At 69.3% G+C, this 57671-nt stretch carries 45 protein-coding genes and 1 pseudogene (1 of these 46 running past the window's edge); 28 read left to right on the top strand and 18 right to left on the bottom strand.

The window, feature by feature from the left end; all coding sequences use genetic code 11:
- From ACIQNU_RS40470 to ACIQNU_RS40460, 3 genes are all read right to left on the bottom strand, one after another.
- On the bottom strand, nucleotides 1-270 hold the 5' end (the start) of the coding sequence (locus tag ACIQNU_RS40470; protein ID WP_401376690.1) for an SDR family NAD(P)-dependent oxidoreductase. 621 nt of this gene lie to the left of the window's left edge; 270 of the gene's 891 nt are visible here — the first part of the coding sequence; the start codon lies at nucleotides 268-270; its stop codon lies beyond the left edge, outside the window.
- A 333-nt stretch (nucleotides 271-603) separates the two neighbouring features.
- Complete coding sequence (locus tag ACIQNU_RS40465) at nucleotides 604-2517, bottom strand: ABC transporter ATP-binding protein (RefSeq protein ID WP_401376749.1); 1914 nt, start codon at nucleotides 2515-2517, stop codon at nucleotides 604-606.
- A gap of 5 nt (nucleotides 2518-2522) precedes the next feature.
- Nucleotides 2523-4343, bottom strand: a complete 1821-nt coding sequence (locus tag ACIQNU_RS40460; RefSeq protein WP_401376688.1) for an ABC transporter ATP-binding protein — start codon at nucleotides 4341-4343, stop codon at nucleotides 2523-2525.
- 166 nt (nucleotides 4344-4509) lie between these two features.
- Between ACIQNU_RS40460 and ACIQNU_RS40455 the strand changes: the two genes are divergently transcribed.
- The 4 genes from ACIQNU_RS40455 to ACIQNU_RS40440 are packed head-to-tail and all read left to right on the top strand — an operon-like array spanning nucleotide 4510 to nucleotide 8193.
- Nucleotides 4510-5448, top strand: coding sequence for an ATP-binding cassette domain-containing protein (locus ACIQNU_RS40455; RefSeq protein ID WP_401376687.1), 939 nt, complete (start codon nucleotides 4510-4512; stop codon nucleotides 5446-5448).
- The gene (locus tag ACIQNU_RS40450; RefSeq protein WP_401376685.1) at nucleotides 5445-6230 is read left to right on the top strand and encodes an ABC transporter permease; all 786 of its coding nucleotides are present in this window, start codon (nucleotides 5445-5447) and stop codon (nucleotides 6228-6230) included. The genes ACIQNU_RS40455 and ACIQNU_RS40450 overlap by 4 nt, the downstream gene beginning before the upstream one ends.
- 42 nt (nucleotides 6231-6272) lie before the next feature.
- Nucleotides 6273-7556, top strand: coding sequence for a sensor histidine kinase (locus ACIQNU_RS40445; RefSeq protein ID WP_401376682.1), 1284 nt, complete (start codon nucleotides 6273-6275; stop codon nucleotides 7554-7556).
- Complete coding sequence (locus tag ACIQNU_RS40440; RefSeq protein ID WP_401376679.1) at nucleotides 7549-8193, top strand: response regulator; 645 nt, start codon at nucleotides 7549-7551, stop codon at nucleotides 8191-8193. The genes ACIQNU_RS40445 and ACIQNU_RS40440 overlap by 8 nt, the downstream gene beginning before the upstream one ends.
- 352 nt (nucleotides 8194-8545) lie before the next feature.
- On the opposite strand, the gene ACIQNU_RS40435 is transcribed toward ACIQNU_RS40440, so the two are convergent.
- The 3 genes from ACIQNU_RS40435 to ACIQNU_RS40425 form a co-directional block, all read right to left on the bottom strand.
- Nucleotides 8546-9886 (bottom strand): ADP-ribosylglycohydrolase family protein, encoded by a 1341-nt coding sequence (locus ACIQNU_RS40435; RefSeq protein WP_401376677.1) that lies wholly within the window; start codon nucleotides 9884-9886, stop codon nucleotides 8546-8548.
- Between the two features lie 54 nt (nucleotides 9887-9940).
- On the bottom strand, nucleotides 9941-11410 hold the full coding sequence (locus ACIQNU_RS40430; protein ID WP_401376674.1) for an MFS transporter: 1470 nt from the start codon (nucleotides 11408-11410) through the stop codon (nucleotides 9941-9943).
- 225 nt (nucleotides 11411-11635) lie between these two features.
- The gene (locus tag ACIQNU_RS40425) at nucleotides 11636-12262 is read right to left on the bottom strand and encodes an NADPH-dependent FMN reductase (protein ID WP_401376671.1); all 627 of its coding nucleotides are present in this window, start codon (nucleotides 12260-12262) and stop codon (nucleotides 11636-11638) included.
- A gap of 153 nt (nucleotides 12263-12415) precedes the next feature.
- Between ACIQNU_RS40425 and ACIQNU_RS40420 the strand changes: the two genes are divergently transcribed.
- Complete coding sequence (locus tag ACIQNU_RS40420; RefSeq protein ID WP_401376669.1) at nucleotides 12416-13330, top strand: LysR family transcriptional regulator; 915 nt, start codon at nucleotides 12416-12418, stop codon at nucleotides 13328-13330.
- Between the two features lie 49 nt (nucleotides 13331-13379).
- On the opposite strand, the gene ACIQNU_RS40415 is transcribed toward ACIQNU_RS40420, so the two are convergent.
- Nucleotides 13380-15104 (bottom strand): FAD-dependent monooxygenase, encoded by a 1725-nt coding sequence (locus ACIQNU_RS40415; protein ID WP_401376666.1) that lies wholly within the window; start codon nucleotides 15102-15104, stop codon nucleotides 13380-13382.
- A gap of 246 nt (nucleotides 15105-15350) precedes the next feature.
- Between ACIQNU_RS40415 and ACIQNU_RS40410 the strand changes: the two genes are divergently transcribed.
- From ACIQNU_RS40410 to ACIQNU_RS40400, 3 genes are read left to right on the top strand one after another with little or no spacing between them, the layout of a single operon-like run.
- Nucleotides 15351-15773, top strand: coding sequence for a carboxymuconolactone decarboxylase family protein (locus tag ACIQNU_RS40410; RefSeq protein ID WP_401376663.1), 423 nt, complete (start codon nucleotides 15351-15353; stop codon nucleotides 15771-15773).
- Nucleotides 15770-16306 carry a VOC family protein gene (locus ACIQNU_RS40405; RefSeq protein ID WP_401376660.1) on the top strand — a complete coding sequence of 179 codons (537 nt, stop codon included), beginning with the start codon at nucleotides 15770-15772 and terminating at the stop codon, nucleotides 16304-16306. The genes ACIQNU_RS40410 and ACIQNU_RS40405 overlap by 4 nt, the downstream gene beginning before the upstream one ends.
- Before the next feature lie 20 nt (nucleotides 16307-16326).
- On the top strand, nucleotides 16327-17226 hold the full coding sequence (locus ACIQNU_RS40400) for a fumarylacetoacetate hydrolase family protein (RefSeq protein WP_401376657.1): 900 nt from the start codon (nucleotides 16327-16329) through the stop codon (nucleotides 17224-17226).
- A gap of 142 nt (nucleotides 17227-17368) precedes the next feature.
- Here ACIQNU_RS40400 and glgX read toward each other — a convergent pair whose 3' ends face one another.
- On the bottom strand, nucleotides 17369-19687 hold the full coding sequence (gene glgX, locus ACIQNU_RS40395) for a glycogen debranching protein GlgX (RefSeq protein WP_401376655.1): 2319 nt from the start codon (nucleotides 19685-19687) through the stop codon (nucleotides 17369-17371).
- 204 nt (nucleotides 19688-19891) lie between these two features.
- On the opposite strand from glgX, the gene ACIQNU_RS40390 reads away from it, so the two are divergent.
- The 6 genes from ACIQNU_RS40390 to ACIQNU_RS40365 all read left to right on the top strand — a co-directional run bounded on the left by ACIQNU_RS40390 (nucleotide 19892) and on the right by ACIQNU_RS40365 (nucleotide 26648).
- Complete coding sequence (locus ACIQNU_RS40390; RefSeq protein ID WP_401376652.1) at nucleotides 19892-21064, top strand: Ig-like domain-containing protein; 1173 nt, start codon at nucleotides 19892-19894, stop codon at nucleotides 21062-21064.
- Between the two features lie 223 nt (nucleotides 21065-21287).
- On the top strand, nucleotides 21288-22571 hold the full coding sequence (locus ACIQNU_RS40385) for an Ig-like domain-containing protein (RefSeq protein WP_401376649.1): 1284 nt from the start codon (nucleotides 21288-21290) through the stop codon (nucleotides 22569-22571).
- Between the two features lie 153 nt (nucleotides 22572-22724).
- The gene (locus ACIQNU_RS40380) at nucleotides 22725-23492 is read left to right on the top strand and encodes an enoyl-CoA hydratase/isomerase family protein (protein ID WP_401376646.1); all 768 of its coding nucleotides are present in this window, start codon (nucleotides 22725-22727) and stop codon (nucleotides 23490-23492) included.
- A gap of 274 nt (nucleotides 23493-23766) precedes the next feature.
- A complete protein-coding gene (locus tag ACIQNU_RS40375) occupies nucleotides 23767-24270 on the top strand; it encodes an ATP-binding protein (RefSeq protein ID WP_401376643.1) in 504 nt (167 codons plus the stop codon).
- A gap of 381 nt (nucleotides 24271-24651) precedes the next feature.
- The gene (locus ACIQNU_RS40370; protein WP_401376641.1) at nucleotides 24652-25458 is read left to right on the top strand and encodes a polysaccharide deacetylase family protein; all 807 of its coding nucleotides are present in this window, start codon (nucleotides 24652-24654) and stop codon (nucleotides 25456-25458) included.
- Nucleotides 25458-26648 carry a hypothetical protein gene (locus ACIQNU_RS40365; protein ID WP_401376638.1) on the top strand — a complete coding sequence of 397 codons (1191 nt, stop codon included), beginning with the start codon at nucleotides 25458-25460 and terminating at the stop codon, nucleotides 26646-26648. The genes ACIQNU_RS40370 and ACIQNU_RS40365 overlap by 1 nt, the downstream gene beginning before the upstream one ends.
- Here ACIQNU_RS40365 and ACIQNU_RS40360 read toward each other — a convergent pair.
- Genes ACIQNU_RS40360 through leuA form a run of 3 tightly spaced genes read right to left on the bottom strand, consistent with a single transcriptional unit; the run spans nucleotide 26619 to nucleotide 30026 of the window.
- Complete coding sequence (locus ACIQNU_RS40360) at nucleotides 26619-27347, bottom strand: GNAT family N-acetyltransferase (RefSeq protein WP_401376636.1); 729 nt, start codon at nucleotides 27345-27347, stop codon at nucleotides 26619-26621. The two genes, ACIQNU_RS40365 and ACIQNU_RS40360, sit on opposite strands and share 30 nt — an antisense overlap.
- 40 nt (nucleotides 27348-27387) lie before the next feature.
- Complete coding sequence (locus tag ACIQNU_RS40355; RefSeq protein WP_401376634.1) at nucleotides 27388-28257, bottom strand: ABC transporter ATP-binding protein; 870 nt, start codon at nucleotides 28255-28257, stop codon at nucleotides 27388-27390.
- Nucleotides 28254-30026, bottom strand: a complete 1773-nt coding sequence (gene leuA / locus ACIQNU_RS40350) for a 2-isopropylmalate synthase (protein ID WP_401376631.1) — start codon at nucleotides 30024-30026, stop codon at nucleotides 28254-28256. The genes ACIQNU_RS40355 and leuA overlap by 4 nt, the downstream gene beginning before the upstream one ends.
- A gap of 221 nt (nucleotides 30027-30247) precedes the next feature.
- Here leuA and ACIQNU_RS40345 point away from each other — a divergent pair, with 221 nt between their 5' ends.
- Nucleotides 30248-30985 carry a FadR/GntR family transcriptional regulator gene (locus ACIQNU_RS40345; protein ID WP_401376628.1) on the top strand — a complete coding sequence of 246 codons (738 nt, stop codon included), beginning with the start codon at nucleotides 30248-30250 and terminating at the stop codon, nucleotides 30983-30985.
- Nucleotides 30986-31054: 69 nt separating this feature from the next.
- The gene (locus ACIQNU_RS40340) at nucleotides 31055-31714 is read left to right on the top strand and encodes an NADPH-dependent F420 reductase (RefSeq protein ID WP_401376625.1); all 660 of its coding nucleotides are present in this window, start codon (nucleotides 31055-31057) and stop codon (nucleotides 31712-31714) included.
- A gap of 24 nt (nucleotides 31715-31738) precedes the next feature.
- Here ACIQNU_RS40340 and ACIQNU_RS40335 read toward each other — a convergent pair whose 3' ends face one another.
- On the bottom strand, nucleotides 31739-32293 hold the full coding sequence (locus ACIQNU_RS40335) for a GH25 family lysozyme (RefSeq protein WP_401376622.1): 555 nt from the start codon (nucleotides 32291-32293) through the stop codon (nucleotides 31739-31741).
- A gap of 121 nt (nucleotides 32294-32414) precedes the next feature.
- On the bottom strand, nucleotides 32415-33605 hold the full coding sequence (locus ACIQNU_RS40330) for an abortive phage infection protein (RefSeq protein WP_401376620.1): 1191 nt from the start codon (nucleotides 33603-33605) through the stop codon (nucleotides 32415-32417).
- 274 nt (nucleotides 33606-33879) lie between these two features.
- On the opposite strand from ACIQNU_RS40330, the gene ACIQNU_RS40325 reads away from it, so the two are divergent.
- A complete protein-coding gene (locus ACIQNU_RS40325; protein ID WP_401376617.1) occupies nucleotides 33880-35091 on the top strand; it encodes a serine hydrolase domain-containing protein in 1212 nt (403 codons plus the stop codon).
- 203 nt (nucleotides 35092-35294) lie between these two features.
- Here ACIQNU_RS40325 and ACIQNU_RS40320 read toward each other — a convergent pair whose 3' ends face one another.
- Nucleotides 35295-35753, bottom strand: a complete 459-nt coding sequence (locus ACIQNU_RS40320; protein WP_401376615.1) for a DUF6174 domain-containing protein — start codon at nucleotides 35751-35753, stop codon at nucleotides 35295-35297.
- 114 nt (nucleotides 35754-35867) lie between these two features.
- Between ACIQNU_RS40320 and ACIQNU_RS40315 the strand changes: the two genes are divergently transcribed.
- From ACIQNU_RS40315 to ACIQNU_RS40290, 6 genes are all read left to right on the top strand, one after another.
- On the top strand, nucleotides 35868-36344 hold the full coding sequence (locus ACIQNU_RS40315; protein WP_401376613.1) for a hypothetical protein: 477 nt from the start codon (nucleotides 35868-35870) through the stop codon (nucleotides 36342-36344).
- A gap of 251 nt (nucleotides 36345-36595) precedes the next feature.
- Nucleotides 36596-36904 carry a DUF6328 family protein gene (locus ACIQNU_RS40310; protein WP_401376610.1) on the top strand — a complete coding sequence of 103 codons (309 nt, stop codon included), beginning with the start codon at nucleotides 36596-36598 and terminating at the stop codon, nucleotides 36902-36904.
- Nucleotides 36905-37092: 188 nt separating this feature from the next.
- Nucleotides 37093-39501, top strand: a complete 2409-nt coding sequence (locus tag ACIQNU_RS40305) for an FG-GAP-like repeat-containing protein (RefSeq protein WP_401376607.1) — start codon at nucleotides 37093-37095, stop codon at nucleotides 39499-39501.
- Between the two features lie 693 nt (nucleotides 39502-40194).
- On the top strand, nucleotides 40195-43812 hold the full coding sequence (locus ACIQNU_RS40300) for a LamG-like jellyroll fold domain-containing protein (protein WP_401376605.1): 3618 nt from the start codon (nucleotides 40195-40197) through the stop codon (nucleotides 43810-43812).
- Between the two features lie 220 nt (nucleotides 43813-44032).
- A complete protein-coding gene (locus tag ACIQNU_RS40295) occupies nucleotides 44033-50905 on the top strand; it encodes a polymorphic toxin-type HINT domain-containing protein (RefSeq protein WP_401376602.1) in 6873 nt (2290 codons plus the stop codon).
- Nucleotides 50905-51321: a hypothetical protein gene (locus ACIQNU_RS40290; RefSeq protein WP_401376599.1), complete on the top strand. Its 417-nt coding sequence runs from the start codon at nucleotides 50905-50907 to the stop codon at nucleotides 51319-51321. The genes ACIQNU_RS40295 and ACIQNU_RS40290 overlap by 1 nt, the downstream gene beginning before the upstream one ends.
- A 103-nt stretch (nucleotides 51322-51424) precedes the next feature.
- Here the strand turns inward: ACIQNU_RS40290 and ACIQNU_RS40285 are convergent.
- From ACIQNU_RS40285 to ACIQNU_RS40270, 4 genes and pseudogenes are all read right to left on the bottom strand, one after another.
- Nucleotides 51425-52687, bottom strand: a pseudogene (locus tag ACIQNU_RS40285) (tyrosine-type recombinase/integrase); the annotation flags it as partial.
- Between the two features lie 9 nt (nucleotides 52688-52696).
- Nucleotides 52697-52924, bottom strand: coding sequence for a helix-turn-helix domain-containing protein (locus ACIQNU_RS40280; RefSeq protein ID WP_401376596.1), 228 nt, complete (start codon nucleotides 52922-52924; stop codon nucleotides 52697-52699).
- A 512-nt stretch (nucleotides 52925-53436) separates the two neighbouring features.
- Nucleotides 53437-54252, bottom strand: a complete 816-nt coding sequence (locus tag ACIQNU_RS40275) for a hypothetical protein (RefSeq protein ID WP_401376593.1) — start codon at nucleotides 54250-54252, stop codon at nucleotides 53437-53439.
- Complete coding sequence (locus ACIQNU_RS40270) at nucleotides 54231-54518, bottom strand: hypothetical protein (RefSeq protein WP_401376591.1); 288 nt, start codon at nucleotides 54516-54518, stop codon at nucleotides 54231-54233. Before ACIQNU_RS40270 ends, ACIQNU_RS40275 begins: the two co-directional genes overlap by 22 nt.
- 232 nt (nucleotides 54519-54750) lie before the next feature.
- On the opposite strand from ACIQNU_RS40270, the gene ACIQNU_RS40265 reads away from it, so the two are divergent.
- The 5 genes from ACIQNU_RS40265 to ACIQNU_RS40245 all read left to right on the top strand — a co-directional run bounded on the left by ACIQNU_RS40265 (nucleotide 54751) and on the right by ACIQNU_RS40245 (nucleotide 57521).
- Nucleotides 54751-55092 carry a hypothetical protein gene (locus tag ACIQNU_RS40265; protein WP_401376588.1) on the top strand — a complete coding sequence of 114 codons (342 nt, stop codon included), beginning with the start codon at nucleotides 54751-54753 and terminating at the stop codon, nucleotides 55090-55092.
- Nucleotides 55085-55366, top strand: coding sequence for a hypothetical protein (locus ACIQNU_RS40260; RefSeq protein ID WP_401376585.1), 282 nt, complete (start codon nucleotides 55085-55087; stop codon nucleotides 55364-55366). The genes ACIQNU_RS40265 and ACIQNU_RS40260 overlap by 8 nt, the downstream gene beginning before the upstream one ends.
- A 622-nt stretch (nucleotides 55367-55988) precedes the next feature.
- A complete protein-coding gene (locus ACIQNU_RS40255; RefSeq protein WP_401376582.1) occupies nucleotides 55989-56438 on the top strand; it encodes a hypothetical protein in 450 nt (149 codons plus the stop codon).
- A gap of 170 nt (nucleotides 56439-56608) precedes the next feature.
- Nucleotides 56609-56866, top strand: coding sequence for a hypothetical protein (locus tag ACIQNU_RS40250; protein WP_401376579.1), 258 nt, complete (start codon nucleotides 56609-56611; stop codon nucleotides 56864-56866).
- Nucleotides 56867-57107: 241 nt separating this feature from the next.
- Nucleotides 57108-57521, top strand: coding sequence for a hypothetical protein (locus ACIQNU_RS40245; RefSeq protein WP_401376576.1), 414 nt, complete (start codon nucleotides 57108-57110; stop codon nucleotides 57519-57521).
- Nucleotides 57522-57671 lie beyond the last annotated feature (150 nt).

Below are 57671 nucleotides of genomic sequence, written 5' to 3'. Positions count from 1 at the left end.
GACCAGCACGGTCAGCGGGTCGCCGGAGGCGGCGTGCTCAGCGGCGATCCGGTCGGCGAGCGCGCGCACCTGGTCGAGCGAGCCGAGGTCGGCGGGCAGGAACCGCCCGGGACGCGCCGGGTTCGTCGCGTTGATTCGGTCGACCGCCCGCGCACCCCGGTCGGCGTTGCGTCCGACCACGGTGACCGAGAACCCGGCGTCGGCCAGCCCTAGGGCCGTCTCCAGTCCGATGCCGGCCGTCCCCGCCGTGACCACAGCAGTCTTCGTCATGCGTCCCTCCAGCCAGTCAAACGGATAGTTCATCCGCTGCTCGGACGGTAGCACATAATCGGATGGACAATCCGTTTTGAGGTGTCGGGTGTCGGGTGTCGGGCAGGCAATGCCGGACGCCATGAAGCAGCGCCGATCCGAGCACGCCGGACGGCTGAGCACGCCGGACGGCTCGGGCACCTACCGGCCACCGCTCCCACCGGGCCACCCGGACTTCAACGGAGCCCGCCGAGATCGGTGACGCCACCGCCACGCTCGCCTCCGACGGACTGCGCTGGGTCACCGCCCATCGAGGTCTCCGGCGGCGCCCTGCTCCAAAGCCTCTCGTTCGGATCAGGCCGGGCTCGCGGGCCCTGGCACCGCGCCCCCCGACAAGCTCTCCCGCCACGCCTGGTGCAGGCCGGCGAACGGGCCCGTCCCCGCGATCAGATCCTTCGGCGTCCCATCCTCGATCACTCGGCCGTCCGCCATCACCAGGACCCGGTCCGCGATCTCCACCGTCGACAACCGGTGCGCGATCACCACCGCCGTGCGCCCCCGCAACACCGTGTGCATCGCGCGCTGGACCGCCCGCTCGCCGGGGATGTCCAGCGAACTGGTCGCCTCGTCCAGGATCAGCACCGCCGGATCGGCGAGGAGCGCCCGTGCGAACGCCACCAACTGCCGCTGCCCCGCCGAGATACGGCCACCCCGCTTGCGGACATCCGTGTCGTACCCGTCCGGCAGCGCCATGATGAAGTCGTGCGCCCCGATCGCCTTCGCGGCCCGTTCGATGTCCTCGCGGGACGCGTCGGGGCGGCCGATGGCGATGTTCTCGGCGACCGTGCCGGAGAACAGGAACGCCTCCTGCGTCACCATCACGACCCCGCGCCGCAGTTCGAGTACGGACAGCTCCCGCAGGTCCACGCCGTCGAGTAGTACCCGCCCCTCGGTCGGGTCGTAGAACCGGGCCAGCAGCTTGGCCAGCGTCGACTTGCCCGCACCCGTCGAACCGACCACCGCGACGGTCTGGCCCGCCGGAATCCGCAGATCGAAGGCGGGCAGCACCTCACCGCCCGTGCGGTACGCGAACCGCACCCCGTCGAAGACGGCCTCGCGGCCCTGCCGGTCACCGGCGAGCACCGGCAGCGCACGCGGCTCGGACGGCTCGGGAACCGACGGTTCCTGGTGCAACAGCCCCGCGATCTTCCGCAGCGAAGCCGCCGCCGACTCGTACGAGTTGAGGAACATCGCCAGCCGGTCTATCGGGTCGTACAGCCGCCGGATGAACAGCACCGCCGCCGCCAGCACACCCAGCTCAAGCGTGCCGTCCGCGACCCGGTACGCGCCCCACAGCACCATGCCCGCGACCGCCGTGTTGGCCACCAGCCGGGAGCCGACGACATAGCGGGCCATCGCCAGGAGCGCGTCACCGTTCGACCACTCGTGCCGGTGGTTGAGCTTGGCGAAGTCCGCGTCGTTGGCCCGCTCGCGCCGGAACGCCCGTACCGGCCGGATGCCGTTCATCGTCTCCGCGAACTTGACGATCACGCCCGCGATCGCCGTGGACCGCTCCCCGTACACCCGGCCCGCGCGCCGCCGGTACTGCTGGATCAGCACATACAGCGGTACGAAGGACAGCGCGGCGACACTGCCGATGCCGAGGTCGAGCCAGAGCAGCATCACCGTGATGTACACGGACGCCAGGATGACGTTGATCAGCTCCTGGAGCCCTTCGGCGAGGAGTTCGCGCAGGGACTCGACATCCGTCGTGGCGCGGGAGATCAGCCGGCCCGAGGTGTACCGGTCGTGGAAGTCGACGCTCAGCGCCTGCCCGTGCCGGAAGATACGGCCGCGCAGATCGAGCAGCACGTCCTGGCTGACCAGCGCCGACACCCGTACGAAGGTGTACAGGAAGGCGGCGGAGCCGACCGCCGCGAGCAGATAGCCGATCGCCACCGCCGTCAGCGGCCCGTAGTCGTCGGCGCGGAAGGCGGGAACGGCGCGGTCGATGGCGTACGCCACGAGCAGCGGTCCCGCCTGGACGGCCGCCTGCTGGAGCAGCAGACAGAGCGCCGCGACCAGCACCATGCGGCGGCGGGGCGCGAGGAGCGAGCGGAGCAGACCGCCGGTGGCGCCTTGGGGGGTGGGGAGGTCGTCCTGGTCGAAGGGGTCGGTGGGGGCGGGGGCGGGCTTCTTCTGTACGGGGGCCGGGGCCGGTTCCGTCGTAGCCGACTCTGCGGTGATCGTGTTCGTCGTGTCCGTGATGTCCGTCACTGGGTCGGGTCCCCCTCCTGGCCTTCGTCGCCCGCCATCAGATGGCGGTACTCGGCGCTCGTACGCAGTAGTTCCTGGTGCGTGCCCACGGCGGTGACGCGGCCCTCGGACAGCAGCGCCACCCGGTCCGCGAGGAGCACGGTCGACGGCCGGTGCGCCACGACCAGCGCCGTCGTCTCGGCGAGCACTTCGCGCAGAGCGGCCTCCACCAGCGCCTCCGTGTGCACGTCTAGCGCGGACAGTGGGTCGTCCAGGACGAGGAAACGGGGGCGGCCCACGACAGCCCGCGCGAGCGCGAGGCGCTGGCGCTGACCGCCGGAGAGGCTGAGCCCCTGTTCGCCGACCTCCGTGCCGGGGCCGTCCGGCAGCCGCTTCACGAAGTCCGCCTGCGCGACGCCCAGGGCGCGGTCCAGGTCACCGTCCCCGGGGGCCGGCGGGGCGCCCATGAGGACGTTCTCGGCGACGGACGCGGAGAACAGGGTCGGTTCCTCGAACGCGACGGAGACCAGGGTGCGCAGCTCGGCCCGTTCCATCGCGGTGATGTCGCGGCCGTCCAGGGTGATACGGCCCGAGGTGATCTCGTGCAGCCGGGGCACCAGCGCCGTCAGGGTCGTCTTGCCGCTGCCGGTGGCCCCGACCAGCGCCATCGTTTCGCCCTGCCGTACGTGGAGGTCGATGTGGTCGAGGACGGGTACGGAGGTGGGTGGTGCGTCGGGGTAGCGGAACCGCACGCCGTGGAAACGCAGGCCGTCGCCGGGTACGGAGTCGTCCGGTCCGAGAGCTTTTGGTGCCGGGCCCTCGTCGGCCTCCTCCTCCGCGTCCATCACCTCGAAGTACCGGCGCGTCGCCGTCGCCGCCTCCTGGCTGAGGGCGAGCAGGAAGCCGATCGAGTCGATGGGCCAGCGCAGCGCGAGAGCCGTCGACAGGAACGCCACGAGCGTGCCCGCCGACAACTCGCCGTCCGCGACCTGCACGGTGCCCAGGACCAGCGCGGCGCCGAGCGCGGCCTCCGGCAGCAAGGTGATGAGCGAGAGGAGCCCGGCCAGCAGCCGGGCCTTCGTCAGCTCGGTGCCGCGCAGGGTGCGGGAGAGTTCCCAGAACGCGCGGGCCTGGCTCCGGTGCCGCCCGAAACCCTTGATGATGCGGATACCGAGGACGCTCTCCTCGACGACCGTCGTCAGATCGCCGACCTGGTCCTGCGCGGTACGGGACGCCTTCGCGTACTTCGTCTCGAACTGGTAGCACAGCAGCATCAGCGGGGCCGCCGGGACGACGAGCACCAGGCCGAGCGTCCAGTCCTGCGCGATGAGCAGGGCGAAACCGGCGATGATCGTGACCCCGTTGACCAGCAGGAAGGTCAGCGGGAACGCCAGGAACATCCGTACGACCATCAGGTCCGTCGTCCCCCGGGACAGCAGCTGTCCGGAGGGCCACCGGTCGTGGAAGGCGACCGGGAGCCGCTGGAGATGCCCGTACAGTTCCGCCCGCATCCGCGCCTCCACGCCCGCGAGCGGCCGGGCGACCAGCCATCGGCGGAACCCGAACAGCAGCGCCTCGGCGACTCCGAGAGCGAGCAGCAGGCCCGCGCCCAGCCACACCCCGCCCGGGTCCCGGTCGGCGACCGGCCCGTCCACCATCCACTTCAGGACGATCGGGAACACCAGCGACAGACAGGAGGCGACGACGGCGACGAACGCGGCCGTGAACCACCGCGCCCGCACCGGCCGTACGAACGGCCACAGGCGCAGGAGGGTGCGTACGGCGGAGGGCGCGGGGTCCCGTGCGGGGTCCGTGGCCGATACAGGTGAAGTGGGCATCAGGAGCGAGCCTACGGTTCACCACTGACACAGCCCACTGAGTTTTGCCTCACTTCTACTCGGCCGCTGGACTTAGGTCGTAGCCCCGTATCCACCAATCGGTTGATGCCCCTTCGAGCGGGACGGGCGATTGCGGGGCCGGCCCCCGGACCGGGATTCTCGGTCCATGCCCACCACACGACCGACCTCTCGGTCCACCTCCCCGCCCGTCATCGAAGTGCACGGACTCACCAAGGCGTACGGCGGGCGGACCGTCGTGGACGGTGTCTCCTTCTCCGTGGAGGAGGGGGAGATCTTCGGCATCCTTGGGCCGAACGGCGCCGGCAAGACCACCACCGTCGAATGCGTCGAGGGCCTGCGGGTGCCGGACGCCGGACGGGTCCGGGTCGCCGGGTTCGACCCCGTCGCCGACCACGACGAGGTCGTCCAGGTGCTCGGCGCCCAGCTCCAGGAGTCCGAACTCCAGGGGAAACTCACGGTCCGCGAGGCGCTGGAACTGTACGCCGGGTTCTATCCGTCGCCCGCCGACTGGCGTCCACTCGCCGAACGCCTCGGGCTGACCGACAAGCTGGGCACCCGGTTCGCGAAGCTCAGCGGTGGCCAGAAACAACGCCTCTTCATCGCCCTCGCCCTGATCGGCAACCCGCGCGTGGTCGTCCTGGACGAGCTGACCACCGGCCTCGACCCGCGCGCGCGGCGCGACACCTGGCAGCTCATCGAGGACGTCCGCGACAGTGGCGTGACCGTCCTGCTGGTGACGCACTTCATGGAGGAGGCTCAGCGGCTCTGCGACCGGATCGCCGTGATCGACCGGGGCCGGGTCGCCGCACTCGACACACCGGCCGGGCTGATCCGCAGGGCCGTCGGTTCCACCGTCATCTCCTTCACACCGTCCGCGTCCCTCGACGAGGCGGCGCTCGGGGCGCTGCCCGATGTCGCGTCCGTCGCACACAAGGACGGCCGTCTCACCATCACCGGCACCGACGAGACCGTCAACGCCGTCATCACGCTGCTCGCCCGGCACCACGTCACCGCCCACCAGCTCCGGGTCACCGACGCCACGCTGGACGACGCGTTCCTCGATCTGACGGGAGCCACGGCATGACCGCCACGACCATGAACGCCACGACCACGAACGCGACAGCCCCGCGGCCCACCCTCGCCGTCCTGAAGGCGGAGACCCGGCTGTTCCTCCGGGAACCCGGAGCGCTGTTCTGGATCATGGCCTTTCCGACGCTGCTCCTGGTGATCCTCGGCTCGATCCCGTCGTTCCGGGAGCCCCAGGACTCCCTCGGCGGCATCCGGACCGTCGACCTGTACGTCCCCGTCACCGTGCTGCTCGCCCTGATCATGGCCGGGTTGCAGGCAATGCCGCCCGTCATCACCGGCTATCGCGAACGGGGCATCCTGCGCCGGATGTCCACGACGCCCGTACGCCCGGCGGCGCTGCTCGGCGCCCAGACCACCCTGCACGGCGCCGCCGCGCTGATCTCGGCGGTCCTCTCGCTGACCGTCGGCCGCCTCGTCTTCGACGTCGCGCTGCCCCGCCAACTCGCCGGATACGTGCTCGCGCTGCTCCTCGCCGTCCTGGCCGCCCTCGCCCTGGGCTCCCTGGTGTCCGCGCTGTCCCGTACCACGAAGATCTCCAACGCGATCGGCTCGGCGGTGTTCTTCCCGATGATGTTCACGGCGGGCGTGTGGCTGCCCGTCCAGGCCATGCCCGATGCTCTCGCGCAGGTGGTGGAGCTGACGCCGTTCGGTGCTGCCGCGCAGGCGCTCGGGCAGGCCGCTGCCGGGGACTGGCCCGGGTGGGCGCATCTCGGGGTGCTGGCCGTGTGGACGGTGGGGCTTTCCGGGGCCGCCAATCGCTGGTTTCGGTGGGAGTGACGCGCCGGTGAGGGGGGCGACGCCGTGCGTGAGACTGGGGCGATGACGACGCCCGTATCGATGTCCGCGTCGGTGGCTGTCGATCCGGTCGATCCGGTCGACAAGCGCTGGCGGACCTTCCACCGCTGGGGGCCGTTCGGTCTGCTCGGGGTCGGGCTCGCCATGTCGGCCGCCTCCGCCGATCTGCTGATGAGCGGCGCGGAGCGCGCCGTGGCGGGGGTACTGGTCGTGGCCGCCGTCGTGCTCCAGGTGGGGTGGCTGCGGTTCGGCGACCGGCACCCGGGGCCCTCCGCGTTCAGCAACGCGTACTACGCCGTGCGCTGGGCCCTCGCCTTCGCGCTGACCTGGCTCAACCCGTTCTTCGCGTTCTTCGCGGCCAGTGGCTACTTCTGCGTGGACCGGCTGCTGCCACCCCGCCTGCGACGGGTCGGCCTGCTCGCGTCCGCCGTCACCATGGCCGGCTCGCAGTCCGGCGGACTGCCGCCGGGGAGCGCCCTCCAATGGGGGCTGTTCGGCGGCGTGCTCGGCGCCAACCTCGTACTCGTCGCCCTCTTCGAGCACTTCGAGAAGCAGGACCAGGACCGCAGCCGCCTCCAGAAGGACACCATCGCCGAACTGGAGCGCACCAACGCCCGCCTTCAGCTCGCCCTCGACGAGAACGCCGCCCTCCACACCCAACTCCTCGTTCAAGCGCGTGAGGCGGGCGTCGCGGACGAGCGGCGGCGGCTCGCCGCCGAGATCCACGACACCATCGCGCAGGGCCTGACCGGGATCATCGCCCAGCTCCAGGTCGTCGCGGGCACCAGCGACCCCGACTCGGCCCGCGCCCATCTGGACCGGGCGGCCGGTCTCGCCCGGCACAGCCTCGGCGAGGCGCGCCGCGCCGTCCACAACCTGGCCCCCGTCGCCCTGGAGCACGACGCGCTGCCGCAGGCCCTGGAGAAAACGGTCCTCTCCTGGGCCGAACGGACCGGCGTACGCGCCGAGTTCACCGTCACCGGCACCGCCGAACCCCTCCACGACGAGGTGGAGGCGACCCTCCTGCGGATCGCCCAGGAAGCCCTGTCCAACACCGCGCGCCACGCCTCGGCGACCCGTACCGGCGTCACCCTGTCGTACATGGCGGGCGAGGTCACGCTCGACGTACGCGACGACGGGCGCGGCTTTGATTTGGCGGCGCTGCCGCCGCGCTCGGGGCACGGCGGCTTCGGACTCGACGGTATGCGGGCCCGTGCGGGGCGGCTGGCCGGGTCCCTGAGTGTTGAAGCGGAACCGGGGCAGGGTACGGCGGTGTCGGCTCGCGTACCGTTGGTGCGCCATGTCTGATGACGCGCCCATCACCCTCCTGATCGTCGACGACCATCCCGTCGTACGGGACGGGCTGCGCGGCATGTTCGAGTCCGCGCCCGACTTCACCGTTCTCGGCGAGGCGGCGAACGGGGTCGACGCGGTGGCGTGCGTCGCCGCACTCGATCCTGACGTCGTCCTGATGGATCTGCGGATGCCCGGGGGTGGCGGGGTCGACGCCATCGCTGAGCTGACCCGGGCCGGCGCCCGCGCCAAGGTGCTTGTCCTCACCACGTACGACACGGACTCCGACACGATCCCCGCGATCGAGGCCGGGGCGACCGGCTATCTCCTCAAGGACGCCCCTCGGGACGAACTGTTCGCGGCGGTACGGGGTGCTGCCGCTGGGCGTACGGTGCTTTCTCCTGCCGTCGCGTCACGGTTGGTGTCGGCGGTTCGTGGTCCCGCGACCCCGGCGGGGGCTCCGCTCTCGGCTCGCGAGCGGGAGGTCCTTGTTCTGGTCGCCAAGGGGACGTCCAACCGGGAGATCGCCCGGGTGCTGTTCATCAGTGAGGCGACAGTGAAGACTCATCTGACGCATGTGTATGGGAAGTTGGGGGTTGGGGATCGGGCGGCGGCGGTTGCGGTTGGTTATGACCGGGGGATTTTGGGCTGACCGGAAGTCGCCCTCGTCCTCAAGCGCCGGACGGGCTTGGTTGTCGGCCTTCGGCCTTGTCCTCAAGCGCCGGACGGGCTTGGTTGTCGGCCTGCGGCCTTGTCCTCAAGCGCCGGACGGGCTTGATTGTCGGGCTTCGCCCTCGTCCTCAAACGCCGGACGGGCTGAATTGTGTCCTCAAGCGCCGGACCGGCTGATTGCGTCCCCATGCTCCGGACCGGCTGATTGCGTTCCCACGCGGCGGACGGGCCGATTGGGTCCCCATGCTCCGGACCGGCTGTTTGCATCCCCATGCTCCGGACCGGCTGAATGCGTCCCCACGCGTCCGGCCCGTCTCATTGCCTCCGTGTGTCTATGTGTGTCGCAAGGTCTCCACCAGAGTGGTCGTTCGGTTTGTCAGGGAATCGATTGTTGTGTTGCCGAAGCCGAATACCGCGCTGCGGACCCGGTCCTTGAGTGGGGTCAGCCAGTGGGGCGGGATGGCCTTGTCGCCCAGGAAGGCGCCTGCCCAGGAGCCGGCTGTGGCGCCGGTCGAGTCCGTGTCCAGGCCCGCCTGGACGGTCAGGGCGATCGTGGACGTGAAGTCGCCCTCGCCCCAGAGGATTCCCGCCGTGAGGACGCCCGTGTTGTTGAGGGTGTGTACCCAGCTCATGCCCTGGTGGCGGGCGTCGAGGCGGTCTAGGCAGTCCTCCCAGGAGAGACCGGCGCGGTAGTCGGCGAGCACGGTCCGCACCTCGGCGGCCAGCCGGGAATCGCCCGGTACGTGGTCGAGCGAGCGGACGACGGACTCCTCGGGGCTGTCCGCCGTGAAGGCGCTCGCGATGAGCGCGGCGGCCCACATCTCGCCGTAGATCCCGTTGGCCCGGTGGCTGAGGAACGCGTCCTGGTAGGCGAGGAGCGCGGCCCGGCGCGGCGCGCCCGGGGACACGTAACCGAAGATGTCGGCCCGGATCTGCGCGCCGATCCACTCGCGGAACGGGTTGTGGTACTCGCCGACCCGGTCGAGCGGCACCTCACGCACCAGGTTCTGGTACGCGGCCCGTTCGGCGGTGAAGACCTGGTAGGCAGGGAAGCGGCGCAGCCATTCGTAGGCCACGTGCCACGAGGTGTACGCGGTGCCGTAGGTCTCCAGGAGGTGCAGGCCGAAAATGGTGTAGTCGACGTCGTCGTCGCGGGCCGAGCCGTCGATACGGCCCCGTGTGACGTTCTTCTCCAGGAGGACGAACCCGTACTTCTCGGACTCGTCCTCGCTCTCCAGCGGCACGTAGTCGGTGAGCGGATACGCGTCCTGGGCGAGCAGGTACTCCTTGAGCCGGGCCCGGGGCCAGCCCATCTCCACCGGCTTGCCCAGCATGTTGCCGACGACCCGCCCGGACCAGGCGCCGCGCAGCCGGCCGGCGAGGTCGTGGCCGCCGGCCACCGTCTCCTCCCCGGCGGCGGGCAGCCGGGCCACGATGCCGTCCAGGTCGGAGCCCTCGTAGTACGGCCAGTCGGCCGGCCCGGGGAGTGCCAGGGTCCGTTCGTAGATCTCGGTGAGCGCGGCCTCGTCCCCGGGGTCGAGCGCGTCGAACTCGGCGCGCAGCGCGGTGACGTCACGGCCCGTCTCGGCGGCCTGGCCCAGCTCGTTTCGCGCGAGGCTGTACGGCTCCTGCCCGAGTCCCAGGGTGCGTTCGAAAGCGGTGAGGTACTCCATGGGCTTCTTCTCCCCTTCGAGGTTCGGTTCCTTCAGGAGTGGTGCCGGGTGCGGTCACGTCCGGTCCGGCAGGCGGAGCTTGGGGATGAACAGCGAGACGACCAGGCCGACCGCCAGGGCTCCCGCGAGCGTGAAGAAGGTCTGCTGATAGCCGGTGTCGCGGTAGAACGCGGTGCCGTCGACCACCACGGAGTGCCGCCGGGCCACGCTGAACGCCACCTGGGCCATGATGCTGATCACCACACCGAGCAGCAGCATCGCCATGCCGCTCGCCACCGACTGTTCCTCGTCGGACACCGCGCTGACCAGGAGGATCGGGCGGAAGGCGTAGATGAGGCCGGTGCCGACGGCCACGATGGCGCTGGTCACCATCCACTGGATCTCGTTGTGGTGGTAGAAGCCCATCAGGGTCATTCCGGTGGTGGCGATCGCGATGGCGGCCCACCAGGTCAGGCGGGGGTTCAGCCAGCGGGAGAGGGTGCCGGCGGTGGCGCCTATCGCGAACGCGAGGACACCGCCGGGGAGTCCGACGAGCGCGGCATGCGTGGCGGACCAGCCGAGACCGTCCGAGACACCCGGTATCGACGGATAGAGCGGCACGATGATGAACAGCGTCATCCCCGCCGACTGGGCGGTGCCCTGGACGAAGACGCCCGCGCCGATGGCCGTGGCCGCGTCGCGCCGCTTCAGCATCCGGATGTCCATCAGCGGGTGGCGCACGGCCCGTTCGACCTGGACGAACGCGACGGCCGCGACGAGGGAGCCCACGACGAACGCCAGCGTACGGGGGTCCGTCCAGCCCCAGACCACCCCCTGACCGACCCCGTACGTCAGCGCCGCGATGCCCCCGCCGAGCAGGATGCCGCCCCACCAGTCGAACGTCTCGCCCCGGGCGCGCAGCGGGGTCTCCGGCACGAACAGCATGATGAGGACGAAGGCGAGCCCGGTGCAGGCGGTGACGAACCACAGCGCGCCTCGGAACCCGAAGTTGTCCAGCAGCCAGCCGGTGAGCAGCGGGCAGATCGCGATGACGAAGCTGAGCGTGGATCCGATCAGCCCCGAGGCGGAGCCGATCCGGCGGGCCGGGAACAGATCACGCACGGCCGCGAAGACGAGCGCCGCGATCGGTACGTAGCAGGCGGCGACCGCCCGGCCGACAAGAATGACCGTGAAGGTCGGGGCGAGCGCGGCGATCACGTCCCCGACCAGTCCGAGCGCCGTGATGACCAGCATCACGCGCCGCTTGCCGTACTGCTCGCCGAACTTCACGACGAACGGCGTCAGCACCGCCCCGACCAGGACGGGCACCAGGGAGAACCAGGCGATGTTCGTGGTGTGGAAATGCTGGGCGATCTGGGCCTGTGCGACGGAGGTGATCAGGGCGGAGCCGTTGAGTACCTGCGCCGGCCACATCAGGGCCAGCAGCAGAACCGTCAGCCCGCCGCCGACATATCCCCGTGGGCGGGGTCTCGGCGGCCCCGCGGGTTCGGGATCCGCCGGCGACTCGGTAGGGGTGTGCACCATTGGTCGTCCTTTCCAGGTGCCTTCTCGGCGGCCGGAATTCCCTGCCGGAAAATCCGATCCGCCGCCGCGCGCGATTATGCGTGCGCATTGGTGTGCGAACCGGGAGTGGGGGGATCGGATGTCATTTCAGCCGTGATCCGGCCGGGTGACAAGTAATGCGTACGTGACGGCATTCGACTCCCCCCGTCAGGTGAAGTGACGGTCCGCGCGCCCAGGACGGACGGGTCAGCCACGGCTCCCCGGAAGACGGGCGTCCCAGTGCTTCTCGATCGAGCGCGCCAGAACGCCGGGCGCGTCCGCCGCGAGCAGATCGGCGAGGATCTTGAACTGCGTCCCGATGAGATACCGCGCCGTCGGATCGGTCAGGACCGGCGCCCCCGAACCGTCCGTACCGAGCATCGTGTGCGCGGAGTTGAGCACCACCTCCGGCTGCGGTACGACGAGATTGCCCAGGTCACCGATGATGCGGCCGAGGTCGGCGAGGGCGCGGAAACCGAGCGCGCGGCCCGGCGTCGCGACCAGCGTGACGACCCCCTTGCCGGTCAGCGGCACGTCCCGCACCGGCCGGGACGCCCAGTCGACGGCGTTCTTCGTCACCGGCGCCACCGTGTGGTTGTACTCCGGCGCCACCACGACCAGCGCGTCCGCCGCGCGCACCGCGTCCCGGAAGCGGCGGACCGCCGGCGGTTCGGCGGGACCGTCGAGATCCTGGTCGTAGAGCGGGAGTTCGCCGATTCCTTCGAAGATCTCCAGGGACATTCCGGCCGGAAGCAGTGGCGGCAGCGCCCGCAGCAGCAGGGTGTTGAACGATCCTTCGCGCAGGGAACCGGAGAAGCCGAGGACACGGAACATGGGCACACCCCTCTGAGATTGCGGCACCTGTGAATTCTTCGGAGCCGGCGAAATCACTGCTAATATCGCGGACGAATGGCTATTCCGGTCGATCCGTCGACCCGCGACCGAATCGGGGGAGCCGCACTTTCCCGGACGGAACGGGAGTGATCCGTGCTCGACGTGCGCAAACTCGTGATGCTGCGGGAGGTTTCCTTTCGCGGCTCCATCACCGCGGCGGCGCAGGCCCTGAACTACACACGGTCCGCCGTGTCCCAGCAGATCTCCGCCCTGGAGATGTCGGTCGGCGTCCCCCTGCTGCGACGCCACGGCGCGACCCTGAGCCTCACCGAGGCCGGTGAGGAACTCGTCGCGCACACGGACCGCGTCCTGGACGAACTGCGCGCCGCCGAAGCCTCGCTGGCCAACCGCAGGGGCGAGCCGGAGGGGATGGTACGGATCGGGCTGCCGGTCCGGGAGGGACCGCCCGGCGTCGGCGAGGCGCTGGCCGAGGTCCACCAGCGCTACCCCCGGCTCACCGTCGACCTGCACTCGCTGCCGCCCGCCGACGCCGTCCGTGATCTGCGCCGCGGCCTGCTCGACATGACGCTCTGCGCCCACTACCCGTCCGAGGGCGACAGCGCTTCGGGCGGTCTGCACGCCTACGACCTGGGTCAGGACGCCGTGCGCCTGTTCGTCCGCGCCGACCACCCGCTCAGCGCGAAGGACTCCTGCGACCTGCGCGCCCTCGCCGGCGAACCCTGGGTGCTCGGAACGCGGACCCCGCTCGGCGATCTCGTCCTCACCCGCTGCCGCGGCGCCGGATTCGAACCGCGGGTCGTCGCGTCCGTCGACGACCTCAACACCACGCTGCGCCTGGTGAACAGCGGATGGGGCATCGCGCTCGCACCGGAGCTGACCCCGCATCCGCCGGACAGCGACCTGGTGGCCATCGCGCTCACCGACGTCCACATCCTGCGCACCTCGCAGCTCCTGGTCCGCGCCGACGACCGCTTCACCCCGCGGATCTCGGTGATCGTCTCGGCCATCGAGGAGAAGAGCCGCGACCGGTGGCCGGGCGGTACCTGAGCGCATGCGGTACGCACCACCTGTGGCCGTGCCGCATCCGGCGCGGCCATCAGAGGTCCCCCAGGTGCAGCACCCGGCGCAGCGCCGCCGTCAGTACCGCCGCCGGTGGCCTGCCGCCCCCCTCGGCGTCGGCGGCGCGGAAGGCGACATGGCCGTCGGGCCGTACGAGCAGCACCCCGGTCGGGCCGATCCCGTAGCGGCTCCACCACGCCGGGCCGCCGTCCTCGTCCGTGAGGTCACCGCCCGTACCGATCGTGAACGCACCGATCCCGAGGCCGAGTTCGGCGGCCACGTCCGGTACGGCGTCGAGCCACGCGCGGCCCTCCGGCGTGGCGAGCACCACGAAACGGGAGTGCAGCAGGTCGACCGTGGAGACGCGCTCCCCGGACCGGGTCCGCAGCCACCGGTGCGGGGCGTGCGCGCCGGGACGGGCCGACGGACGGTACTCGGTCACCGTCGACGGCTCCGGCGCGGTGCCGTCCGGGACGACGGCCGCCGATTCGTAGACCACGCCGAACTGCTGCCCGTACGTCGAGTACTGCGGCTCCTGCCCGTCCAGGTTGTCCGCGATCCGCTGCCGGTCCGCCGCGCCCTCCGGCTTCTCGATGTTCCCCAGCCGCTCCGCGTCGTACGACAGCCAACTCGCGCGCATCGAGGCAGCCGCCGTGGTCAGCGCCTGCTCGATATTGCCGGCGGCCACGGCACGCCGCTCCTCGGCATAGGTGGCCAGAAGCCCCGGTCCCGCCTGGCCGCGCAGGACCGCGTCCAGCTTCCAGGCCAGGTTCTGCGCGTCCTGGATACCGCTGTTCATCCCGAAACCGCCGGTCGGCGGCAGCCGGTGCGCCGCGTCGCCCACGAGCAGCACCCGCCCCTCCTGGAACCGGTCCGCGAGCGCCGAGTCGATCGTCCAGGGGAACAGCCCGACCAGGCTGATGTCGACGTCGTCGTCCGTCCCGATCGCCGAGCGGATCACCTCCACGCAGCGCTCCGGCGAGTAGTCACCGGGGTTCTCCCGCTCCGGGTCGTAGTTCCAGCTATAGACCCAGGTCATGTCCCCGTCGTACGTGAGGAACGTGCCCTGCGTCTCCGGGTTCACGATCCACCACAGGATGTGTTTCCGGTCCCCCATGTAGGGGCGCAGATCGGCTTCGAAGCACACGTTCATCTGGTGGCTGAGCGTGCGGCTGCGGGGCGCGTCGATGCCGACGGACTTGCGTACGGTGCTCCGGCCGCCGTCGGCTCCCACGAGGTAGCGGGCGCTGAACTGCGTCTCCTCGCCGGTCCGTTCGTGCGCGGTGGTGACCGTGACGCCGTCGGCGTTCTGGCGGACCCCGGTGGCGCGCAGGCCGTAGGCGACGCGGACGCTCGGCAGTTTCGCGGCCCGTTCGCGCAACAGGGGCTCCAGGATGTCCTGCGCGCACCAGGCGGTGAGTTCGGGCGAGATCTCCAGCGCCGCGGCCACCCCGTCCGGCCCGCCGACCAAGTCGATCCGGCCGATCTCCGGAGTGGTCAGCCGGGTCATGAACCCGACGGTGTGCCACTCGTCGAGGGGCAGGCCCCCGGCCTGCCGTACCTCGTCGGCCATGCCGAGCTGCCGGAAGATCTCCATGGTCCGCGGATGGACACCGACGGCACGGGGGTGGCGGAGTCTGCTCTCGCGCCGCTCGACCACCAGGACGTCGACATCCCTGCGGCCGAGTTCGATCGCGAGCATCATGCCCACGGGACCACCGCCGACGATCACCACATCGTGATCCGGACCCTGACCCACCATATGAAGGCTCCGCTTCTCCGCATTCATGGAAACCAAGAATATCCTCACACCATTCCAGCCGGTTTCCCGCACGCAGGGCAAGGAATGGGGCGTGACAATATCTTCCGCCCCCCGTCAGTTCCCGTGACGGCACACACCCTTCCACCGGCTCCGAAGATCGGTTAGCGTCGCCATAGGGCCGGTACTTCCGGGACGACCGCACCGGGCCGGAATTCCGCACCGAGTCGACGGAATGGTGGGAGACCTGTGATCAGGGACGATTTCTACGAACGCGGACTGGCCGTCCGCCGGGAGATGTTCGGCACCGGGGGCGCCGAGGCACAGGTGGCCGGCGCCACCGGGTTCACCGACAAGTTCCAGGACATCGTGACCCGGCACTGCTACGGCGACATCTGGTCCCGCGCCGGACTCGACCGGCGTGAGCGCAGCCTGATCACGCTGGCGATGCTGGTGGCGCTCGGCCGCGCGCACGAGGTCGAGTTCCACCTCAGGGGGGCGCTCGCCAACGGGGTCACGGCGACGGAGATCCGGGAACTCCTCCTCCAGGCGTCCATTTACTGCGGACTGCCCGCCGCGAATGACGGATTCCGGATCGCCGAGCGGATCGTCGCGGACGCCGAGGTGGCCGAGGTGGCCGAGGTGGCCGCCGCCGACGGGAGCGCGGCATGACACCGGACACGCCCGCCGTCCCGCCGTCGAAGCTGTCGCACGTCGTCCTCCAGACCAATCAGTTCCCGGCCCTGCGCGACTGGTACTGCACCGTGCTCGCCGCACACCCCGTCTTCGACAACGGCGCCCTCGCTTTCCTCGCCTACGACGACGAACACCACCGCATCGGCCTCATGTCCCTCGACCGGTACGAAGAGCGTGCGAAAACAACTGTCGGACTTCAGCATTTCTCGTTCACCTACGACACGCTGCCCGATCTGTTCGCCACCTACGAACGCCTCAAGAAAGCGGAAATTCAACCGATCTGGTGTGTCAACCACGGACCCACGGTCTCGCTCTATTACGCCGACCCGGACGGAAATCAGGTCGAGCTGCAATTCGACGTGTTCGAGACCGCTGCCGAGGTCACCGACTTCATGAACGGTCCGATCTACCAGAGCAATCCGGTCGGCACCCCCTTCGACCCCGAGGACATGGCGGCCCGGCTGCGGTCCGGCACCTCCGTGGCCGAGCTGACCCGCCGTACCGCCTGACAGGAAGAGACCGCGTCACGATGAGACTGGTCAGCTACGGGGACCCCGGCGATGAGCGGCCCGGAGTCCTCACCGACGACGACCGGATCGTCCCCCTCCGGCCGCTGCTGGCCGCCCGGGGAGTCCCGGACGCCGATATGAACGACGTCCTCGCCCGGCTGCCCGCCCTGCGCACCGCCATCGACGCGCTGTGCGCCGACGCCCGGGACGCGCTGCCTCTCGACTCGGTCCGGCTCGGCCCGCCCGTGCCGCGCCCCCGGGCGATCGTGGCCGTCGGCGCCAACTACGCCGACCACATACGGGAGGTGACGGACCCGCACACCGACTTCCCCGAGGTCCCCGTCCTCTTCAGCAAACCCACGTCGTCCCTCACCGGCCCGTACGACCCGATCGTGCGGCCCGTCGAGTCCGAACGTCTCGACTACGAGTGCGAGTTGGCTGTCGTCATCGGGCGCGGCGGCCGGCGTATCGCGGAACGGGACGCCGGCGCGCACATCGCGGGCTACATGATCGCCAACGATGTGACGGCGCGGGACGTCTTCCTCCGTGAGGTCCGCAAGAACCCCGCCTATCTCCAGATTCTGCGGGGCAAGGGGTACGACACCTTCTGTCCGACGGGGCCCTGGTTGCTGACGGCCGATGTGGCGCCCGCGAGGTTTCGGATACGGACTTGGGTGAACGGTGAGTTGCGGCAGGACGGGTCGGATGGGCAGATGGTGTTCGGGGTGGGGGCGTTGGTCGCTTCGGTGAGTGACTGTATGACTTTGGCGGCGGGGGATGTGATCCTCACGGGGACACCGGCCGGTGTGGGGATCGGGAGGGTGCCGCCGTGTTATCTGGGGCCTGGTGATTCGGTACGGATGGAGATCAGCGGGCTTGGGGTCATGGTGTCGGGTGTTCAGGGCGAAGTTGTCTTTTGACCGGGTGATCGGCCTGCGGCCTCGTCCTCAAGCGCCGGACGGGCTTGGTTGTCGGCCTGCGGCCTCGTCCTCAAACGCCGGACGGGCTTGGTTGTCGGCCTGCGGCCTTGTCCTCAAGCGTCGGACGGGCTGAATTGTGTCCTCAAGCGCCGGACCGGCTGGGAGTCTCGCCCGGTGGGTTTACGACTCGCAGCAGTTGGATCGACCTCGGTGCGATCCTCAAGCGCGTGCCCGCCTCATGCCGTTGCCTCGGCGGGACGTCCTGTTCCTCCTCCTCCGTGTTGATCACCACCTCGTACTCCCTCGCCCACCGGCCCCCGGGCAGCGTGAAATCTGTTGGGGTCGCGGCTGCGTGCAGGATTGCCAGGAAGCTTTCGTCTGTGATGGGGGTGCCTCGGGTGTCGCGGCCTGGGATGTCTCGGCCCGAGAGGTACATGCCCAGGGTGGCGGTGGGTGCGTACCAGTCGGGTTCCGTCATTTCGGTGCCTTGTGGGGTGAACCATGCCAGGTCGCGCAGGCCGTCCGCCGATTGGGCGTCGCCCGAGAAGAAAGCGCGGCGGCGGAGTACCGGGTGGCGGTGGCGTAGGGCTGTGAGGCGGGATGTGAGGTGGGTCAGGGAGCGCCATGCCGGGTCGTCGAGCAAGGTCCAGTCGAGCCAGCTCACCGCGTCGTCCTGGCAGTACGCGTTGTTGTTGCCGCGCTGTGTGCGGCCCATCTCGTCGCCCGCGACCAGCATCGGGACGCCCGTGGAGAGGAGGAGTGTCGTCAGTAGGTTGCGGAGTTGGCGGTGGCGGAGGGCCAGGGTGTCCGGGTCGTCCGTTTCCCCTTCCGTGCCGCAGTTCCAGGAGCGGTTGTCGTCCGTGCCGTCCCGGTTGCCCTCGCCGTTCGCCTCGTTGTGCTTGTGCTCGTAGGAGACCAGGTCGCGCAGGGTGAAACCGTCGTGCGCGGTGACGAAGTTGACCGAGGCGTACGGGCGCCGGCCGCCCCACGCGTACAGGTCGCTCGACCCGGACAGGCGGTATCCGAGGTCGCGGACGTCCGGCAGCGCGCCACGCCAGAAGTCCCGTACCGCTCCCCGGTAGCGGTCGTTCCACTCCGTCCAGAGGGGTGGGAAGGCGCCGACCTGGTAGCCGCCTCTGCCGACGTCCCACGGTTCGGCGATCAGCTTCACGCGGCGCAGGACCGGGTCCTGGGCGATGACCGCCAGGAACGGCGAGAGCATGTCCACGTCGTGCATGGAACGGGCGAGGGCCGCCGCCAGATCGAAGCGGAACCCGTCGACACCCATTTCCGTGACCCAGTACCGCAGCGAGTCCGTGATCAGGCGCAGCACCTGCGGCTGGACGACGTGCAGGGTGTTGCCGCAGCCCGTGTAGTCGGCGTACCGGCGGGCGTCTGGCTGGAGGCGGTAGTAGCCGCGGTTGTCGATGCCCTTGAGGGAGAGGGTCGGGCCCAGTTCGCCCGCCTCCGCCGTGTGGTTGTAGACGACGTCGAGTATCACCTCGATGCCCGCCGTGTGCAGCGCCCGCACCATCCGCCGGAACTCCGCGACCTGCTGGCCCCGCGTACCGGAGGCCGCGTAGGCCGCGTGCGGCGCGAAGTAGCCGATCGAGTTGTATCCCCAGTAGTTGCGCAGGCCGCGGCGGAGCAGATGGTCCTCGTGCGCGAACTGGTGGACCGGGAGGAGTTCCACGGCGGTCACCCCGAGGCGTACGAGGTGGTCGATCGCCGCCGGGTGCGCCAGGCCCGCGTACGTGCCGCGCAGCTCCGGCGGGATGTCCGGGTGCAGCTTGGTGAAGCCGCGGACGTGCAGCTCGTAGATGACCGAGTCCTCCCACGGCGTCTTCGGCCTGCGGTCGTCCTGCCACTCGTCGTCGGGCACGTCGTCGTGGACCACCACGCCCTTGGGGACGAAGGGTGCCGAGTCCCGGTCGTCCCGCACAGTGTCCGCGACATGCTGTTCCGGCCAGTCCCGCACATGCCCGTACACCTCGGCCGGGAGCCGCCGGAAATCGCCGTCCACCGCCCGCGCGTACGGGTCGAGGAGCAGCTTCGCCGGGTTCCAGCGGGCGCCCGTCCACGGGTCCCAGCGGCCGTGCACCCGGAATCCGTACCGGCTGCCCGGCAGCACGCCCGGTACGAAGCCGTGCCAGATCTCGTGCGTCAGCTCCGTCAGCCGGCCCCGGGTCTCCCGGCCCTGCTCGTCGAACAGGCACACCTCGACCGCTTCGGCGCCGCCCGCCCACAGCGCGAAGTTGGTGCCCGCGACCCCGTCGGGTCCGGTACGGAACCGTGCGCCGAGCGGGGTCGACGTCCCCGGCCACACGGTCGCCGCCGGCACCGCCGGCCGCGCCCTGACGCGCAAGCCCTCAAGTACGGCGGTCGGCCGTTCCGGGCTGCCGTCGCCCGACTCGTCCCGGTCCTCTTCCCGCACTGCCCCCTGCTCGGGTGCGCTGGACACCTGTCACCCTCCCGCGGCTCGGTGGGACGGCGCGCCACCGAGAACGCGCGGCGTCCCGGCCGCGGCTCTCCCCGCGTAGTCCTCCCCAGTGTTCTGCCCAGCGGCCGGGTCGCACTCACGTTTCCCTGGCGGACGACGGTCGTTGGGCTAAATGTGATTCTTCAGGTACATCAGGGACAAAAGCGCGCACGGCGCGCGGGGGTCGTGCTGGCCGCCGTACTGACCGGGGTCTGTCTGCTCGCCGGGGCGACGGCCTGCCGCACCGAGGGGCTGCCGCTCGCCAAGCCCCGTGCGCCCGAGGACGCCATCCGGGTGGTTCCCGCCGACGGCTCCCGCGCCGTCCAGGCCGAGGACCGCCTGACGGTACGGGTGCCCAGCGGGCGCCTGGAGTCGGTCAAGGTCGTCAAGGCGCAGGACGCCCAGGAGTCCCCGGTGCCCGGCCGGATCTCCGCCGACGGGCTGAGCTGGCAGCCGGACGGTGCCCGGCTCGCGCTCGCCGCCAAGTACCGCGTGGACGCGGTCGCCCTCGACGGCCACGGCCGCCGCTCGGCCCGGCACACGACGTTCACGACCTACGTCCCCGACGAACGGTTCATCGCCTACGTCGCCCCCGAGAACCGCTCCACCGTCGGCACCGGGATGATCGTGTCCCTGGAGTTCAGCCGCGAGATCGAGAACCGGGCCGCCGTCCAGCGCGCCATCCGGGTCACCGCACGCCCCGCCGTCCAGGTCGTCGGCCACTGGTTCGGCAAGTCCCGGCTCGATCTGCGCCCCGAGAACTACTGGAAGCCCGGCACCCAGGTCACCGTCGACCTCGCCCTGCGCGACGTCGAGGCGGCGCCCGGCGCGTACGGACTGCAGCACAAGACGATCACCTTCACCGTGGGCCGCAGCCAGGTCAGCCTGGTCGACGCGGCCGAACACACCATGGAGGTGCGCCGTGACGGAGAACTGGTGTCGACGCTGCCGATCACGGCGGGCGCCCCGCGCCGCACCACGTACAACGGGAAAATGGTGATCGGCGAGATGTTCGAGCTGACCCGGATGAACAGCCGCACGGTCGGCTTCGGCGGCGAGTACGACATCCCCGACGTGCCGCACGCCATGCGCCTCACCAACACCGGCACCTTCCTGCACGGCAACTACTGGGCGCCGCACTCCTTCGGCCATCAGAACGTGAGCCACGGCTGTGTCGGACTGCGCGATGTGAAGGGCGGCAGCCCGAAGACCCCGGCGGGCTGGTTCTTCGACCGCAGCCTCGTCGGCGACATCGTCGAGGTGGTCAACAGTGAGGACAGCACGGTCGCACCCGACAACGGGCTCAGCGGCTGGAACATGAAGTGGCAGGAGTGGAAGGCCGGTTCCGCACTGCGCTGACGCGGCCCCCGTGGCACCGCCCGGCCGCTGGGGGCAGGGGCCCGCGACCCCGTGACCAGCGTGACACCGCGTCAAGCTGGTACGGAACAGTGACAATCGCGGGGGAGTCAGCGCCTCGGGCCGTGTGATTAATTGGCCGAGATGCGCGGGAAGCGCACATGTGCGGTGCGCGCGGGGCGCGCAGGGGTGCGGGCCTGACCGGGCCGTGCGAGGGGAGAAACAAGTGAACGGGCGACCGATATCGGGGGCGTCGGTTGGCGGCGGGGCGGACCGGCCCGCGCCGGGTCGAATACGGCGGGGGCGCCGGAACGCGCTGCCCGCCCTGCTCCTTGGGGCACTGCTCGTCGTACTGACGGCCTGCGGAGGCGGCGGCGGGGGAGCGGACTCCGGCAAGGGGTCCGACGGGGACAAGAACGGCAAGGGCTCCGACAAGGCGGACACCGCGCCCTCGCAGGCCGTCGTGTCGATCCTCCCCAAGGACGGCGCGGACTCCGTCGCCACCAGCGGCGCCCTCAAGGTCACCGCGGCCAAGGGCAAGCTGACCGAGGTACGGGTCGAGGACTCCAAGGGCAACCCGGTCGACGGGAAGCTGGCGGGCGGCGGCGGCAGTTGGACGCCCGAGCAGCATCTGACGTCCGGCACCAAGTACAAGGTGCACGCCGTCGCCAAGGACGCCAAGGGCCGTGAGTCGGCCAAGGACACGACCTTCACGACGCTCGTCCCGAAGAACACCTTCGTCGGCATCTTCACCCCCGAGGACGGCTCCGAGGTCGGGGTCGGCATGCCGTTCTCGATCCGCTTCACGCGCGGGATCACCCAGCCCGAGGACGTCGAGAAGGCCATCAAGATCACCACCGAGCCCGCCGTGGACGTCCAGGGCCACTGGTTCGGCAACGACCGGCTCGACTTCCGGCCCGAGAAGTACTGGAAGGCCGGTACGAAGGTCAGCGTGAAGCTCAACCTCGACGGGGTCGAGGGGCGGCCCGGTGTCTACGGCAAGCAGCTCAAGACCGTGTCGTTCACGATCGGCCGCTCGCAGGTCTCCACCGTCGACGCCAAGAAGCACACGATGAAGGTCGTCCGGGACGGCAAGACCCTCCGGAACATACCGATCACGGCGGGCGCCCCGGCGACGACCACGTACAACGGGCAGATGGTCATCAGCGAGAAGCTGAAGGTGACCCGGATGAACGGCGACACGGTCGGCTTCGGCGGCGAGTACGACATCAAGGACGTGCCACACGCGATGCGCCTGTCGACGTCGGGCACCTTCATCCACGGCAACTACTGGGCCCCGGGCGCCCCCGGCACCGCCAACGTCAGCCACGGCTGCGTCGGCCTGCGCGACGTGCGCGGCGCCTGGGACAAGAAGCAGCCGGCCGCCTGGTTCTTCGACAACTCCCTCATCGGGGACGTCGTCATCGTCAAGAACTCCCACGACAAGCAGATCCAGCCGGACAACGGACTCAACGGCTGGAACATGTCCTGGGACAAGTGGATCGCGTAGGCGCTCCGCTGGTCGACCGGTGGGGGAGCTGCGGGCCGTCAGTGGCTGGTCGCGCAGTTCCCCGCGCCCCTCTGGGGCGCGATCCCGCGCGGACCACCACTGTGACCAATGGCACCGGGCCCGTCCCCATTAACGCTCGCTAACCTGAGCGTCATGACTGTGCATCTAGAGGTCGACGAGGGCGTCGGAACCATCCGTCTGGACCGCCCGCCGATGAACGCCCTGGACATCGCCACGCAGGACCGCCTCAAGGAGCTGGCCGAGGAGGCGTCGCACCGGGACGACGTACGGGCGGTGGTGCTGTACGGCGGTGAGAAGGTGTTCGCGGCCGGGGCGGACATCAAGGAAATGCAGGCCATGGACCACCCGGCGATGGTGGTCCGCTCGCGGGCCCTGCAAGAGTCCTTCACCGCCGTCGCGCGGATTCCGAAGCCGGTCGTCGCGGCCGTCACCGGCTATGCGCTGGGCGGCGGTTGCGAGTTGGCGCTGTGCGCCGACTTCCGGATCGCGGGGGACAACGCCAAGCTCGGCCAGCCCGAGATCCTGCTCGGGCTGATCCCGGGCGCGGGCGGCACCCAGCGTCTGGCCCGGCTGATCGGCCCGTCCAAGGCGAAGGACCTCATCTTCACCGGCCGTCATGTGAAGGCCGATGAGGCCTTGGCGCTGGGGCTGGTGGACAGGGTCGTACCGGCCGCCGAGGTGTACGAGCAGGCGCGGGCGTGGGCCGCGCGCCTCGCCCAGGGCCCGGCGCTCGCGCTGCGCGCCGCCAAGGAGTCGGTGGACACCGGTCTGGAGACGGACATCGACACCGGGCTCGCGGTGGAACGCACCTGGTTCGCGGGGCTGTTCGCGACGGAGGACCGGGAGCGGGGGATGCGGAGCTTCGTCGAGGAGGGTCCGGGCAAGGCCAAGTTTCTCTGACGGACCCGCCAGAGACCTGAGTTGACCACCGTCCACCGTCGTTGTCCCTCGAAGGAGCGGTTTAGCGCAGCCTTAAGAGAACCTTAAGGCTGCCTTGGCCAAAGCTCACGGTGATCAGCTGTAAGCGGGAGGTCATCGCAGGTCAGCGACGGTGTTCGGGGGTGATCCATGCCGTTGGCATATGCCAAATCGCACCCCCGGAAGAAAAGATTCCGCCTGGTCGATTCCGTCGGAACGGCCCCGGAAAACGCTCTGGGCGGCCATGATGGGGGGCATGGCGGGGCTGGAGGGTATCGAACAGCCGCGGCGACATGGCGGTGCGACCGCGGCACGCTGGTCGCCCGCGGTCGCGGACGAACAGGCGCTCAAGGCGCTGGAGTTGTTCGGCGATCCGACGGAGGGTGAAGTCCGGCTCCCGTCCCGCCCCGAGTCCGCGGCGACCGCCCGCCGGCTCGCCCAGGTGATCGTCCTGACGCACTGGGGCCTCTCGCCCAAGATGACCGAGGACGCGGTCCTGCTCGTCTCGGAACTCGTAGGCAATGCCGTACGGCACACCGGCGCCCGCGTCTTCGGGTTACGGATGCTGCGGCGGCGCGGCTGGATGCGGGTGGAAGTCCGGGACCCCTCGCGCGGACTGCCCTGTCTGATGCCCGTCCACGAACTCGACATCTCCGGGCGGGGTCTGACCCTCGTGGACAAGCTCTCCGACCGCTGGGGCGTCGATCTGCTGCCGCGCGGCAAGACGACGTGGTTCGAGATGCGGGTCACCGACCGCTGACGGACGGATTCGCGTGCACAGAAGCCCCCGGCCGGCCGTTGTGCGGTGGAGCGGGGGCTTCTGTGGAGCGCCGCGGACGCTGGGGGGTGTGGTCCACGGCAGCTTTCGACGACCTGGGCCCGGGTCAAGGGAGGCCGTGCCCCCGACTATGGCAGACGGCCGTCAGTGATCCAAAAGTATCTACTCGGGCAAATCGGTACGAGTGCCCCCTTTTCTCAGGTGAATCCTTGGTGAGATGGGACACCCGCCTGGTAAACAGCGACTGAACGGCCATTCGGTCGCCCCTTCGTCAAGATCCCGACACGGGGGATCCCGGCGTCGAATCGGGCCAATCAGGAGTCAATCAGGAGGTTTCGTACCCACTCCGCCTTAAATGGTCGCGTGACCCTCGACCGCCGCTCAGCGCTGCGTACCGGCGCCGGGCTCGCCGCGGCGGGCGCCCTCACCGCCGGCTGTTCCTCCAGTGACCCCGCGCCCGCCCGTCCCCCCGCCTCCGGCACACGCAACGCGTCCGCCGGTCCCGCCGCCGCGTCCCCGTCGCCGTCCCGATCCGCAGGCCCCGCCCCGGGCCCCCGCCGCTTCCCCGGACAGCCCGCCCAGATCGCCCACGGCCCCGCCACCCGCCCGCAGGTCGCCCTCACCTTCCACGGCCAGGGCGACCCCGCCATCGCCCGCGCCCTGCTCACCGAGGCGGAGAAGGCGGGCGCCCGCGTCACCGTTCTCGCCGTCGGCACCTGGCTCGACGAACACCCCGACATGGCGCGGCGCGTCCTCGACGGCGGCCACGACCTCGGCAACCACACCCTCCACCACCTCGGCATCAACACCATGTCCGAGGCGGAGGCCCGCGCCGAGATCACCGGCTGCGCGGACCGGCTGCGCCGCCTCACCGGATCGATCGGAAGCTGGTTTCGGCCCTCGCGCGCCCAGGAGGCGTCGCCGCAGGTCCAGCGGATCGCCGCGTCGGTGGGCTACCCGCACGTCCTGTCCTACGACGTCGACTCGCTCGACTTCACCTCGCCCGGCGCCTCGGCCGTCGTCCGCAACGCGACGGGACCGGCCCGCGCCGGGTCGGTGGTGAGCCTCCACTTCGGGTACGCGGACACGGTGGCCGCGCTGCCCGGCGTCCTGGAAGAACTCCACCGGCGCGGTCTGCGCGCGGTGACGACCACGGAGCTGCTGACCTGATGTCCCTGCATCTGACCCTCACCCGACGGGCCGGCGCCCTGGCCGCCGGCGCCGTCCTCCTGGCCCTCGCCGGCTGCGGCACGCACAGCGACAAACGGACCGACGAGGCCCTGGGCACCCAGGGTGCCGTCAAACCGCCCGCGCGGCCCGCCGACGTCAACGGGCTGCCCGGGATGCCGCCGGTGCTCGACCCCAAGGACGTGTACGCGGCCGACCGGCCGAACCAGTTGTCGCCGGTCGTCAAGGACTTCCCGTCCCGCGTCTACGTGCCCAACACCAGCTCCAACACGGTGTCGGTCATCGACCCGAAGACGTACAAGGTCATCGAGACCATCCCCGTCGGCACCCAGCCGCAGCACGTCGTGCCGTCCTGGGACCTCAAGACGCTGTGGGTCAACAACGACAAGGGCAACACACTCACGCCCATCGACCCGCGCACCGGCAAGGCGGGCAAGCCCGTCGACGTGCACGACCCCTACAACCTGTACTTCACGCCCGACGGCAAGTACGCCGTCGTGATGGCCTCGCTCGACCGTGAGCTGGTCTTCCGCGACCCGCACACCATGAAGCGCGTCAAGACCGAGCCGGTCACCTGCTACGGCGTCAACCACGCCGACTTCTCCATGGACGGCCGGTACTTCATCGTCTCCTGCGAGTTCTCCGGGGAACTCCTCAAGGTCGACACGGAGAAGATGAAGGTCGTCGGGCAGCAGAAGCTCCCGTTCGGCGGGGCCATGCCGCAGGACGTGAAGATGTCGCCCGACGGCAAGACCTTCTACATCGCCGACATGATGGCCAACGGTGTGTGGGTCCTCGACGGCGAGAAGTTCACCGAGCCGACCCTGCTGCCCACCGGCAAGGGCGCCCACGGCCTGTACGTCAGCCGCGACTCCAAGGAGATGTACATCTCCAACCGCGGCGAAGGCACCATCTCCGTCTTCGACTTCGCCAAGGGCAAGGTCGGCAAGAAGTGGAAGCTGCCCGGCGGCGGCAGCCCCGACATGGGCGGCGTCTCGGCGGACGGCAAGGTGCTGTGGCTGTCGGGCCGCTACAACTCCGAGGTGTACGCGATCGACACCGGCTCGGGGAAGCAGCTCGCCCGGATCCCCGTCGGGAGCGGACCGCACGGACTCGCCGTGTACCCGCAGCCCGGCCGGTACTCACTCGGTCACACCGGCGTCTTCCGCTGACGGCCCGGGGGCGCCGGGCTCCGGGGCGCGGGGGGCCGCCAGAGCCTCCGCGCCCACCGGCCGGTATCCCGCCGCCTGGAACGCCCGTACGCTGCGGGCGTTCCCGGCGGCCTGCTGCGCCCAGACGACCGTGCCCGACGGGTCCGCCGGGTCGTCCGCCGGGACCAGATGGCGGGCCGCCGTCGCCAGCGCCCGGCCCAGGCCCCGGTGCCGTACGGTCTCGTCGACCTCCACCGCCGCCTCCCAACGGCCCGCGACCCCGCGCCCGATGACCAGGACGCCCCCGTCGGCCGCCCACACCCGTACCTCCTCGCGGCGCGCCCGTGCCCGTACCACGCGGGGGTGGTCCGGGTCGTCCAGCGGGGTGAGCGGCAGTGGCGGCGGGCCGGGCAGCCGGGGGGCGACCGTCAGCAGATCGATCGTGTCCATGGTGCGGTGGGTGCGGTCGAGGAACGCGGCCAGGAAGCGCGGGTTCATCGCCGCCGCGAGCGGATCGCAGTCCACCGCCTTCAACGCGGCCCGCACCCACTGCGGGTCCTCGTCCGTGAAGACCACGGCGTGCGCCGTGAACGCGAGCACCCCCGCGTCCCGGTGACGCTCCTGCGGTACGACGGTCGTGCCGCCGTCCGCCGCCGGGAACCTCCCCCGGGCCGCCGCGTCCAGAATGTTCCGCAGCGAAGCCCTCGCACCCGAATCCATGCCGCCACTCCTCCGTCACCCGGTCACCCGGTCACCCGGTCTATCGGGCCTCCATCCTCGGCGGTGGCGGTCCGACGGTGTCCGCCGGGTGCGGGTGCGGGTGCGGGACGCGGCGGGCCCGTACGCTCCAGCGCCCGTCCGCCCGCTCCAGAGTGAGCGGCAGGTCGAAGCACTTGCTGAGCAGGTTCCCTGTCAGCACCTCGCCGACCGTGCCCCGGGCCAGGGAGCGGCCGTCGCGCAGCAGCAGCGCGTGGGTCGTACCGGACGGCAGCTCCTCCAGATGGTGCGTCACCAGGACGGTCGCCAGCCGGGGGTGCTCGCGGCGCAGCCCGTCCAGCGAGTCGAGCAGCCGCTCGCGGCCCGGCAGGTCCAGGCCGGTCGCCGGTTCGTCCAGAAGCAGCAGCCGGGGCTCCGGCATCAGCGCGCGGGCGATCAGCGCCCGCCCCCGCTCGCCCTGCGACAGCGTCGGCCAGCGCGCCCCGCTCCGCTCCGCGAGACCGAGCGTCCCGATCAGCCGGTCGGCCCGCTCCTCCTGCGCGGCCGTCGGCACCCACCGGGGTGGCCGCTCCACGGAGTTCGTCAGCCCGGTCAGGACGACGTCCCGGACGCGCAGGGGCGAGCGCAGCGGGTGACGGGGGTTGACATGGCCGACGTACGAGCGGAGTTCGCGCAGGTCGACGCGGCCCAGGCGGCGGCCCAGGACCTCGACCGTGCCGCGCGTGGGGTGGACCAGGGCGCCGAGGAGGCTGAGGAGGGTCGTCTTGCCCGCGCCGTTCGCGCCGAGCAGCGCCCAGTGCTCGCCGGGGCGGACCGTGAGGGACACCTCCTGGAGGATCGGGGTGCCGTTGCGGACGACGTGGACGTCGTCGGCGTACAGGACCGGGCCGTCGGACCCGGGGGTGCCGGTCACCGGGCGGCCGAGCGGTTCACGGCGGCGAGGACCGCGTGCACGGAGGCCGTCAGGACCGAGGTGTCGCGCCCTGCGCCCCAGAAGGTCTCGCCGCCGATCCGGCACTCCGCGTACGCGACGGCCTCGGCGCTCTGTCCGCCGCCGACCGCGTGCTGCGCGAAGTCGACCACGTCCACGGTGATTCCGGCGCCGGCGAGCGCGTCCACGAACGCGGACAGCGGACCGTTGCCGGTGCCTTCGTGGTCGCCCGTGCGGGCGTCGGTGCGGAGGGTGCAGGCGAACCGGTGGTGGGTGTCCGGGGACTCCTGATGCGTCGTCCAGGCGGCGAGGCCCACGTCACCGTCCCGGCCCGGCGCCAGATACTCCGTATCGAACAGCTCGTACAGCTCCTTCGGTGTGGCCTCCCGGCCGCTCGCGTCCGTCACCTCCTGCACGACCGCCGAGAACGCGGGCCGCAGCCGCCGGGGCAGGTCGAGCCCGTGGTGGGTCTCCAGCAGATACGCGACCCCGCCCTTGCCCGACTGGGAGTTGACCCGGATCACCGCCTCGTAGGTGCGCCCGACGTCCGCCGGGTCGATCGGCAGATACGGCACCTCCCAGGGCGCTTCGCCCGGCGCGACCCCGAGGGCGGCGGCCGTCGCCGTGTGCCGGGCCAGGCCCTTGCCGATGGCGTCCTGATGGGTGCCCGAGAAGGCGGTGTACACCAGGTCACCGCCGTACGGGTGGCGCGGGTGCACCGGCAGCCGGTTGCAGTACTCGACCGTCTCGCGGACCGCGTCGATGTCGGAGAGGTCCACCATCGGGTCGACGCCCTGCGCGTACAGGTTCAGGGCGAGGGTCACCAGGTCGACATTGCCGGTGCGTTCGCCGTTGCCGAAGAGACAGCCCTCCACGCGCTGCGCCCCGGCCAGGACGGCGAGTTCGGCGCAGGCGACGCCGGTGCCCCGGTCGTTGTGCGGGTGCACGGAGAGGATGACGGCGTCGCGTCTGGCCAGATGCTTGTGCATGTACTCGATCTGATCGGCGTACACGTTCGGGGTGGCGATCTCGACGGTGGCCGGGAGGTTGTGCGTGACGGGACGGTCGGGGCTCGCGTCCCACAGCTCGGTCAGGCCGTCGCAGACCTCCAGGACGTAGTCCGGCTCGGTGAGGTTGAAGGTCTCCGGGGCGAACTGGAAGCGGATGTCGGCGTCAGGGCGGGCGTCGGCGAGCCGCGCCATGTGCGCCGCCGCGTCGGCGGCGACCGCGTACACCTCGGCCCGGTCCCGGCCGAGGACGACCTCGCGCCACACGGGCGAGGTCGGGATGTAGAGATGGACGACCGCCCGGGGCAGCCCGGCGATCGACTCGAAAGTGCGGTCGATCAGATCGCGCCGGGCGGGCGTGAACACGACCGGCGTCACCTCGTCCGGGACGCCGCCGTCGGCGACGAGCGCCGTCAGATGGCGTACGAAGTCGAAGTCCGTGCGGCTCGCGGACGGGTAGCCGACCTCGATCTCCTTGAAGCCCATGGCCACGAGCAGATCGAAGAAGCGGCGCTTGCGCCCGGTGTCCATCGGTTCGGCCAGCGCCTGGTTGCCGTCCCGCAGATCGACCGGCACCCACAGCGGGGCACGCTCGATCCGCGCGGAGGGCCAGCTCCGCTCCCCGACCGGGACGCGGACCCGTTCGTGGTGCGGGCGGTAGCGGTGGTGGGGCATGGGGCCGGGCTGCTGCCGGTTCCAGGGGTAGGAGGGGTGCGAGGGGTACGAGGGGGGCGCGGCGTTCATCGGTACGGGGTTCATCGGTACGGGTTCTCGGTTTCGCTCGGTCGGGGGGACCGGCGGCACGGCGACCCGCGGCGGGGTGCCGGTCGCGTCAGGCCCCGCCGCGGCAGCCGAGAAGAAGGAGACCGCGGAGCGTCATGCGGGGCAGCCTAGCCACACCTCAGCTCCTCAGACAAGTAAGCTGTGGGAGACCGACCGCCCCCGACCCCGAGGTGGAACCTCCGATGCCGCTCGGTGCCCTGCGCCCCAGCCCTCTGGTCGAACAGGCCACGGAACGTCTGCGCGCGCACATCGCCGCCGGTCACTGGGAAGTCGGCGGCAAGCTGCCCGGCGAGACGACCCTCGCCCGGGAACTCGGCGTGGGCCGCTCCACCGTCCGTGAGGCGCTGCGGGCGCTCGCGGGCGCCGGTCTGGTGCAGCCGCGCCAGGGCGCCGGCGTCTTCGTCCTCGCCACCGAACCCGCCGAGGACTGGCCGACCCGGCTGCGGCGGGCCGCGGTCACCGATGTGTACGAGGTGCGGATGCTGGTCGAGGTGCAGGCCGCGCGTCTCGCCGCCCGCCGCCGCACCGCCGACGACGTGGCCGCCCTGCGCGCCGCGCTCGCGGCCCGGCGGGCCGCCGCCACGGCCGACGACCCCGCCTTCGTGGACGCCGACATCGCCCTGCACGCCGCCGTGGTCGCGGCGGCGCACAACCCCGTCCTCACCGACCTCTTCGCCGAGTTCGTACCGGCCCTGCGCGAGGGGCTGATCGACCTGCTCGCCCTCCTCGGCGTCCGCACCCGCGACCCGAATCACGGCGACGCCTCGCACGCGGCCCTGGTCGCCGCCGTCGAGGCGGGGGACCCGGCGGCGGCCGGGGATCTGGCGGAGGCCGAACTCACGAACACGCTGGGGGAGCTGACCAGGGGCGCGGAAGCGGTTCAGGAACCAGCCCGGGGATCGGCTCCGGTGTCGGAATAGTCCCACCTGTCCGAGAGTTGGATCAGGACGTCACGACGTCAGCAGCCCTCACCTCTCGGAAGGCATGACATGAAGATCGGCATCATCGGCGCGGGGAACATCGGCGGCAACCTCACCCGGCGGCTCACCGCCCTCGGCCACGACGTCTCGGTGGCCAACTCGCGTGGCCCGCAGACCCTGACCGACCTGGCCGAGGAGACCGGAGCGACGCCCCTTCCGGTGACCGAGGTGGCGCGCGGCGCGCAGGTCGTCGTGGTCGCCATCCCGCTGAAGGGGGTACCGAAGCTGCCTGCGGGCGTCCTGGACGGGGCGGCCGACGGGTTCGCCGTCCTCGACACCGGCAACTACTACCCGGGCCGTGACGGCCGGATCGCCGAGATCGAGGACGACGGGGTCACCGAGAGCCGCTGGACCGAGCGGCAGCTCGGGCACCCAGTCATCAAGGCGTTCAACGGCACGTACGCCCACGACATCCTCGACAAGCCGCAGCCCCACGGCGCCCCCGGCCGGGTCGCCCTGCCCGTCTCCGGTGACGACGAGGCCGCCAAGCGGACCGTACGGGAGCTGATCGACGTGATCGGCTTCGACACCGTGGACGCGGGCGGCCTGGACGACTCCTGGCGCCAGCAGCCCGGCTCCCCGGTCTACGGCCTCGTCGGCGACACGGCCGTGATCACGAAGGCGCTGGCGGAGGCGTCACCGGAACGTCCGGCGGACTTCCGTTCCTAGGGTGCGCGGGAGCGGCTGGGGGTGTTACGCGCCCTCGGCCCAGTCCCGTAGCGCCGCCTCGGTCTTGAAGTCGGCGACGTCCTTGTCCAGCGGCTGGTCCGTGTACTGGTGGATGGTCCAGTCCGCCTGGATGCGCGGCTTGCCCGCCGTCGTGTAGTCCGCGATCCACAGGCCGTCGCCCGCGTACGACGTGGTGTCGACGTTCAGCCAGAAGTCCCGGTTGGTGTACAGCAGGACGCGGTGGTGCGGGCGCAGCCGCTTGACCTCGCGGAGGAAGCTGTCCTTCTCGGCGTTGCTCGCGCGGGTGTGCTCGCCCGTCCACTCCCAGTCGACGGCCAGCAGATCGTGCGCCTTGGACACGGCGTGCTCCACGAAGTACGCGGCCTGCGCCTTCAGATTCCCCGGCCACAGGAAGTGGTAGAACCCGACCACGCACCCCGCGTCCCGCGCCTGCTTCGCCTGCACCGTCTGGCGCGGATTGATGTACGAGCTGCCCTCGGTCGCCTTCACGAACACGAAGGACAACCCGTCGGTGTCGAACGACGACTGGTACGCACTGACATCGATACCGCGCAGCATGGGGGACCGCCTCCTGAGGGGCCGTGGGGGAATCTCCGGTTCCACCAGGGTGCCCCTCCCCTGACCGCCGCATCCGGTGTTCCCGGATCCAGCACTCGATGGGGGTATGGCAGAAGGGAGTTCAGTGCCGGGCGGCCCGTTCGTAGCAGCGGGCCAGCGCGTGGAAGGACTGCTTCGGCTCCCAGTGCCACGCGGACGCGGGCTCCCCGGGGCGCGCCGGGATCGTCTTCACGATGCTGTAGCTCGCCATGTCGAGGTCGTGGCGCGGCTCGGCGCGGTGCGGGGCGTCGGGCGTGACGAAGTCGTAGACGAGCGCCGCGTACAGGCCCATCGACTCGAACACGTCGAGCACATCGGTGAGATACGCGGCCTGGACGCGCTCGCTGCGTACCAGACCGCCCTTGATCTCCGGCGGGTCCTTGTCGTAGTCCACGACGTCCCAGCCCATGCCGCCCTGCTCCGGCGCCCCGACGAAGGTGCAGCTTCCGAACTCCGCCACGACCACCGGCTTGCCCCAACGCCGGTACGCGTTCAGCTCCTTGACGTGGTCGGCGCGGCGCGGGTGGTACGCGTAGTAGTTGACGCTGACGAGGTCGAACAGGCGCCAGTCGACCTCGTCGTCCTGTGCGGCGCCGTACGTCATCGGCCCCTTGAAGACGGACCTGCCGACCTTCGCGGACCGTGCGATGAAGTCCGTCAGCCGGCGCATCATCCTCTCCGGGTCGAAGTTGCCGCTGAGCAGGTTCCGGATCCGTTCCACGGCGTTGTCGCCCGGCACGATGCCCGGTACGAACAGCACGAACTCGCAGCCGACGCTGAGATGGACGGCTGCGCCCTGCCGCCGCAGCCGTTCGGCGTGGCGGCCGGTCTCCGCGAGATGGTCGAGGATCTGGCGGGGCGGCACGTCCGCGAGCCTTGGCTGGAGCCAGACGTGGAGTCCGCGCTCGGCGGCCTCCGTGGCGGTGGCGGCGAGGCGTTCGACTCCGTCGCCGAAGACCGAGACCGAGGTGGCGTGGAGGTCGTTCCTGATCGCCCGGAGGTCGCGGCGCATGCGGGGGGCGTTCCAGCCGGTGGCGGGGGACTCGCCGTCGCCGACCTCGTAGCCGACGCCTCGGTGGGTGAGTCCGTGACGGGCGGTGATGCGGGTGCCGGTGCCGTGGGTGCCGGTGGCTGCGGGGGGTCCGGTGGCGTCCCGGTCGGCCGCCATGCCCGCACCCGTCGCCGCCGCCGCGATCCCGACGGCCCCGGCCCCGGCGCCGGCCAGGAATCGCGCCCTGCTGATGCCGGTGCCCCTGAATCCTCGACCCCGCACTGTGCCTCCCTGCGTCCGAGTTGACCTTGTTGACCTTGTTGACCTTGGCCTTGCTGGCCTTCAGTCCTTCACGTACCGCCCAGTCTGCTGACGGCCCCGCGCCCGGTCTGTCCCCCGAAGGGCTGCGGGCGGCCGACGGAGGGATGAACTGGATGCGCGGTACGCCTACTTAGGTGGGGGGCTCGTTCGACCTGCGACGCCTCGCCGTGCGGGGACGCTCCGGCGGGCCTAGCCTGAGGGATGAGCGATTTCCTGCCAGGGCAGGAGGCCGGCGATGAAGTGCTCGTCAGTGCAGGGCTGGCGCAGGGCCTGCGTGGCTGTGGCGGCGGCCGGAATGCTGGTGGGACCGGTGTCGGCGGGGGTGGCGTACGGCGCCCCGAGCCCCGACCCGTCGGCGAGTTCCCCGGCGGCGGGCGCCTTCCCGCAGCTCACCCCGGAGGTGTCCGCGCGCCTCGACGCGGCGATCCAGAAGGTGATGCGCGAGACCCAGGTGCCCGGCGTGACCGTCGGACTCTGGGCGCCCGGCAAGGGCAGCTACGTCCGGTCCTTCGGAACCGCCGACAAGGCCACCGGCGCACCGATGCAGCCTGACCTCAACATGCGGATCGGCAGCGAGACGAAGACGTTCACCGTGACCGCGCTGCTGCGACTCGTGGACGAGGGCAAGGTCGGCCTCGACGATCCGATCGGCAAGTACATCGGCGGGGTGCCCGACGGGGACAGGATCACCCTGCGTGAACTGGCGGGCATGCGCAGCGGGTTGTTCAACTACTCCGAGGACCCGGACTTCGACAAGGCCGTGACGTCCGACCCGCAACGGCCTTTCACCCCCCAGGAGTTGCTGGACTACTCCTTCAAGCACCCGGTCGGCTTCCCGCCCGGTGCGCAGTTCGAGTACTCCAACACCAATCTGATCCTGGTCGGGCTCGTGGTCGAGAAGGTCAGCGGGGTGCCGCTGAACCAGTACATCGACCAGAACGTCGTACGGCCCGCCGGGCTGACCCGCACGCTCTTCCCGACCGGCACGGAGTTCCCCGATCCGCACGCGCGCGGCTATACGAACCAGACCGCGACCGGCAGGGTCGAGGACGCGACGAACTGGGACCCGTCCTGGGCCTGGGCGGCCGGGGCGATGATCTCCGACCTCCAGGATCTGCGGTCCTGGGCCCGCACCGTCGCGACCGGCACGCTGCTGACGCCCGCGACCCAGGCCCAGCGGCTCGCGACCGGCTCCACGGGTGTTCCGGGCGCCGGGTACGGCCTGGGCATCTTCAATGTCCAGGGCTGGATCGGCCACAACGGCTCACTGCCCGGCTACGAGTCCCTGGCCATCTATCTCCCCGAGGCACAGGCCACCCTCGTCGTGCTCCTCAACACGGACATCCTGCACAACCAGCAGGAACCCAGCACCCTCTTCGGCCAGGCCGTCACGGGCGTCGTGACGCCCGGCAGCGTGTTCTACCTGCCGGTGGGGGCGGGTCGGTGATCACCCGGTAACCCTTCAGATTCCTCAGATTCCCCAGACTTCCCAGATTCCTTCAGCCCGGACTGCGCAGCCTGCACTGGACAGTCTGGACTGAAGGTTTTATCCGGCGCTCCCGTCGTCCTGGTGCGGGTGACGTTCGCGCCGGACGCGCCGCCCACGAGCACGGCCACCACCGGCACCACGGCCGAGATCATCACCGAGGGTCATCCGCCCGCCGTTTCATAGGCGCTGATGACGTACAGGGCCTCGTCGTCCACGGCGTTCCTGTCCCAGTCCAGGAAGATGCGTTTCGGGTGGCCGTCGGCCGCGTACTCGGCCTCCGCCGTGTCCGCCTTGTCGCGGCGGGCCTGGTCCAGCTCGGCCAACAGGGCGCCGAGGGTGGGGACTTGGTCGGGCAGGTCCCGCACCATGCGCCGGGCACTGGAGTCGAGGCCGCGCGCCTTGGTCACCTTCCCGTCCCGAACGGTCACCCGGAAGGCCCCGATCAGGGCGCGTTCCCCTTCACTCGACGTCAGCGTGTAGGTGTAGGAGGAGGGTTCCTGCCAGGGGGGCGCGGCGGACTCCGGGCGCACGTCGGTGCCGCAGGCGGCGGTCGCGCAGAGCAGCCCCCCGGACAGCGCGGCGGCGGAGACGGACCGGGCGAGCGAGCGTACGGCAGTCATGGACCCCTTCGAGATCGACTGCACCTACGACGCCGACGGCCCGCACAACGTTCGGCATCGCGGTACATCCAGTACGCGCCGGGTTGTCAGATGCGGCAAGTAGCCTCGGGAACCATGGGCATTGAGGTCGATGTAGTGGTGGGTCACCCGGTCAACGACGAGGTGGAGAGGGTGCTCGGGCTGGCCGAGGCGGTGGGCGAACCCGTCACCGTCACGTTCCTGTGGGAGGGGCGTGAACGGGCGGAACGCGCGGTGCTGGTGCCGGCTGCGATGCTGGCGCTCTGGGAGCACTGGGCCCCCACCGCCTACCCGGCGAGTGGAGCCGCGGAAGAGAGCCGGGCGGTGGCGGAGGAACAGCCGGAACTCGCCCACCCCGTGGAATTCGGCGCGTTCACACTGTTCCGTCGCCGCGTCGGGGGGCGTACGGCGGTTGCCCGCGAGGGCGTGGTGGTCGCCGAGCTTCTGCCCCCCGACGAGGCGCACTGGCTCCGGGAGAAGGCCCGCGATGTCCGCCAGGGCTTCATGGACGCGAAGCAGAGGGCGGCGTTCGAGGAGTTCCTTGCCCGGCAGGCATCCGGCGATGACCAGTGACGGGCAAGGGCCGGTCAGTCGGTCCTGGTGAATGTCAGAGATTGTCGGGCTTGAACCGGTAGTGGCCGCCGGCGACCGCGTCGTCTTCCAGCGCTCGTTGCCGGCGGTGACGAACTCCCGGTGCGTCGCGTGAACCGGGCGCGCGGGTGGACGACAACGAGCGTCATGTCTCCTGTGCCTGTCCCGCCGGGCAGCAGTTTCTCTCCGTTCGACCGGGAGTCCCCGGCGGCGCGGGCCGACCGTAATCTGTGGTGACGCTGCTCCTGACAGTGGTCTCCTCGGCGTTGCTCGCGACTCTGGTCGCACTGCACCGCGGGCTGTTCCACCGGGGTGCCAAGGCCCGGATCGTCGCCCTGTCGGCCAAGTTCGCCGAAGCAGGTCTCGCCTTCCTCGCTCTCGCGCTCAACGGCGCGACTCTCCTGCTCATCGACGTCGTTCTCGGCAGGACCGCGGCCGTCATCGTCACGGCCTGCACGCTCACCATGTTCGGCGGGCTGTGGTTCATCCTTCCCAGGGCACTGCGCCGACCGCCGGACACGGGCCCGGCCGTCTTCAAATGACCGGCAGACCGGTTCCGATCCTCGCGTTCTTCCACAACCATCGGACAGTTCACGTGCACGGCGGTCACCGGGCCGCGTACTCACCGCACTTGGCGGGCCGTGGACCGGAAGGAGAACGCGACCGTATGCGGTTATCGAGTACGGGGAGAAAGAGACGCGGAACCCGAGGACTTGGGGTATCTGGGGCAGTGGGGGTACTGGGGGCACTGGCGGCGCGCTCCCTCGTGGCCTTCGTGGCCTTCGTGGTCTCGCTGGCCCTGCTGCTGGCCGGGGCCGCCGGGCCGGCCGCCGGGCTGGAGGGCGCGGACAGTTCGGCGAAGCGGTCCGCGTCGCTGGCGCCCGGGGGCATACCCGGCGCCGCAGGTGCCTCCGGTGCCGCGGTTGCCTCAATGGTGGCCGAGGACGACGGAAGCATCACACTGACCCTTGACCCGGGCATCCGCTTCGACCCACAACTCATGCGGGAACTGCTCGACGAGAGCAACAACAGACACCCCCTCCTGAGCGACACGATCCGGGAGGAGTTCGAAAAGCACCCGGTGGACCTCGCCGAAGAGGGCGAAGCGAAGTGGGTGGACTTCGACGGCACGGTGAGCATCGCCGGGGAAACGGCCCTTTCCCTCACTGTCCCTGCCTCGGATGTGGGGACGACCGAGACGTGGAAGCAGTACTTCTTCGCGATGGCCGTCGGCTGGCTGACGAACGCGGCGGTCACAGCCGCCTGTTTCGTATTCTTTCCGGAGTTGGCCGTGGCCTGTCCCACCCTCGGCGGATTCTCGGGAGGTCTACTCAATGGCCTGGTCACGCAGTATTTCGACGGGACGCTCAAAGACCCGAAAGCCATCGCCAAGACCTTTCTGGGCGCGCTGAAGGGAGCGCTGTGGGCCGGCGCGAAGACCTCCTTCATCAGATGGTTGCAGAACGCGTTCCCGGATACCGCGAGAGCTGTCAGTTACGCGATCAGGGACCAGCCGCTCGCCTGGGCACGGGGCGCCGCGGGGTGGGTCGCCGACGTACTGCGCGACATCGCCGACCTCCTTCCGGACGGGATCGCCGAGTGGGGACTCCCGCCGGTGGCCGCCGACAGGCCCCTGCGGGTGATGGTCGGCGGTGACTCGATCAGCACCGGATTCGGGTCGTCGGACGGTAACGGCTACCGGTTCGCCGCGTGGTCGGATCTGAACAGCATGCTGGTGAACGGGGCCACGCTGGACTTCGTCGGCTCCCAGCGCTCGGGGAACATGGGCGACCCCGACCATGAAGGACACAGCGGCTGGCAGATCGCGGAGATCGGGCAGGCGTTGCATGCCTCCGTACCCGTTTATCAGCCGAACGTGGTGACGCTGATGGCAGGCACCAACGACATGAACAACGGCCACGAGGTGGCCACCGCGCCGGACCGGCTCGCCGCGGTGATCGACCAGATCCTCCAGGACCAGCCTCGCGTGACCGTGCTGGTCGCCACGCTCGTCCCGGCCGCCAGTCCGACCACCCAGGCCCGTATCACGGCGTTCAACGCCAAGGTCAGGAGCCTGGTCGGTGCGCGGGCGCGGGCGGGCAAGAAGGTGGGCCTGGTCGATATGAGCATGATGACCACCGCCGATCTCGTCGACGGCCTGCACCCCAACGACGGTGGCTACCAGAAGATGGGACACGCTTTCGCCCAGGAGATCGGGTGGGCCATCCGCGCCGGCTGGATCACCGACCCCATCCGCGAACCCGCCTGCAGCGACACCCCCGGACGCTGGATCGGACGCGGCCAGATCGCCTCGGGCACCGGCCACAACCCGCGGCAGGAGCAGATCCAGTTCGCGGACCTCAACGGTGACGGGCGTGCCGACTACCTGGTGGTCGACGACCGCACCGGGGCGGTAAGGGCGTGGATGAATCATGGCGGTCATCCGAGCGGCAACCCCGTGTGGGTCCCGGCCGGTGAGATCGCCGCCGGTGTCGGCAGCGGTCTCGATTCCCCGATCGTGTTCGCGGACCTCAACGGCGACGGTCGCGCCGACTACCTGGTGGTCACTCAAGGCACCGGGGCGGTGCGGGCGTGGATGAACCATGGTGGTCATCCGAGCGGCAACCCCGTGTGGGTCCCGGCCGGTGAGATCGCCTCCGGCACCGGCCACAACCCACGGACGGAACGAATCGAGTTCGCGGACCTCAACGGCGACGGTCGCGCCGACTACCTGGTGGTCAACAGGGCCACCGGAGCCGTGCGGGCGTGGATGAACCGCGGCGGTCATCCGAGCGGCAACCCCGTGTGGGTCCCGGCCGGTGAGATCGCCTCCGGCACCGGCCACGGGTCCAACGAGCAGGTCGTCTTCGCGAACATCGACTGCGACAAACGCGCCGACTACCTGGTGGTCGGCAACATCACCGGGACGGTGCGGGCGTGGCTGAACCGCGGTGGCCACCCGAGCGGCAACCCCGTATGGGTCCCGCGCGGTCAGATCGCGTCCGGAGTCGGCGCCGGCGACCAGGAACGAACCGTCCTCGCGGACATCGACGGCGACGGCCGCGCCGACTACCTGGTGGTCGACAGAAACACGGGGGCGGTGCGGTCCTGGATCAACAAGGGCGGCGACCCGGCATGACCTACCGCACCGGGCAGTAGAGCGAATGCGGGCCAGGTGCGGCCGGCCCTCACGGACGGAACGGGCTGACCGCACCTGAGGGATGAGGGCCATGGGTTTTGCCGCGGGTCGGCGCCCGATCACCTAACCAGGGTGATTTTTCGCTGATGGAATTCGGCCATACTTTGCTGTGCCATGTAACTGGCCGAGGGCTTCGCCGGCCGGATCGTCCTCGGCGGGCTTGAGCGTGCCGCTGGGGGAATGCTCACAGGCGGCCAACGGCCTGTCAAATCGGGGTGGTTCGCGTTTCGCTGCGCAGGCGGCTGGCCGAAGGTGTGCCGCCGGTCAATCACAGAAGTCATCTGCGAGGAATTTGGATTCCATGTGAAATTACAGATCCATTAACCTGTCGTCGACATTTCCAATCTGGAGGTCATGTCTTTATGGGTCGATAAAATGCCATTCGTTTATGGTGTCTCGTTCCCCTCTCAAGATCATTGCCGTGTGAGGGGTGCTGGTGTTTTATGTGGCGGATTTGAAAGGGCTTGGTGCCTGGCTCGGTTCGTATCTGAAGGGGTGGGAGCGGGGATGTGTGTGCGTGGTCGAAGACCGGGTTGGTCGAGTGGTGCGCTGGCTGTACTGACGGCCGGTGTGCTGGTGCTGGGTCCGCTGCCGGGGGTGGCGGGCGCAGTTCCGCAGTCCGGTGTTTCGGCCGTGTCGGACAACCCGCCTGAGCAGAGTGAGGCCGCGCGGGCGCTGGCGAAGGCGGCGGAGACGGGTGAGCGGGTCGAGGTGGTGGGGGAGCGGTCGTCGGACGCGACCGTGTACGCCAACCCGGATGGTTCGACCATGACGTTGGAGGAGTCGGCGGTTCCGGTGCGGGTGCCGGTGGCCGGCGGTGGGTGGCAGGCTCCGGACGCGACGCTGGTGCGGCAGCAGGACGGCACGGTGGCACCGAAGGCCGCGGCGGTGTCGATGGCGTTCTCGGGCGGAGGGTCGCGGGATCCGCTGGTGCGGATCGAGGACGATGGCCGGTCTCTGGGGCTGGGATGGCCCCGGGCGCTGCCCGAGCCGGAGCTGACCGGGGCGAGTGCCCTGTACCGGGACGTGTTGGACGGTGTGGATCTCAGGATCACGGCGTCTGCCGAGGGGTTCCGGCATGTACTGGTCGTGAAGACTCCTCAGGCTGCCGCGCAGCCCGGACTTGAGCAGATCGAGTACTCGCTCCAGACGGCCGGGCTGAGTGTGGTGGGGCACGACAGTGGTGGTTACCGGGCGGTCGATGAGAACGGCAACTGGGTGTTCCGCGCTCCGAGGGCGCAGATGTGGGATTCGGCCGGCTCCGGCGACACCGTACCGCCCGCGCAGGGGTCCTCCCAGGCACGTACCTCCTCCTCTGACTCTGACGAGGCGGCAGATGCCGGTGGCGGGGAGCCGGGGATTGAGCCGCGGGCCGGGGACACGGTCAAGGCGGTGGCCACGCGGGTCGAGGCGGACTCGCTGACGGTGGTGCCCGATGCGGGGATGCTCGCGGGCACGGACGCGGCGGACTTCCCGTTGAACATCGATCCTTCGGTGTCCTGGGGTGAGGCGGAGCGCACGCTGTTGCGGTCGGACGGTTATGAGTCCTACGGCTGGGGCAACGGCAGCGACAACCTGGGCCAGGGGGTCGGCAAGTGCGCGTCGTGGGGCGGCTATTACTGCGGTCCCGGATACGTGCAGCGTCTGTATTTCGAGTTTTCCCCGGCGAAGCTGAAGGGCAAGCACGTCCTGGATGCCACGTTCCGGGTGACGGAGCCGTGGGCGTTCCAGTGTGATCCGCGGTGGGTGCAGTTGTACCGGACGGGCAACATTTCGTCTTCCACCACGTGGGGGTCGCGTCCCACGCATATCGATCTGGTGGGCGACCGGAATGTGTCGGCGGGTCGTGGCTCGGCGTGTGATCCGGACACTCCGGCGGCGCCGATCGAGTTCAACGACGATCCGAAGGAGAGTTACGAGAATCTGACGCCGACGGTGAGGTCGTTCGCGGACGGCAAGTTCTCGCGTCTGACGCTGATGCTGAAGGCGAAGGACGAGGGGGACACGTCGGCGTGGAAGCGGTTCAGGAACGACGCGGTGCTGGCGGTCACTTTTGTCGCCGAGCCCGGGGTGCCGACGAATCCTCTGGTGGCGAACACGTGTGAGACGAGTGCGTCGGATCCGGCGTGGATCTCGGATCCGACGCCGCCGCTGAGCGCCCAGGTGCAGACCGCGCCGGGCGGGGAGAGCGGGGCGAGTCTGCGGGCCCACTTCTACGTGCAGCGCAAGGACACCGACGGCACCTGGTCGGTCGTGGCGACCGAGCCGGTGCGGCCCTCCAGCGGTTTTGTCGGGGACAACGCGAAGGTGACCGTCGACTCCCCGGTCACCCTGCTGCAGAACACCCTGTACCGGTTGAGGGTGTCGACACGCTCCTACTACGACAACGGCTCGACCTACCTGGAGGGCAGCACCACGGCCTCGGCCAAGGGCTGGTGCTATTTCGAGGTCGACTCGACCCGGCCCAAGGCCCCGGCCGTGACCACACCGCAGGGCGCGGTCTATTCGGTGTGCCCGGACGACGGTGACGGGTGCACGACGGCGTCCGGTGGACCGGGGATCGCGGGGCAGTTCACCTTCACCAAGAACGCGGCCGACAAGAACATCAACGCCTTCGAGTACAAGCTCGCCACCGACAGGGCGTGGACGAAGGTGTCGGCGACGAGCACGGTCACCCGGTCGGTCAAACCCGCCTTGTCGGGGGTGCAGGTACTGAGCGTGCGGGCGGTCGACAGTGTCGGAACCGGCCAGTCCGGTGAGACCACGGCGGTCCGCTTCAATGTCGCCGAGGGGGAAGGCCCTTCGGGCCGGTGGCACTTCGATGACGCGGCACCCGGTTCCGGAGCGACGAAGGCGGCCGATACGGGGACGGCACCCGGTACCCGGCACGACCTCACGCTGCATGAGGCGGGGGCCGGCTGGTCCAGCTTCTCCCGTACCGGTGACGCCGGCCGCTCGCTGTGGCTGAACGACACGGCCAACAGCGGCCAGCAGACCGGCTACGCCGAGTCGTCGGGGCCGGTGGTGAACACGCAGTCCTCCTTCACGGTTTCCGCCTGGGCCTACCCCACCGACGACACGGGTTTCCGTACGGTCGCGTCGCAGATCAGCAGTGACAACCGGGAGTTCTCGCTGTACTACTCGCCCGGTGTCGGCCGGTGGGTGTTCCTGATGGCCTGGTACGAGAACGGCGTCCGCAAGCATGTCGGTGCCAATGCCGACCTGTCGCCCGGCATCACGTTGAAGGCGTGGACGCACGTGGCCGGCGTGTACGACGGTGACGCGCACACGGTGAGCCTGTTCGTGAACGGGCGCAGGCAGGGCGATCCGGTTGATGTCCCCGAGGCCGGGGGAGCGACGGCGGTCGACGGGAACTTCCAGGTGGGCCGCAACAGTGACAAGTACGGCACCTACAACAACTACTTCAAGGGCCGTATCGACGAGGTCTCTGTCTTCCAGACGGCGCTGCCGGATGCCGAGGTCGCCAAGGTGGCCAAGCTGCTGAACGCGGACGAGAGCGCACGGGCCGTGGAACTGGTCGCCAACTGGCAGCCGCAGGGCAGTACCGGCACGACGGCCCTCGCGGACACGGTCAGCGGCTACGGGCGGAGTCTCCAGTTGAACGGCGGGGCCACGGTGGTCAACGACGCGATCGTGCTCGACGGTGTCGACGACTCGGTCACCACACCGGGCCCGGTCGTGGACGACCGCGAGTCCTTCACGGTGACCACCGAGGTCACCTTGAACACACAGGTCCTGAACGGCAAGCCGGACGGCTACACGGCCCAGGTTCTCGGGCAGCGGAGCGCGGACGGCTCGGCGTGGGGGCTGTGGTACCAGCGCACCGGGTCCGAGCAGTACCGCGACGAGGAGACGGGGGAGTTGCTGACCCGCCCGGTGGGGTACTGGCGCTTCGGCCGCCTCGACACCGACGGTACGTTCACCGCGGTCGACTCCGACCAAGCTGCGTCGGACGGAGCGGTGCGTCTGACCGGGGTCCACGACGCGCAGATAGGGATCATCCGGCTGTATCTGGCGTCCACGCCGAACGACACGGACACGGCGTACACGGCGGTGATCGGGTCGGGTGAGTTCGCCGGTGGCAAGGGCTTCGTGAACAAGACGTGGGGCCACTTCCTGCCGGGCGAGATCACCGACATCAGGATCTGGGCCGGAGCAGCCGAACCGAGCCAGGTCGGGGACCTGGTCGGGGTGGCTCAGGACGACGCGGGCGACGACGTGTCCGGCTGACCGGTCCGTGGCCGGTGCCGCACGCAGACGCGGCACCGGCCACCGGCCGCACACGCACCCATGTGCGGTGCAAGACGTGTACAGCGCGGCACCCGCGTGGGGAGCTGCTGATCATCCTCGGTTGCCTTTGTGACTCTGATGGGGGTTGCTGGTGTTCGGAAGACGGGTGCCACGCCGACGGCGTTGGCATGGACGGGCCAAATTTGCGCTGGTTCTGGCGGTGACGGTGACCGCGGGTGGGCTGACGCCCGTGGTCGCGGCGGCCGAGTCGTCGCATCAACTGAAGCCGCTGTGGGAGCGGAAGGTCAGCAAGACCGAAGCGGTGACCGGGCTCGGCGCCAAAGCAGCCCGTGACAAGGCCGCTGCCGCGCGGAACAAGAACGAGGACCAGGCCAGGAACGCGAAGAACCAGCAGAAGGCGGCCTGGCCGCACGGCGGTGAAGGCCGCCTGAACGTCACTGCCGCAGGCTCAGCCGGGCTGATCGGCGGCCTGCCGATCGCCGTCAGCACCCCGAGGACGGCGAAATCCGCGAAGGCGCCGGCCGCGGGGGAGACACGGCTGCGTGTCCTGGGCCACCGGGCCGCGACGGATCTGGGAATCAAGGGCGTCCTGCTGTCGGCGGAGCCCTCGCAGGCCGGCACTGCCGATGTACGCGTGGAGTACGGCGAGTTCGCCTCGGCGTACGGCGGTGGCTGGTCGGGCAGGCTGGGCCTGGTCCGGCTCCCCGAGTGCGCACTGACGACGCCCGAGAAGGCACAGTGCCGTACCGCCACGAAGGTGGCGTCGGCCAACCACGTCTCGGAGCAAGCCGTCACCGCCACCCTCACCCTGTCGGCCTCCGCGCCCATGGTGCTCGCCCTCGCCGCGACCACGTCGGGTGAGTCGGCCTCCGGGTCGGGCAACTACGCGGCCACCCAGTTGTCGCCGGCGGCCACGTGGGAGGCGGGCGGATCGTCGGGTGCGTTCTCCTGGTCGTACCCGATGGCGGTTCCGCCGGCCCCGGGCCCGGCGCCTTCACTGTCCCTCGGATACAACTCGGCTTCGGTGGACGGGAAGACCGCGTCGACGAACAACCAGTCCACCCAGGTGGGTGAGGGTTTCGACCTGTCGGCCAACTCGTACATCGAGCGCACCTACGCGGCATGTGACGAGGACGGACAGGCCGACAAGCTCGATCTGTGCTGGAAGTTCGACAACGCCAGCCTGGTCCTGAACGGCTCGGCGTCCGAGCTCGTCAAGGACGACACCACGGGCAAGTGGCGGCTGAAGAACGACGACGCCTCCACGGTGACGCAGTCCACCGGCGCGGACAACGAGGACGGCAACGGCGAGAAGTGGACAGTCACCAGCGGGGACGGCACCCGCTACCACTTCGGCCTGAACAAGCTGCCCGGCGCCGGCACCGAACGCACCAACTCCGTCTGGACCGTACCGGTGTTCGGCGACGACCCCGGCGAGCCCGGCTACGACCAGGGCACCTCCTTCGCGGACCGCTCGGTGACCCAGGCGTGGCGGTGGAACCTCGACTACGTCGAGGACCCGCACGGCAACGCCATGTCGTACTGGTACACCAAGGAGTCCAACTCCTACGCCAAGAACGGCGCGAGCACCGCCACCGCGTCCTACAACCGCGGCGGGCATCTCGACAAGATCCTTTACGGACAGCGCGCCGACTCCCTGTTCTCCGGGGTGACCTCGGGCAAGGTCGATTTCAAATATGCCGAGCGCTGTACCGCATCCGACTGCTCGGAGCTGAAAGACTCCACCGCCCCCAACTGGCCGGACGTACCCTTCGACACCATCTGTGCGTCGGGGGCGGACTGCGACGCCACGGGTCCGGGCTTCTTCAGCCGGAAGCGGCTGACCCGGATCGACACCTCGGTGTGGTCGGCAACCGGCAGCGCCTTCACACCGGTGGACACCTGGGATCTCACCCAGCAGTACCTGGACGGCGGGGACATCGGTGACACCACCGACCAGACCCTGACGCTCCAGAGCATCAAGCACACCGGGAAGAACGGCACGGCGATCAGCCTCAACCCCGTGACCTTCACCTACGACATGCGCCCCAACCGGGTGGACGGCGACCGCGACGACATCCTGCCGCTGACCAAGCCACGCATCCGCACCGTCACCTCGGAGACCGGCGCGATCACCGACGTGACTCTCTCGGGCCGGGAGTGCGTGCGAGGCAGCAACATGCCGACGGCCGAGGACACCAACACGAAGTCCTGCTACCCGCAGTACTGGCACATCAACGGCGCTGAGGACGCCTCGATCGACTGGTTCCACAAGTACCGGGTCACCGACGTGATCACCAGCGATCCCACCGGCCACACCGCGACACAGGAGAGCCACTACACCTACTCCGGTCCGGCCTGGCACTACAACGACTCCCCGTTCACCCCGGCTTCCGAGCGCACCTGGTCCCTCTGGCAGGGCTACCGCACCGTCACCGTCACCCAGGGATCCGGCTCCGACCTGTCGAAGGTGACCTCCGTCTATCTCCAGGGCATGGACGGCGACCGGCTCCTGAAGGCGGACGGCACCCTCGACCCCAGCGCGCGCCGAAGCGCATCGGTACCCGGGATCGGCTTCGCCGGGCTGAACGTGGCCGACCAGAAAGACAGCGAACCCTATTCAGGCTTCCTGCGCGAGGAGATCACCTACAACGGCACCGTGCCCGTCTCGGTCACCGTCAACGACCCCTGGTCGAAGAAGACAGCCACACAGCACAAGTCGTACGCCGACACCGAGTCCTACTACGTCCGCACCGGCAAAACAGCCACGCACACCTACCTGACAGCCGGGCAGACATGGCGTTCGACGGTCGCCACCACCACGTACGACGACTACGGCATGGCCGTCGCCGTCGACAACGCGGGCGATACGGCCAAGACGGGTGACGAGACCTGCACTCGCACCTGGTACGCCCGCAACCCCGGCCTGGGCATCACCTCCCTCACGTCCCGGACCAGGACCGTGGGCAGGACGTGTTCCGTTGCCGAGGCAGACCTCTCCCTGCCGTCGAGCGCGGCCTCGGCCGGGGACGTCATCGCCGACACCGCGACCGTCTACGACAGCACGACCGCCACGGCGTGGACGGCGTCCCAGACCCCCACCAAGGGCGAGGCGAACTGGACCGGCCGGGCCTCCGCCTACCCCGGGGCCGTCTCCGGCGGAGAGCGCAGCCCCTCGGCCTGGCAGACGGTCAGCAAGGCCACCTTCGACAAGCTGGGCCGGTTGCTGAACGCGACGGACGCGGACAACAACACGACCAAGACGATCTACACCCCCACGGACACCGGTCCGGTCACCGAAACCTGGGTCAGGAGCCCGAAGCTTTACAGCACGTTCACCGACTTCGACACGGGCCGCGGCCAGCCCACAAAGGTGTGGGACCCGAACAACCGGATCACGGAGACGGTCTACGACGCACTCGGCCGCACCACCGCGGTGTGGCTGCCCAACCGCAGCCACGCGGGCGGGCAGGCCGCCAGCTATGTGTACGACTACTCCGTCTCGAACACCGCCCCCTCCTGGACCTCCACCGGCACCCTGAAGCCGGACGGCGACACCTACTCCACCAGCTACACCGTCTACGACTCGCTGCTGCGTCCGTTGCAGACGCAGTCGCCGGGCGCGACCAGCGGCCGGATCCTGACCGACACCCGATACGACAGCCGCGGCCTGGCCTACGAGTCCTACGCCGACATCTACGACAACGCCAACCCGTCAGGCACCTACACGCAGGCCGAGTACGGCGAGGCGCCGAGCCTGACCAAAACCGGGTTCGACGCGGCCGGGCGCCCGACGACCACGGCGTTCCTGGTCGGCGGGGTACAGAAGTGGCAGACCACGACCACCTACACCGGTGACTCCACCGCCACCACCGGACTCACCGGCGGCTCCGCCACCCGCACCGTCACCGACGCCCTCGGCCGCACCACCGAGACCCGCCAGTACGCCGGCACCTCACCCGCGGACACCGAATACGGAGCCACCGTCGGCGCGGAGTACAGCCGCACCCGCTTCACCTACACCCCCGACGGCAAGCAGAAGACCGTCACCGGCCCGGACGGCGCCACCTGGTCCAACACCTTCGACCTCTACGGCCGTCAGATCGCGGTGAGCGACCCGGACAAGGGCACCACGACCACCGGCTACACAGTCCTCGACCAGGTGTCCTGGACCAAGGACTCCACCGGGCAGGCGGTAATCACCGGCTACGAGGTGCTCGGCCGGCCCTCCGACACCTGGAAGGCGGCGTCCGGCGCCAACCTGGCCGATGCGGCGGTCCTGGCCGCGCAGAAGACGGACGCCAACAAACTCACGCACCTCACCTACGACAGCGTCCCCTTCGGCAAGGGCCAGCCCGCCACCTCCACTCACTACCAGGGCGGGGCTGCGGGCAAGGCATACACCCAGAGCGTCACCGAATACGACAGCCGCTACAACGTCACCGCATCCAGCCTCACGCTGCCGGCGGATGACCCGCTGGTGACGTCCGGAGCCGTCGCCAGCAGCACACTGAAGTTCTCCGCGTACTACAACATCGACGGAACCCTGCAGTTCACCAATGAGCCCGCGGCAGGCGGGCTGGCCGCGGAAGCCATTCGCTACGCGTACTCCGACCGGAGCCTGCCCATCTCCCTCACCGGCGGCCTCAAAGGCATCGTCCTGGGCACCACCTACACCGACCTGGCCCAGGTCTCCACCCTCCAACTCGGCGTCTCCGAAGCGACCGGCACCAAGAAGATCGACATCGCCAACGGCTACGAGGACGGCACCCACCGGCTCCTGCAGACCCAGGTCCACGCCCAGTCCCACGCCTACGACGCCCTGAACCTGCACTACAGCTACGACACCGCCGGCAACGTCACCCAGATCTCCGACACCACCACCCTCGCAGGCACCGGCAAGGCCGACACCCAGTGCTTCACCTACGACGGCTACCAGCGCCTGACCGAAGCCTGGACACCGGCCGACGCCAACTGCGCGCCCGACCGCCGCTCGACCGCCAACCTCGGTGGAGCCGCCCCCTATTGGACCGGCTACACCTACAACACCGCCGGCCAGCGCACCACCGAAACCACCCACACCGGCAGCAGCACGGCGACCACCACCTACTGCTACAAGGACGGCGCCACCCAGCCCCACACCCTCCTCGCCACCATCACCACAGGCACCTGCACAGGCGCCGCACCCGGCTACGCCTACGACGCGAACGGCAACACCACCAAACGCCCGGCCGGCAGCACGACCCAGAAACTGGACTGGAACGACGAAGGCAAACTGTCCCGCCTGACCCAGGACCCGGACGGCGCCGCCCGCGCCACCGACTACATCTACGGCCCCGACGGCAACCTCCTCATCCGCCGCAACACCGCCGGCGACGGCGAAACCGTCCTCTACCTCGGCGCCACCGAAGTCCACCTCAAAGCGGGCAAGAAGTGGGCCAACCGCTACTACACCTACGCCGGCTCCACCATCGCCCTGCGCAGCAACGAGTCCGGCACGGAGAAGATCACCTACCTGACCGGTGACCAGCACGGCACCAGCACCACCGCCATCACCTCCGACACCCAGGCTCTGACCAAGCGCTACGTGTCCCCCTTCGGCGAAGACCGAGGCACACCTCTTTACGGCCCCTGGCCAGACGACAAGGGATTCCTTGGTAAGAGTAGGGACACCACCACCGGCCTCACCCACATCGGCGCCCGCGAATACGACCCGGGCATCGGCCAGTTCATCAGCGTAGACCCGGTTCTGGACACCGCCGACGCACAAAGCCTCAACGGCTACGCCTACGCCGACAACAACCCCGTCACCAACAGCGACCCCACCGGCATGTGGCTCGACGACGGCACCGGCCGCAGCGAACCCAACCCCAAGGACCGTTCCGGAAACCAACGCAGCAACGTCGGAGTCCCCCGGGGTGGTACCGGGCCCGGCGGCTGTTACTACACCTGCGCCTCCAACAAGATCACAACAAAGAGCTGGACGGTGCAAAGCGGCGGCGTTCGGGGCTGGATCGGTGACGTCGGCACCACCTTCGTCAACGAGGCAAAAACGAGCGTCATCTCCCTCGTAGAAGCCCCGTACCAGCAACTCCTCACCGACAAGCGGTGCATCTTCGATGGTGACTGCATAGGCATGTTGATCAGCTCCTACCCGGCCTTGGTCGGCGCGATGGCGGCGACCTCGCGCGTTGAGGAGATATCCGGCGACTACTCAAACGGAAGGAGTGCGGAGGGCACCGGAAAAGTGCTGTTCGATCTGGCCCTGCTTATGGCAACACGGGGCGCAGGCGCTGAGGTCGAGGGCGAAGTCGGCGCAGCCAGAACCCTTCCGCATTGCAGTTTTACTCCTGCCACTCCGGTCCTGATGGCAGACGGTGAGTCCAAACCCATCGGCGACATCAACCCCGGAGACAAGGTCGAGGCCGCCGACCCCGCCAACGGCAAGCACAAGGGCCTCCGCAAGGTCACCGCCACCCACGTCAACCACGACTACGACCTGGTCGACGTCAAGATCCAGCGTGCCGACGGAAAGACGGAAACCCTTCACACCACCGCCAACCACCCCTTCTGGGACGACACCCTCCACACCTGGATCCCCGCCGGCGAACTCCGCGCGGGCCACACCCTGAACACGGCGAGCAACCAGCATGTCCGAGTCACCGCGGTCACCCCGCGCACGGGCGACCGCGACATGTACAACCTCACGGTCGACGACCTGCACACGTACTATGTGCTTGCTGGTGAGACGCCAGTTCTGGTCCATAATGCTGGTGGCGGCTGGACGCCCGACGCTGCCACGAAGGTAATGCGTGGTGGGCCGTTCGGAGCGACGTATTATCAGATGCCTGCCGACCGGCTTGGGAACGTCTATTGGTGGAGCAAAGACATGGCGGGGCATGGCGGTTCGCAATGGAAGATCTTCACTGAGTCGAAGACGGGCTTGGCGTGGTACAGGGATGCCGATATTAACGGCACCTACATCGACGGAAAATATAAGGGCGACACTGGCAAGTCGATTTCGTTTAAGAACCTCAAGGCGGTCAACGTCAAGCCTGGTGGTGTGTGCTGATGATCGAGACTGCTGCCGATTTCGTCCGGCTCGTGGAGAGCGAAGATCCTGTGGAGCGCAGGCGTTCAACCTGTGAGGATGCGCCGCTGTCGGTCTGGGAAGCTCTAGTGACAAGCCGTCCGGATATGCGATTCTGGGTCGCCAATAATCGAACCGTGCCTGACGACATACTCCGGATGCTCGCGCGCGATAATGATTGGCGTGTGCGCCACCGAGTCGCAAGCAAGATGTCTTGCCCAATTGACATTCTCGAGCTACTTTCGGTCGACGGGCACGATAGTGTCGCCTCGTTGATTGCGGGCCATCCGAAGACTCCGACCACTGCATTGCGGCGACTATTGAAATATCCCTGGGATCAGGTTGTTGAGAAAGCGACTCGACAGCTTGTGGCGCGAGGCGAGGAACTTAATGAGTAGCCATTTAAACCGTAAACGGTCACGCTGAATTACTTCACAGCCCCACCAGAATTTGTTTCTGGTGGGGCTGCTGTGGTGTTTGACGGCAACGCTGACGGCAACGTCAGTGGACGACGACTGCAGTGGGTGGGTCGTTGGGGTCGTCGTCGGTCAGGCCGAGCGCATCGCCCATGGTGTCGATGGCCTGGCGTTGCAGGCGGAGGCGTACGTGGGCGTAGACGCCGGCGGTGACGCCGATGTGGGCGTGGCCGAGGAGTTCCTTGATGACGACGAGATCGATGCCCTGTTCCAGAAGCAGGGTGGCGGTCGAGTGGCGGAGGTCGTGGAAGCGGATCGTCCGGAGTCCTGCGTCGTGGAGGAGGCGGCGGAAGCGGCGGGTGAGGTTGGTGGGGTCGAGCGGCCTGCCTTTCGGGGTGGTGAAGACGAGGCCGTTGTTCGTCCAGCTCGTTCCGGCCGCCTGGCGCTCCTCCTGCTGACGTTCCTGACGGATCTTGAGGGAGCTGATGCATTCGGTGGGGAGGGCGATGCGCCGCTCGGATGCCAGGGTCTTGGTGTGCAGGACGGTCAGACCCTGGCTGCGGGTGCGCTGGAGTGAGCGGTGGATGGTGGCGGTGCCGCCGTCGAGGTCGAGGTCTTCCCAGTGGAGGCCGAGGAGTTCGCCGTTACGGAGTCCGGTGCGCAGAGCGAGCTCATGCAGGGCGTGAAGCCGCTCGCCGTTGGCCGCATGAAGGAGTCGCTGGGCTTCGGCGGCGGTGAGGGGCTGGAAGCGCCTGGGGCGGGGCGCGGTTGTTTTGACGTTCCGGGCGACGTTGCGCGGCAGTTCGTCCTCGCGCACGGCGTGTTCTAGGGCGGACTTGAGGACCGCGTGGACGTACGTCACGGTCAGCGGTGACAGTCGCTTCTCGCAGCACTGGCCGATGGCGCAGCAGGCCCGTCGAGCAGCGTCCCGTTCCTATGCGCAGCACTGGCAGGTGGTGCGGAGTCCATCGAGGAAGGTGCGAACGTCGCGGGTGGTGAGCCGGGCAAGCATCTTCGCGCCGAGCCCGGGGTTGAGGTGGAGGCGGATGGCGGCGGCGTAGCGGGTGTGGGTGTTCTCCCGCAGGTGGTGAACGGCGACGCCGTCCAGCCAGTACGTGAGGTAGGCGCTCACGGTGCTGTCGGCCGCTGCCACGGGGAGGCCGCGGTTGCTGGCCGCGATCTTCTCGGTGAGCTTGGTCATCGCGTCCTTGCGGGTGGTGCCGTAGACGCGGACGCGCTTGCGGGTGTTGCCGGGGGCCAGCACGTATCCGGCGGCTTCCCACCGTCCGTCCTTGCGCTGGTAGACGGTTCCGTCGCCGTTCGCACGGGTACGGGAGCGCGTAGCGGGGCGAGGTCATCAGGCGGCTTCCTCTTCCATGCGGGTGCGGATGAAATCCGTGAGGGCGTGCGTGGGGATGCGGCGGGCGCGGCCGAGGGTGATCGAGCCGAGTTGCCCGGTGCGGAGCAGGTCGTAGACGGCGGAGCGGCCGAGCTGGAGACGAGCCATCACCTGGGGCACCGTGAGTAGATGCAGCACCGGTGCCGCTTCCGCACGGTGGAGGGCCGTGAGCGGGGGCGAGGCCACCAGCAGCCCCCTTCGGCTGTGAACTGCCGTTCCAGTTCAAGCTGTTCAGAGTTTTTTTACTTGATCAAGGCGGCCCGCTGACGCGGCCCGCGCGCCCGGTCCCACGGGGCCGCCGCCCGCTCCTGTCTCCGCCCCGCTCGCCGACGACCCCGCCGGACCGGGCGCGCAACAGTGAGCACAACGAACCTTTCCGGGGCTCCGCCCCAGACCCCGGCCCTCCCTCCGAGGGGGTGGGCATGTGGGTTGGGTGCGGCTTCGTCGTGATGTGGGGTTCGGGGGGCGCGGGAGGAGGTCCCTCGCCGCCCGGTCACCGGAGGCGTACCAGGAACCCCCGGGGGCCGCCAAGGCCGAGCGCACGCGTCACGAAGTGAGCCTTGGCGGCCCCCGGCGAACCCTGGCACGGCAAAGCTGCCCGACCGACGAGGGACCCCCTCCCACTCAGGCCGGCTTCTTGCCAGATGCCTCGGCACTGGCCAGCATGTCCGTTCCGTGTCGTGGTGCACCAAGGGTGGTCAGGACGCCAGCAGCTCGGCGACTTCGGGCACGTCTCGAAAGGCACGCAGGCGGTCCAGCACGATCCGCGTGCGCTCTGCTGTGCGTTCGCTACCGCTCTGACCAAGATCGAGCATGCGGCTCGTCGTCGTGGCGGCGGCCTCGGGCTCGTTGGCGTCGGCGTAGGCCACGGCCAGCCACGAAAGATACAAAGCCAACTCCCGGGCGTGGCTGGCATCGTAGCGTCCGAGCACGTCCGTCAGCAGCGGCACGGCACGCAGCGGGCGCCTCAGCTCGGTGTAGACGCGGGCCTCCATGACCTGCAATTCCCCGGCGTCCATCCAGTACAGGTACGACGGCGATCCGGTGCCGGCCGAGTCCTCGGCCAGGGCCTCGGCCGCTTCTCCCAGTGCGGCCATCGCCGGGCGGTCCTGCCTGGCCCGGGTATGCGCCCAGGCCACCCGGTCCAGATACAGCGCACGAGCCTTCGGCGGGGCGTCCGTACCGGCATCCTCCAGCGCGGCACAGGCCAGCCCGACCGCGTCGGCAGCGTGCCCGGTGTTGCTCCACTGGTAGGCCAGCGAACCCGCAACGTTCCCGGACAGCACGCCGTCCCCCGCGGCCCGCGCAGCGCTCATGCCGAGCCGGTAGATACGCTCCGCCTCGACATGCTCTCCAGCGTCGGACGCCACCCACCCGGCGATCTGAGCCAACTCGCCGATAGCCCGCAACAGTTCACGGCCTACCTCTTCGGTATGCACTCCCTCGCGGTAGAGCTTCACCGCCGTCCGCAGCTCGCGCAGGGCGGGACCGATCAGATCCTTGCCGTACAGCAAGTCGCCGGCCAGCCGCAGCGCCCATGGACCCGCTGGGCCAGGTCGACCACCTGCCCGGCCCCGATCCGGCGGCCCGTACGGGCGCTCAGCGGGGACAGCGGGTCGCCCTCGGGCAGGAAGTCGGCCACGGACCGTACGCGCGCAGCGGACTCGACAGGCGCAACAACCTTCGCCGCCTCCAGCATCTCGCGCGGAACCTCAAGCACCCGCGAGAGGAACGGCAGCCACTTGCGCGGGGACCGCTTCCCAATCTCCCAGCGGGACACGTCATTTCGTGTCGGAGGAACACGCCCAGGCGCAGCCTCAGCCAGCGCCTCGGCGAGCCGACCCTGACTCCACCCACGCGCCAGACGCAGCCGCCTGACCAGTTCCCCGATCGTCTCCCGCACCCAACCAGCTTGGCAGACAGAAAGGCAGACACGCTGGCTACTCCCAAAGGCTCACACCAGCGAGACCGTGATCAGTAGCCCCGAGTCGAGCCGAGGAGAGGGAATCAGGATGGCCGAGCGAGCGACACAAGAGCCCGGAGGGCTCACCGCGCAGGGGCCGCGACTGCTGCCGTGGACCACCGAGGGCGGGCACCCCTGTTACCTGAGCACCGACGGCCAGGGCTACCTCGCCAACCTCGCCGACAACATCGAAGCCATACAGCTGGGTATGGGCGAGGACCTGTTGGGATACGCCCGGGACACCATGGTTCCTGACGCGAAGACCTTGTCGGCTACCGAATACCGCTGGCTGGCCCGCCGGCTGACCGAAGCCCTCTCCGACGCGCTCAGGGTCGCCGGCTCGCGCGGTCAACGCCTCCCCGACCCGGACGAGGTGACGGAGTATGCCTGACTCCGTGAACACCGACGTGCAGTCCCGCAGTGCCACACGCTACCGATTCCGCGAGTACCACGTGGCCACCGTCACGGACCCCCTGGCACTGCCCGGCCACGAAGCGGTCTGCGTCACCGGCGAGGAACACAACTGCGGCGCCGAATCCGGCACCCTGCACACCCCGGACGAACTCACCCGCTGGATCGCCGAACACTGCGCCCGAACCGGCCACCAGCACTACGAGCAAACCGTCCGCACCCTCCTCCGCACAGAGCCCGGCGCGTGGCAGTAAAGTCCCCCGCGCCGACAGCGCGTCAGCGGTAACGCGACCCGTGCGGCCCGAGCCGCTGACGGCAGTAGCGACGGCAACACCCACGGATTTCCCCGCACAAGCACGGACAACAGCGGAACCCGAAACCGCCGCTGATCTGCGAATACGCAGATAGAGAGGGTTCGCGCAGCACACGTACTATGTGCTCGCGGGGGGCCACGCCGGTACTCGTTCACAACAGCAACTGCCCTCTGTGTACGGTGGGTGGGCCGAGGGTTCGCCCAGGGAAAGATATCGATGTGGATGCAGACGGCTTCGTCAATGGGCCTACTGCTGAGCAACTGAAATCTCTGGATGTGCAGGGGCTCTCGACGTTTGATTCGGGGGAGAACGCTAGCCGTATCGGACTGAAGGGGCAGGTTCGTACCCCTACGGGTCCACTTCCTGACGGGTTGGGCGTTATCGCCGACGGCAGAGGGGTCGGAGGTCCGCGCGCGCTTGGCCACCACACCATCTACCCAACGCGTCGCATGTCGTTCGATGAGTATGTAGGGCTCATCCAAGGGATGAACTGGCAGAACATAGGAAAGAAGCTGTGAGTCCAGAAAGAGATGCCCTGGAGATAGAGGAATGGCGAGCCTTGGTGGCAGCTGAGCAAGAGGTCGCTCGATGTCGCGCCGAGGTGAACCAGTCGCCCTCACGCGTGGACTTGCTGGCGAAGGCACTTTCAAGCAGTTCGGCGTGGGATCGGTCTGCCGCTCTGGATTTCCTCCGCCTCTTCCCTGAAGACGTTCCGAAGCTACTCGATCTACTGGTTGACCTTTCCTTGTCGACCGGGTGGGCGCTGCCCGCCCGCGAGGCGATCCGGGCAGCTCGGAAAGAAGTTGATCCATCGCAATTCGCGCGGGTGGCACTGGAGTGCCTATCTGACGGTGAAGCCGAAGACTATCTCAGATTGGCTGACGTGCTGGCCGAGGTTGAAGCGTGGGACGCTCTGGGTGCCGTGATTGGCAAAGCTGCCGCGAGTAGCGATCCTGAAATCCGGGAAGTCTCTCGCAGTTTCACTGAAAGCCACGGCGGCATGTTGCCTTGATTGGCGAGTAGCCTTCGTTGGTGAAAATGGGCCGAGCCTTGCGTTTTCCGAATTTCCGACCTGCTGGAATTCAGGTCTATCGCGACGGGTGTAGGTCTGCAAACTCGAAGCCCCGTCAGGTGCGTCTTGGGTTCTAGTGGTCCTCGCAACACCCCAGCTCAGGGGATGCGATGGACTATCGCGGGGCCAGCGGGGACGATTGTGTCCTCGACGCGGGCACGGTGGACGACCTGTTGGATGACAAGGGGATACGAACTCTCATCAAGCGACAGCTACGGGACTGGGGATTGGAAGCGGCCAACCGTTTCGAGGGAAGCAAGGCATGCTCGTTCGGCGCGGACAGTGGGTGGCATAACGGCGAATTCAAGGGACTTGACGCCAAGAACGCCATTGGTCGGACGAAGTACCGCATCACTTCGACAGGGTGAAGGTGGCGGCCATTCCGTACACCGGGTTGACGATCGATCTGGGACAATTCCTAGATCTCCACGAACATGGGCACGCGCAGGAATACGACCTGCTCGGCACTAGTTCGCTGCACGATTTCTAGTCGATGGGGAAGGGGCCGACATGAAAAAGTTTCCAAACGGACGGAGAGTGGCCTTCGGGTTCGTTGTCCCAGGGCTCCTCGCCCTCTCGTGCTGGGGCTGCGCCACAGTTCGTGCGGGGGTGGGCATCGAGCCCGCTAGGCAAGTTGACCCGCGGATGTACGAAGGCTGCACCGATGGACGAAGCCTCAAGGAGGTTCGTCGAGTCTATGGGCTCACGATTCCCGCTGCGGCAGAGAACCTGCGCTACTGCGAACAGGAGGACTGGTCCGGCAGCGGTGGAGAGTTGCAGTTCGACACCTCCAGAAAGGGATTGGAAGAATTTCTTGACGGAGTCGGGACCGACCTGAGCCTGCAAAAGATGGAGGGATCCTCCCTGGAGAGGGAATGGCAGAAGATCCCCCGTGGAGTCCAATTCGAAAACGGCGTCTACCTGAACAGGATCGGCGGGTGCGACAACGAAATTACGGTCGACATCCAAGAACTGCGTACCGACGAGGTGCGGATCTACCTTAAAATGAGCTGTATCTCGTGACCGGCTGGCGGACGGGGGAGCCCGCGAGGGCCGAGGCGGCCGACTCCGACGTCGCACTAAGGGTTGTCCCGTAACTGCTGGTCACAGTGAGATGATCTTGTGGTGGCTGGTGTGATCACGGCGTCGGAGCCGTCCTGGATAGCCCCGTTC

It is taken from the genome of Streptomyces sp. NPDC091292, assembly GCF_044757265.1.
In the GTDB taxonomy this organism is placed as follows: Bacteria; Actinomycetota; Actinomycetes; order Streptomycetales; family Streptomycetaceae; genus Streptomyces.
The sequence above is the reverse complement of the archived record's forward strand: the minus strand, read 5'-3'. Positions and strand labels throughout refer to the sequence as shown.

Bases quoted from the DNA above. Each gene is read 5' to 3' on its own strand.
- ACIQNU_RS40460 (WP_401376688.1), bottom strand. From the start codon at position 4,343: ATGCCCACTTCACCTGTATCGGCCACGGACCCCGCACGGGACCCCGCG.
- ACIQNU_RS40455 (WP_401376687.1), top strand. From the start codon at position 4,510: ATGCCCACCACACGACCGACCTCTCGGTCCACCTCCCCGCCCGTCATC.
- ACIQNU_RS40450 (WP_401376685.1), top strand. From the start codon at position 5,445: ATGACCGCCACGACCATGAACGCCACGACCACGAACGCGACAGCCCCG.
- ACIQNU_RS40445 (WP_401376682.1), top strand. From the start codon at position 6,273: ATGACGACGCCCGTATCGATGTCCGCGTCGGTGGCTGTCGATCCGGTC.
- ACIQNU_RS40440 (WP_401376679.1), top strand. From the start codon at position 7,549: ATGTCTGATGACGCGCCCATCACCCTCCTGATCGTCGACGACCATCCC.
- ACIQNU_RS40435 (WP_401376677.1), bottom strand. From the start codon at position 9,886: ATGGAGTACCTCACCGCTTTCGAACGCACCCTGGGACTCGGGCAGGAG.
- ACIQNU_RS40430 (WP_401376674.1), bottom strand. From the start codon at position 11,410: ATGGTGCACACCCCTACCGAGTCGCCGGCGGATCCCGAACCCGCGGGG.
- ACIQNU_RS40425 (WP_401376671.1), bottom strand. From the start codon at position 12,262: ATGTTCCGTGTCCTCGGCTTCTCCGGTTCCCTGCGCGAAGGATCGTTC.
- ACIQNU_RS40415 (WP_401376666.1), bottom strand. From the start codon at position 15,104: ATGGTGGGTCAGGGTCCGGATCACGATGTGGTGATCGTCGGCGGTGGT.
- ACIQNU_RS40405 (WP_401376660.1), top strand. From the start codon at position 15,770: ATGACACCGGACACGCCCGCCGTCCCGCCGTCGAAGCTGTCGCACGTC.
- ACIQNU_RS40400 (WP_401376657.1), top strand. From the start codon at position 16,327: ATGAGACTGGTCAGCTACGGGGACCCCGGCGATGAGCGGCCCGGAGTC.
- ACIQNU_RS40380 (WP_401376646.1), top strand. From the start codon at position 22,725: ATGACTGTGCATCTAGAGGTCGACGAGGGCGTCGGAACCATCCGTCTG.
- ACIQNU_RS40375 (WP_401376643.1), top strand. From the start codon at position 23,767: ATGGCGGGGCTGGAGGGTATCGAACAGCCGCGGCGACATGGCGGTGCG.
- ACIQNU_RS40365 (WP_401376638.1), top strand. From the start codon at position 25,458: ATGTCCCTGCATCTGACCCTCACCCGACGGGCCGGCGCCCTGGCCGCC.
- ACIQNU_RS40360 (WP_401376636.1), bottom strand. From the start codon at position 27,347: ATGGATTCGGGTGCGAGGGCTTCGCTGCGGAACATTCTGGACGCGGCG.
- leuA (WP_401376631.1), bottom strand. From the start codon at position 30,026: ATGAACGCCGCGCCCCCCTCGTACCCCTCGCACCCCTCCTACCCCTGG.
- ACIQNU_RS40345 (WP_401376628.1), top strand. From the start codon at position 30,248: ATGCCGCTCGGTGCCCTGCGCCCCAGCCCTCTGGTCGAACAGGCCACG.
- ACIQNU_RS40340 (WP_401376625.1), top strand. From the start codon at position 31,055: ATGAAGATCGGCATCATCGGCGCGGGGAACATCGGCGGCAACCTCACC.
- ACIQNU_RS40335 (WP_401376622.1), bottom strand. From the start codon at position 32,293: ATGCTGCGCGGTATCGATGTCAGTGCGTACCAGTCGTCGTTCGACACC.
- ACIQNU_RS40325 (WP_401376617.1), top strand. From the start codon at position 33,880: ATGAAGTGCTCGTCAGTGCAGGGCTGGCGCAGGGCCTGCGTGGCTGTG.
- ACIQNU_RS40320 (WP_401376615.1), bottom strand. From the start codon at position 35,753: ATGACTGCCGTACGCTCGCTCGCCCGGTCCGTCTCCGCCGCCGCGCTG.
- ACIQNU_RS40315 (WP_401376613.1), top strand. From the start codon at position 35,868: ATGGGCATTGAGGTCGATGTAGTGGTGGGTCACCCGGTCAACGACGAG.
- ACIQNU_RS40290 (WP_401376599.1), top strand. From the start codon at position 50,905: ATGATCGAGACTGCTGCCGATTTCGTCCGGCTCGTGGAGAGCGAAGAT.
- ACIQNU_RS40265 (WP_401376588.1), top strand. From the start codon at position 54,751: ATGGCCGAGCGAGCGACACAAGAGCCCGGAGGGCTCACCGCGCAGGGG.
- ACIQNU_RS40260 (WP_401376585.1), top strand. From the start codon at position 55,085: ATGCCTGACTCCGTGAACACCGACGTGCAGTCCCGCAGTGCCACACGC.
- ACIQNU_RS40250 (WP_401376579.1), top strand. From the start codon at position 56,609: ATGGACTATCGCGGGGCCAGCGGGGACGATTGTGTCCTCGACGCGGGC.